The sequence below is a fragment of the Methylobacterium sp. 88A genome (assembly GCF_000376345.1).
Classification (GTDB): Bacteria; Pseudomonadota; Alphaproteobacteria; order Rhizobiales; family Beijerinckiaceae; genus Methylobacterium; species Methylobacterium bullatum.
This window is the reverse complement of record NZ_AQVT01000001.1, coordinates 2,356,518-2,414,188: the sequence shown is the minus strand read 5'-3', so window position 1 is coordinate 2,414,188 and position 57,671 is coordinate 2,356,518. Positions and strand designations below refer to the sequence as shown.

38 protein-coding genes, 1 tRNA gene and 4 pseudogenes (2 of these 43 cut by a window edge) are annotated in these 57,671 nt (G+C 62.8%); 23 read left to right on the top strand and 20 right to left on the bottom strand.

Annotation, left to right across the window (positions count from 1 at the left end):
- The 3 genes in view from A3OM_RS0111520 to A3OM_RS0111510 are tightly spaced (at most 13 nt apart) and all read left to right on the top strand, a layout consistent with a single transcriptional unit that may run on beyond the window.
- Positions 1-818, top strand: the 3' portion of a protein-coding gene (locus A3OM_RS0111520; protein WP_245257785.1) for a DUF559 domain-containing protein. Its footprint begins 199 nt before the window's first position; 818 of the gene's 1,017 nt are visible here — the last part of the coding sequence; its start codon lies beyond the left edge, outside the window; it ends in the stop codon at positions 816-818.
- A 13-nt stretch (positions 819-831) separates the two neighbouring features.
- The gene (locus tag A3OM_RS0111515) at positions 832-1,548 is read left to right on the top strand and encodes a hypothetical protein (RefSeq protein WP_018043909.1); all 717 of its coding nucleotides are present in this window, start codon (positions 832-834) and stop codon (positions 1,546-1,548) included.
- On the top strand, positions 1,545-4,709 hold the full coding sequence (locus tag A3OM_RS0111510; protein ID WP_018043908.1) for an ATP-binding protein: 3,165 nt from the start codon (positions 1,545-1,547) through the stop codon (positions 4,707-4,709). The genes A3OM_RS0111515 and A3OM_RS0111510 overlap by 4 nt, the downstream gene beginning before the upstream one ends.
- 770 nt (positions 4,710-5,479) lie before the next feature.
- Here the strand turns inward: A3OM_RS0111510 and A3OM_RS24765 are convergent.
- The 3 genes from A3OM_RS24765 to A3OM_RS25235 form a co-directional block, all read right to left on the bottom strand.
- Complete coding sequence (locus A3OM_RS24765; RefSeq protein WP_018043907.1) at positions 5,480-5,947, bottom strand: DUF5681 domain-containing protein; 468 nt, start codon at positions 5,945-5,947, stop codon at positions 5,480-5,482.
- Positions 5,947-7,296 (bottom strand): DNA methyltransferase, encoded by a 1,350-nt coding sequence (locus A3OM_RS0111500; RefSeq protein ID WP_081612658.1) that lies wholly within the window; start codon positions 7,294-7,296, stop codon positions 5,947-5,949. Before A3OM_RS0111500 ends, A3OM_RS24765 begins: the two co-directional genes overlap by 1 nt.
- Before the next feature lie 470 nt (positions 7,297-7,766).
- Positions 7,767-14,591: a hypothetical protein gene (locus tag A3OM_RS25235; RefSeq protein ID WP_157196473.1), complete on the bottom strand. Its 6,825-nt coding sequence runs from the start codon at positions 14,589-14,591 to the stop codon at positions 7,767-7,769.
- Between the two features lie 545 nt (positions 14,592-15,136).
- Here A3OM_RS25235 and A3OM_RS25595 point away from each other — a divergent pair.
- Positions 15,137-15,807 (top strand): annotated as a pseudogene (locus tag A3OM_RS25595) (transposase); the annotation flags it as partial.
- Positions 15,808-15,997: 190 nt separating this feature from the next.
- Here A3OM_RS25595 and A3OM_RS25220 read toward each other — a convergent pair.
- Positions 15,998-16,665: pseudogene (locus tag A3OM_RS25220) on the bottom strand (IS3 family transposase); the annotation flags it as partial.
- A gap of 845 nt (positions 16,666-17,510) precedes the next feature.
- On the opposite strand from A3OM_RS25220, the gene A3OM_RS25845 reads away from it, so the two are divergent.
- From A3OM_RS25845 to A3OM_RS0111410, 8 genes and pseudogenes are all read left to right on the top strand, one after another.
- Positions 17,511-21,701, top strand: a complete 4,191-nt coding sequence (locus A3OM_RS25845; protein WP_157196472.1) for a calcium-binding protein — start codon at positions 17,511-17,513, stop codon at positions 21,699-21,701.
- A 162-nt stretch (positions 21,702-21,863) separates the two neighbouring features.
- Positions 21,864-22,883 (top strand): annotated as a pseudogene (locus A3OM_RS25210) (IS3 family transposase); the annotation flags it as partial.
- Between the two features lie 198 nt (positions 22,884-23,081).
- Positions 23,082-24,142 (top strand): IS630 family transposase gene (locus A3OM_RS25205; RefSeq protein WP_085984220.1). Its coding sequence is split into 2 segments (ribosomal slippage): positions 23,082-23,574 and positions 23,574-24,142, totalling 1,062 coding nucleotides; the frame shifts between segments, so codons are not numbered across the junction.
- A 363-nt stretch (positions 24,143-24,505) separates the two neighbouring features.
- Entirely contained in the window at positions 24,506-27,373 is a 2,868-nt protein-coding gene (locus A3OM_RS0111425; protein WP_026175950.1) for a calcium-binding protein, read from the top strand.
- 273 nt (positions 27,374-27,646) lie between these two features.
- Positions 27,647-30,487 carry an FG-GAP-like repeat-containing protein gene (locus A3OM_RS25200; RefSeq protein ID WP_198290820.1) on the top strand — a complete coding sequence of 947 codons (2,841 nt, stop codon included), beginning with the start codon at positions 27,647-27,649 and terminating at the stop codon, positions 30,485-30,487.
- A gap of 163 nt (positions 30,488-30,650) precedes the next feature.
- Positions 30,651-30,803: pseudogene (locus tag A3OM_RS25195) on the top strand (IS5/IS1182 family transposase); the annotation flags it as partial.
- 271 nt (positions 30,804-31,074) lie between these two features.
- A complete protein-coding gene (locus A3OM_RS0111415; RefSeq protein ID WP_018043890.1) occupies positions 31,075-32,403 on the top strand; it encodes an IS701 family transposase in 1,329 nt (442 codons plus the stop codon).
- 101 nt (positions 32,404-32,504) lie between these two features.
- Entirely contained in the window at positions 32,505-33,596 is a 1,092-nt protein-coding gene (locus A3OM_RS0111410) for an IS630 family transposase (RefSeq protein WP_026175949.1), read from the top strand.
- On the opposite strand, the gene A3OM_RS0111405 is transcribed toward A3OM_RS0111410, so the two are convergent.
- The 3 genes from A3OM_RS0111405 to A3OM_RS0111395 are packed head-to-tail and all read right to left on the bottom strand — an operon-like array spanning position 33,593 to position 36,003.
- Positions 33,593-34,426, bottom strand: coding sequence for a GIY-YIG nuclease family protein (locus A3OM_RS0111405; protein WP_018043888.1), 834 nt, complete (start codon positions 34,424-34,426; stop codon positions 33,593-33,595). The two genes, A3OM_RS0111410 and A3OM_RS0111405, sit on opposite strands and share 4 nt — an antisense overlap.
- Entirely contained in the window at positions 34,426-35,256 is an 831-nt protein-coding gene (locus A3OM_RS0111400) for a GIY-YIG nuclease family protein (protein WP_018043887.1), read from the bottom strand. Before A3OM_RS0111400 ends, A3OM_RS0111405 begins: the two co-directional genes overlap by 1 nt.
- Before the next feature lie 3 nt (positions 35,257-35,259).
- On the bottom strand, positions 35,260-36,003 hold the full coding sequence (locus A3OM_RS0111395; RefSeq protein ID WP_018043886.1) for a hypothetical protein: 744 nt from the start codon (positions 36,001-36,003) through the stop codon (positions 35,260-35,262).
- A 128-nt stretch (positions 36,004-36,131) separates the two neighbouring features.
- Here A3OM_RS0111395 and A3OM_RS0111390 point away from each other — a divergent pair, with 128 nt between their 5' ends.
- Genes A3OM_RS0111390 through A3OM_RS0111380 form a run of 3 tightly spaced genes read left to right on the top strand, consistent with a single transcriptional unit; the run spans position 36,132 to position 37,764 of the window.
- Positions 36,132-36,641, top strand: coding sequence for a DUF4365 domain-containing protein (locus A3OM_RS0111390; protein ID WP_018043885.1), 510 nt, complete (start codon positions 36,132-36,134; stop codon positions 36,639-36,641).
- On the top strand, positions 36,638-37,276 hold the full coding sequence (locus tag A3OM_RS0111385) for a hypothetical protein (RefSeq protein WP_018043884.1): 639 nt from the start codon (positions 36,638-36,640) through the stop codon (positions 37,274-37,276). The genes A3OM_RS0111390 and A3OM_RS0111385 overlap by 4 nt, the downstream gene beginning before the upstream one ends.
- A complete protein-coding gene (locus A3OM_RS0111380) occupies positions 37,273-37,764 on the top strand; it encodes a hypothetical protein (RefSeq protein ID WP_018043883.1) in 492 nt (163 codons plus the stop codon). The genes A3OM_RS0111385 and A3OM_RS0111380 overlap by 4 nt, the downstream gene beginning before the upstream one ends.
- 212 nt (positions 37,765-37,976) lie before the next feature.
- Here the strand turns inward: A3OM_RS0111380 and A3OM_RS0111375 are convergent, their stop codons facing one another.
- The 4 genes from A3OM_RS0111375 to A3OM_RS0111360 all read right to left on the bottom strand — a co-directional run bounded on the left by A3OM_RS0111375 (position 37,977) and on the right by A3OM_RS0111360 (position 41,161).
- A complete protein-coding gene (locus A3OM_RS0111375; protein ID WP_018043882.1) occupies positions 37,977-39,629 on the bottom strand; it encodes a recombinase family protein in 1,653 nt (550 codons plus the stop codon).
- Positions 39,629-40,177, bottom strand: coding sequence for a DUF2924 domain-containing protein (locus tag A3OM_RS23845; RefSeq protein WP_018043881.1), 549 nt, complete (start codon positions 40,175-40,177; stop codon positions 39,629-39,631). Before A3OM_RS23845 ends, A3OM_RS0111375 begins: the two co-directional genes overlap by 1 nt.
- On the bottom strand, positions 40,177-40,665 hold the full coding sequence (locus tag A3OM_RS0111365; protein ID WP_018043880.1) for a DUF3489 domain-containing protein: 489 nt from the start codon (positions 40,663-40,665) through the stop codon (positions 40,177-40,179). Before A3OM_RS0111365 ends, A3OM_RS23845 begins: the two co-directional genes overlap by 1 nt.
- 420 nt (positions 40,666-41,085) lie before the next feature.
- Positions 41,086-41,161: transfer RNA gene (locus tag A3OM_RS0111360), tRNA-Ile, on the bottom strand.
- Positions 41,162-41,479: 318 nt separating this feature from the next.
- Here A3OM_RS0111360 and A3OM_RS0111355 point away from each other — a divergent pair.
- The 6 genes from A3OM_RS0111355 (at position 41,480) to A3OM_RS0111330 (ending at position 44,226) form a co-directional block, all read left to right on the top strand.
- A complete protein-coding gene (locus tag A3OM_RS0111355; protein WP_018043879.1) occupies positions 41,480-41,896 on the top strand; it encodes a hypothetical protein in 417 nt (138 codons plus the stop codon).
- Complete coding sequence (locus tag A3OM_RS0111350; RefSeq protein WP_018043878.1) at positions 41,893-42,300, top strand: hypothetical protein; 408 nt, start codon at positions 41,893-41,895, stop codon at positions 42,298-42,300. Before A3OM_RS0111355 ends, A3OM_RS0111350 begins: the two co-directional genes overlap by 4 nt.
- Positions 42,301-42,434: 134 nt before the next feature.
- Positions 42,435-42,695 (top strand): hypothetical protein, encoded by a 261-nt coding sequence (locus tag A3OM_RS0111345; RefSeq protein ID WP_018043877.1) that lies wholly within the window; start codon positions 42,435-42,437, stop codon positions 42,693-42,695.
- An 84-nt stretch (positions 42,696-42,779) separates the two neighbouring features.
- Complete coding sequence (locus tag A3OM_RS0111340; RefSeq protein ID WP_018043876.1) at positions 42,780-43,253, top strand: DUF2934 domain-containing protein; 474 nt, start codon at positions 42,780-42,782, stop codon at positions 43,251-43,253.
- A gap of 296 nt (positions 43,254-43,549) precedes the next feature.
- A complete protein-coding gene (locus A3OM_RS0111335; RefSeq protein ID WP_018043875.1) occupies positions 43,550-43,858 on the top strand; it encodes a hypothetical protein in 309 nt (102 codons plus the stop codon).
- Between the two features lie 158 nt (positions 43,859-44,016).
- On the top strand, positions 44,017-44,226 hold the full coding sequence (locus tag A3OM_RS0111330; protein WP_051074402.1) for a hypothetical protein: 210 nt from the start codon (positions 44,017-44,019) through the stop codon (positions 44,224-44,226).
- Positions 44,227-44,315: 89 nt separating this feature from the next.
- On the opposite strand, the gene A3OM_RS0111325 is transcribed toward A3OM_RS0111330, so the two are convergent.
- The 4 genes from A3OM_RS0111325 to A3OM_RS0111310 all read right to left on the bottom strand — a co-directional run bounded on the left by A3OM_RS0111325 (position 44,316) and on the right by A3OM_RS0111310 (position 46,050).
- The gene (locus A3OM_RS0111325) at positions 44,316-44,501 is read right to left on the bottom strand and encodes a hypothetical protein (protein ID WP_244474456.1); all 186 of its coding nucleotides are present in this window, start codon (positions 44,499-44,501) and stop codon (positions 44,316-44,318) included.
- Between the two features lie 207 nt (positions 44,502-44,708).
- The gene (locus A3OM_RS0111320) at positions 44,709-45,017 is read right to left on the bottom strand and encodes a hypothetical protein (protein ID WP_018043872.1); all 309 of its coding nucleotides are present in this window, start codon (positions 45,015-45,017) and stop codon (positions 44,709-44,711) included.
- Between the two features lie 110 nt (positions 45,018-45,127).
- Positions 45,128-45,553 (bottom strand): hypothetical protein, encoded by a 426-nt coding sequence (locus tag A3OM_RS0111315; protein WP_043764325.1) that lies wholly within the window; start codon positions 45,551-45,553, stop codon positions 45,128-45,130.
- Positions 45,550-46,050 carry a peptide deformylase gene (locus A3OM_RS0111310; protein ID WP_026175944.1) on the bottom strand — a complete coding sequence of 167 codons (501 nt, stop codon included), beginning with the start codon at positions 46,048-46,050 and terminating at the stop codon, positions 45,550-45,552. Before A3OM_RS0111310 ends, A3OM_RS0111315 begins: the two co-directional genes overlap by 4 nt.
- Positions 46,051-46,204: 154 nt before the next feature.
- Between A3OM_RS0111310 and A3OM_RS0111305 the strand changes: the two genes are divergently transcribed.
- Complete coding sequence (locus A3OM_RS0111305) at positions 46,205-47,827, top strand: ABC-F family ATP-binding cassette domain-containing protein (protein WP_018043869.1); 1,623 nt, start codon at positions 46,205-46,207, stop codon at positions 47,825-47,827.
- 90 nt (positions 47,828-47,917) lie between these two features.
- On the top strand, positions 47,918-48,292 hold the full coding sequence (locus tag A3OM_RS0111300) for a hypothetical protein (protein WP_018043868.1): 375 nt from the start codon (positions 47,918-47,920) through the stop codon (positions 48,290-48,292).
- Positions 48,293-48,391: 99 nt separating this feature from the next.
- Here the strand turns inward: A3OM_RS0111300 and A3OM_RS0111295 are convergent, their stop codons facing one another.
- The 5 genes from A3OM_RS0111295 to A3OM_RS0111275 all read right to left on the bottom strand — a co-directional run.
- A complete protein-coding gene (locus tag A3OM_RS0111295) occupies positions 48,392-50,068 on the bottom strand; it encodes a methyl-accepting chemotaxis protein (protein ID WP_026175943.1) in 1,677 nt (558 codons plus the stop codon).
- 384 nt (positions 50,069-50,452) lie between these two features.
- Complete coding sequence (locus A3OM_RS0111290) at positions 50,453-51,460, bottom strand: inorganic phosphate transporter (RefSeq protein WP_018043866.1); 1,008 nt, start codon at positions 51,458-51,460, stop codon at positions 50,453-50,455.
- Between the two features lie 5 nt (positions 51,461-51,465).
- Positions 51,466-52,122, bottom strand: a complete 657-nt coding sequence (locus A3OM_RS0111285) for a DUF47 domain-containing protein (RefSeq protein ID WP_018043865.1) — start codon at positions 52,120-52,122, stop codon at positions 51,466-51,468.
- 146 nt (positions 52,123-52,268) lie between these two features.
- Positions 52,269-56,561 (bottom strand): translocation/assembly module TamB domain-containing protein, encoded by a 4,293-nt coding sequence (locus A3OM_RS0111280; protein WP_018043864.1) that lies wholly within the window; start codon positions 56,559-56,561, stop codon positions 52,269-52,271.
- 179 nt (positions 56,562-56,740) lie between these two features.
- A protein-coding gene (locus A3OM_RS0111275; RefSeq protein WP_051074401.1) for an autotransporter assembly complex family protein crosses the window boundary here: on the bottom strand, positions 56,741-57,671 show its final stretch. It continues 989 nt past the right edge of the window; the window shows 931 of its 1,920 coding nt (coding positions 990-1,920); its start codon lies off the right edge, out of view; it ends in the stop codon at positions 56,741-56,743.

Here is a 57,671-nt window from a genome sequence, read left to right as displayed (position 1 = left end):
CCGGTGCGGCGGTCCTCGACCGCCTCCTCGACGATCTCGCCGATCTCGCGCTCAGCCGCTGGCCGCATTGGCATGGGGTGGATGACGGCGGCCTCGCGGACACGGATCACTCTTTCGATCCGATCGTATCCGGTCCCTGGCTCAGGGCAGCACGGCGGCGAGCCGGCGCCGGCCACCCACCCCGGTTCCGCGAAGCCGCGCGGGAACTCCAGTTCGTTCAGCTGCTGCACGCGATCGACCCGTCCGGCGTCGTCCTGATCGGCGAGATCAATCCCGCATCGCCGGCCCGCGCCGCGCCGGTGATCGAGGCCCTGGAATGGTGCATGGGCCATGGTGCGGCCATCGTCATGGCGCTGCCGGCGTGGCCGCCCGATTCCACCCCCTACGATCGCATCCTCTACGGCGCCTGCGAGATCGTGCGCGAGCGTCCTCCGGTCGCCGAGCGCTTCCTCCCGCCGCGTTCGAAGGCCCATCCCGCCAGCGCGATCGAGCAGCGGGTGGAGACGGCCCTGCAGCAGGACGCCGAACTGCGCGGTCTGTTCTGCTGCAACGAACCCGTGCCCGTCGGCGGCTGGGGGCAGCCGCCGCGGGTCGACCTGCTCTGCCGCGCGCACCGCATCGTGGTGGAACTCGACGGACCCGAGCACCGCAGCGCTGCGAGATACGCCGACGACCGCCACCGGGACTATACCCTGCTGACGGCGGGCTACCTCGTGCTGCGGATCACCAACGAGCAGGTCGAGGCCGATCTTCGACGGGCCATCGAGAAGATCCGCTCCGTCGTCCGGCTCCGCAGCCTACCGATAGACGCGACATGAGGGGTTCGATCCGATGAGCCAGACGCCGACGCCGACGCCGAAGCAGGCGCTGATCCTTTGGTGCCTGCTGGGCAAGCACGGCAGTGCCCTGCAGAGTGAGGTCGTGCCCAAGGTCGACGCCGCCGATCGCAGGGCATTGGTCTCCGGGCGGTACCTCTCCGAGGAGAAGCAGGGTCGCTCCATCCGGCTGACCGTCACGGACGGGGGCTGGAACTGGGCAGGCCAGCACCTGCGCGACCCGCTCCCTGCGAATTTCCGCGTCCTGCAGGACTGGCTGGAGCGGATCGACCGGCATCTCGCCACGACCGGCGAGACGCTGGCCGGCCTCATCGGCACGCCGGCGACGCCCGGGCCACGTCCTGCCGAGTCCCCCTCTGCCGAGTCCCTCCCTGCAAAGCCCACACGCAGCCGCACCGCAAAGGCGGCACCACCGGGTTCGGCAAAGCCAAGGAAGCTCACGAAGAAGCAGGTGCGCGCCCGCATCGAGGCCGCCTATCTCGCGCTCACGGAGGGGCAGAAGGCACAGGCCGTGCGCCTCAGCGCGCTGCGCGCGCATCTGAGCGAACTCGACCGCGCCACCGTCGATGCCGGGCTCGCGGCCATCCTGGCCGGTGATCCGACGGCGCGGCTGAGCCAGCTCAGCGATCCGAAGTCGCTCTCCGCCGATGAGCGCGAAGCGGCGTTCAGCCCGGCGGGCGAACCGTTCCACTTCATCTGGATCCAGTCATGAGCGACGCCCTCGACGCCCTGCGCCGGGTCGATTTCGATTGGGTGCGCACCCTCGACAGCGTGTGGCTCGACGTGGAGCCGACCGGCGGCCCGAACGATGCGCTCCCGCCCGGGATCATCGCGGATCTGCACAGGGAGGCGCCCGGTCCTGCCTCCCGCGCGATGGGGCGCGTGCTCATCGGCCCGTCGGGCGTCGGCAAGACGCATCTCGTCGGGCAACTCAGACGGGAGGCCTGGCGCTCGGGCAGCTGGTTCGTGATGCTCGACGTCCTCGGCCTGTCGGAGTTCTGGCGCAGCGCCGCGCTGAGCTTCCTCACCGCCATGCTGCATCAGATGCCGGACGGCCGGCGCCAATCCGACGCCGTGCTGGCCGGGGTGGCGCGCCAGTTCAAGGTCGAAAGGCATGTGGAGGAGGCATTCAACACCCCCGACGTCGACACGCGCAAGATCGTCGTCCTCCTCGTCAAGGCGTTGATGAGCGTCGACATGGGGAGCGCGCTCAAGCACCAGGACGTGTTCCGCGCCCTGTGTCTGCTGCGCTCGAACGATTTCGGCGCCGTGGGCCTCGCCCATGCATGGCTGCAGGGCTACGACGCCGACCCGGTCGCCCGCGCCGAACTCGGGTTTCTCCGCCCGCCGCCCACGCCGAAGGAACTCGTCGAGGGCATGTCGTGGATCATGAGCCTGAGCGGTCCGATCCTGGTCGCCGTCGACCAGATCGACGGTGTGATCGACGCCGGCCATTTCGTCGGACAGGACGAGTTCGAGGGCCGGCAGGGGCTGGCGGAGGTGCTCGCCTCCGGCCTGCTCGAACTCCACGATGTCCGTCACCGCGGCATGACGGTCATCACCTGCCTCCAGAACTCCTGGGAGCGGCTGGAGGAGCGGGCCCTGACGCCGCTGCTGCAACGATACGGGACGCCCGTCCTGCTGCAGGGCATGAACGACCGGGCCGCAGCGGCGGCGTTGATCCGCGCCCGGCTTGCCCCGGCCTACGCGGAGGCTGGCTTCGAGCCCCCTTACCCGACCTGGCCGTACAGCGACGCCGCGATCGCAGACGCGGCCCGCTCCGGCATGATGCCGCGCACGCTCCTGATGCGCTGCGACGCCTTCCGGCGCGATTGCCTCGCGCAAGGGGCCGTCACCGTGTGTGACAACCTCGTCCAGGCCCCTGACGGGCATACGCGTGACGCGACCGCCGACGCCGTGTTCGACCTCGACCGGGCCAAGCGCAACGCCGACATCGCCGGTTTGCTCGACGAGGAGGCGGCCCTCGGGGAGATCCTGCGCACGGCCTTCGACCTCTACGCGCTCGAAGACGATCCGGACGATGCGCTCGACGTGGCGAGCAAGGGCGAACCCGACCAGAAGATCCCGCCTCTGCACGGCCGGCTGATCCTGATCGACCGAGACCGGAACGACCACGAACGGCATGTGTGCTACCGTGCCTTGCTACAGCCGAACGCCATCGCCTTCCAGGCGCGCCTGCGTGCCGCGCTGACCGCCTCCGGCATCTCGGCACGCATGCCCGACCGAAGCCTGGTGATCGTGCGCCGTGCCCCGGTGCCCGGCGGCGCCAAGACGAAGCAGTTGTTCGACGCCTTCCTCGCGGCAAAGGGCGTGCTGATCGACCCGGTGGAAGACGACCTGCGCACCTTCGTCGCGTTGCGCGACCTGCACGCGAGCTCCGCCGAGGAGGGGCGGCAGGACCGGTTCGAGGCTTGGCTGCGGGCGCACAGGTTCGTGCGCGCCACCGCCTTCTTTCGCCAGGCCGGCCTGGCGGAGTCGGGAGGAGCCGACATCCCCGTCCTCGCGGACGGGACGGACTCCACCGGGACCGTCGACACGACTGCGACTTCCGTGGTGCGGATGCCGAGGGAGAACCCGGACGCGGCAAAGCCGCCGACGGCCCCTTCCAAGCCCGCTCCGACCGTATTGCCCGACGCCATCCCGGTCGGTCATCGCCTCACGCCGGACGCGCCGACGGTGACGCTTCCGCTGCGGCTCCTGCCGCGGCACACGTCCATCATCGCCGGCTCCGGCTCGGGCAAGACGGTGTTGTTGCGCCGGCTGGTCGAGGAGGCGGCGCTCGCCGGCATCCCCGCCATCGTGGTCGATCCGAACAACGACCTGTCGCGGCTCGGCGATTCCTGGCCCGAGCGGCCGACGGCCTTCACCCCGGAGGACGCCGACAAGGCCGCCCGCTACGCCGAGCGCGTCGAGGTGGTGGTCTGGACGCCCGGGGTCTCCGCCGGCAATCCGCTGTTTCTGTCCGTCCTGCCGGACTTCTCGGGACTCGGCGAGGACGCTGACGAGCGGGGACAAGCCGTCGAGATGGCGGGCGAGACCGTGGGGCCCCTCGCCGGTGCGAGGAAGACGATCCAGCGCGGCGTGCTGGCCGACGCGTTGCGCCTCTTCGCCGAGCGTGGCGGCGGCGGCCTCGCGGACTTCACCGCCTTGCTCGCCGACCTGCCGGACGGCGTGAGCGAGATCGGCGGCGCGACCAGGATCGCCGCCGGGATGGCCGACGAGTTGCACGCGGCCGTGGCCACGAACCCGCTCCTGAAAGCCAGGGGCAGCGTGCTCGACCCGCAGGTCCTGTTCTTCGGCTCCGACCCGGCGCGCACCCGCATCTCGGTGATCAACCTCGCCGGTCTCGCCTCGGAGGCGGCGCGGGAGGACTTCGTAAATCGCCTGCAGATGACGTTGTTCGGCTGGATCAAGACGCATCCGAGCCCGCGCGGCATGCTCTACGTCGTGGACGAGGCGCAGACCTTCCTGCCGTCGCAAAGAGCCTGTCCGAGTCTCGGCAGCGGCATCAAGCTCGTGGCGCAAGGACGCAAGTACGGGCTGGGCATGGTCGTTGCGACCCAGGTGCCCAAGGGCCTGCACAACCAAATCGTCTCGAACTGCACGACGCAGTTCTTCGGCCGCCAGAGCGCACCCGCGACCATCGCCGCAGCCCAGGAGATCATGGCGGCGAGCGGCGGCGCGGCCAGCGACATCGGCAAACTCGGCGCGGGCGAATTCTACTTCGCCACCGAGGGATCGGGGAAGCCGGCAAAGCTGCGCACACCATTGTGCCTGAGCCACCATCCGGCCAACCCGCCGACCCCCGATCAGGTCGTGACGATAGCCAGGCGATCGATCGCCTTCGCATGATCCCGCGGCTGCCATGCGCCGGCCGGGCATGGAAGCGGGGGCACGGTGCCACTCGCATGGTGCGCCTCGGGCGCGTCAGAATTTTGAGAAGGCCGATCGGCTGGGAGCCATCGTCCTTTTGCGGAAGCTGGGCAGGTTTGCACAGTTCGGCGAACAGTGCCTTCGCGCCTCCGGTGTTCAGCCCGGCAGGAGGGCCAATCAGCCGCTCGTGCATGTCGGCTGCAGCCTCGAGCAGCGCATGGAGCCTCACGTCGATCATGAGGATGGGCACTGCCATGGTCGGGCAGCGGGTCTGCTGCCGCCGGCGCAATCCCGCGGTTCCCGAGGGAATTGTCAGGAGGTCAAAAGTGCACCGCCTCGGAGAAGCGTCCCCAACGGCAACCGTTCGCTAAATCCTTGAGACTGCGCACGTCTCCCGCAACACGCGAATTTCCGTCGTTCGCGGGGAGCGAGTGGTGGGGCACGCATCCGGCCAAAACCGGTCTCTGCTGTCATTTCCCTGCTAACAGGGAAAACAACAGGGAAAACGGAGCGGTGCAGCTCTAGGGCTCGGTTTTTGGTCGGCAATACTGCAGCTGAAGCAATGCCTTAGGGGGCAATTCCCTGTGCGGCGGAACAGGGAATTGGTCTCAGCCGAACAGGGAGGCGTTTGGTCGAAACAGGCAAGCCGATCGGTGTGAGCAGGGATCGTCTCGGCTCAAATGCAAAAAGGCCGGAAAGCCGTTAGGCTCTCCGGCTGAATATGGTTTTGAGGGATTGGGGGAGGGGGCTCAGGTCCCCACCGGCTCCAAGGCGACGTCGCTTGGGCTGACGAACCGAACCTCGATGCTGGGCGGATACTTTGGTTGATCGTCCAGGACGTCCAACCATTCCTCGTGGGACATGCCATCGGGCTCTGTCTTCGGCGCCAAGGCCTTGATGTTATCGAAGAGGAGTTTGGCGGCTTTCATATCGCCCTGCATGGCCTTCCGGGTGAGCTGCTGGGCGAGTGCCTCGATCTGGGTTGTCCGGATCGTGCGGCCATCCTTGGTGATAGTGATCGGCTCACGCGCGGCCTGGGTGAGCGCGTCCAGAAGATCGCGTCGGCCGAGCGGTGCTGAGTGCCCCCGGGGCCGCCCGCGGGGATTGCCGGACTGGCCCTTCCGGAAGCGATGGTCGGCCGGCGGCTTGCCGTATCCGACCTCGTACGCGGTGGGCCGCTTTGGTTTGATCGTCGTGGTGTTAGCAGCGTCAGCCATCACGCAGCCTCCTCGAGCATGGCAGGGGCCGTACGGGCCGATCGGACCTCGTCCCAGGTTTCATCCGTACCGTCGAGAATGGCGTCACGGCCTGTGAACGCCTGCCAGCGCCGAACAGCGACATCGACATAGACCGGGTCGAGTTCGAGCACCCGCGCCTCACGCCCGGTCTTCTCCGCAGCCAGCAGGGTCGTACCGCTGCCCGAGAACGGATCGAGGACGATCGCACCGCGGCGCGTCACATCCTTGATCGCATCGAGGACCAGGGCCACCGGCTTGACGGTGGGATGCAGCGCCAGATCTCCTGCTCCCTTGAAGGTGTTGACCCCGGAATAGGTCCACACGTTCGAACGGTTGCGCCCGTGCCGGCCGAGCTCGACGTTGTTGGTGTGGCCCGCCGTGCCAACTTTGTAGAGCGCGATCAACTCGTGCTGCGAGCGGTAGAGCGAACCCTGCCCCGGATTGGTCTTGCTCCACACGATCAGGTTCTTCTGCTCGCCGAATAGAGGGCGGGTGGCGGCATGCAGCTCCGGCAGGTGACGCCAATCCATGCAGACGTAGTGCAGGGCGCCATTACGCGAGACCGAGACGGCATTGCCGAGGCTCTCGGTCAGGAAGGCGGTGAAGGCCTCCTCCGTCATCTCGCCCGAGCCCATGACGAACTCACGGTGCTGGACCCGGCCACGGCCCATGACGTGGCCGTTGACGGGTACGTTGTAGGGCGGATCGGTGAAGACCATGTCGGCCTTACGTCCGCCCATCAGACGCTCGACGTCATCGCTACTGCACGCACTGCCGCATAGGATCCGGTGCGGACCAAGCTGCCAGAGGTCACCGAGCTGCGAGACCGGTGCTTCCGGCTCATACTGCTCGTCCTCGCGCGAGGCAAGGCGCTCCTCTTCGAGATCCCCCGTCAGCAGATCGAGTTCGGCGATCTCGAAACCGGTGATCGACAGATCCAGGCCGATCTCAGGCAGGTGGATGGCGAGTTCACCGAGCTCGAGGGCGAGGGTTGCCCGATCCCAACCGGCGAGAGTCGCGATCTTGTTGTCGGCAATCGCATAGGCGCGCTTCTGCGTGTCGCTCAGGTGATCGAGCCGGACGGTCGGGACCGTGGACAGGCCGAGCTGTTTTGCCGCCATCAAGCGTCCGTGCCCGGCGAGCACGAGGCCAGTCTCGTCGACGACGAGCGGCACGGTGAATCCGAATGCCCTGATGCTGTCGGCGACCTTGGCTATCTGCTTCTTGGAATGAGTGCGGGCGTTGCGCGGATTGGCCCTAAGGGCAGCCGGAGCCTGGTCGAGGATGGTCAACCCAGCCGTGGGGAAGGCAGGCGTTTTTGTCGTCATGGTGGGGATGTCCTTCGAAAGCGCGCACGACGACGGGCCCGCGTGCCGGAGGGCAGCAGGGTTAAGGTCGACGCGGGAGGGGGCGGAGAGGAGGGCCGCTCGGGCCTAGAGACAGAAACGCCCCGGGACGGGTGCCGCGGGGCGAGGGGACGTGCAATCGTGCAGCGGCCTATTCAGGCGCGCCGTTCGGGAAGGATCACGATTGCGGGTGGGTCCAGGCCGGTCCGCCGCGGACACAGGAACTAGGAATTAGCGAAATTGCGCAGTTTACCCGTCGGGTGTCAAGACGGCATCGCATAATGCCTCTCCGCAGCGATCGCGCGGCTGGACTAACTTTCGTGAAATGCTACGTCTACGAGCCAGTTCCCATGGTGGTGACCGGTATTATATGCAGGTCACCACCATGCCCTCCCGAGAAGCGATTGACGGGACACAATAGCTCTTAAGCTCGCTGTCATATTCACCAAAATTTAGAATATTTCAAAATCTAAATTATTTACTCCAGTCATATTCCCCAAGCTAGCGAACTTTACAGCTGAATAGTTGGATCCCGAACCGTCCTTGTCGTAAAATAGCCCCCCCACCGACGAGTCGTAAATAATGCGATCATTGGCATCAATTGGACTCGAGCCCATCAGCTTGAACGCCGAAGCCGCTAGGAATTGTTCACCTCCGACATTAACGACAGCTAACGCCTCAAAGATACTATGATCCAGCTTAAGCTTGTCATAAGAACCATCGAAATCAGTGATTTTTGCCAAATTTTTTGATTGGTTCATTTCAACATCAAAGACAAACGTATCGTTCCCCGCCCCCCCGGTCAGGACATCAATTCCGCCGCGGCCATTGATGATGTTGTCCGCTGAATTTCCCGAAATCAGATTGTTTAAACCGTTGCCTGAGGCATCAATATTGACAGCGCCAGCAAGCGATAGATTTTCAACAAAATCAGCAAGCACAACTGAGACAGAACTTTGGATTAGATCCACCCCTTCACCACTAACTTCTACTGCGCGATCGGCAGCACTGTCGAATATGTACGTGTCGTTACCTCCTCGACCGATTAGATTATCGCCCCCCTCGTAGCCATCAAGTCGATTACCACCGTTGTCGCCCCAAAGCTGGTCAGCGAACTTGCTACCTGTCAGATTTTCTAAGTTAATTAATACATCACCGGCGGCATCTTGATCGACAGAGCTCGCACTAGACGCAAGCATATCTACGACTACCCCATGATCCGAAGATTGGTAGTTAGCCGTATCGACCCCCTCGCCACCATCTAATTCATCTGAACCTTGCCCACCAACAATAACGTCATCGCCCGAGCCGCCGCGGATGATATCATTCCCGTCGCCGCCAAATATGGTGTCAGAACCACCTTTACCTTCTAATGTATCAGCCAAACGTGTCCCGACGAGAAAGTTTTCATGATCGTCGGCCGATACGTGCACTCCAAATCCCTCAATACCCGTGCCAGATATCGTGTTAATAAGGCCATTGCCTCCGTTAATTACAACGGGACCTCCATTAACTTCGACATGGGGAGTACCATCCACCAACGAAACATAGACGTCAGTGCTTGGCGCTCCACTCAACTCTAGGATGCCGTTTACTGCACGAGCAGAAATATCGGCTGGTCCTGGAGCAGCAACGGCTTTATCGGCAAATTTAAGCGTTTGTACGTTTGTAAGCAAATCAAATCCGTCAACACTAATATCCCTCGCATCCTCGATGCTAACCACTCCATTTCGATTGATTATAATATAATCTGCGTAGTTACCCGAGAACGCCGCGGTATTGTTGCCACTACCTCCGTCGATAACATCATCCCCGCCGCCGCCAACAAGAAGGTCGTCGCCACCAAGGCCATAGATCCAGTCCACCAAACCCGAACCATAGATCGCATTTACTGCTTCATTGCCGAACACTTTGAGCTCACTAGCAACTAAATTTCGAGCATCGATGCTGTTAAGACTATTTAAGCTTGCAGGAAAGGTAATCGGAAATCCAGATTGGGTTATGGATAGCAGATTAGAACCGTTCTTCAATTTGACCGTAATGTCGCTTTCAGTGGCTCCAATCAGACTTAATACCCCCTCTAATTCCGCAACTTGAATTGCAGCACCAGAAGGCACCTTGATAGTACCATTTGCGAACGTCAAATATTCAATACCCGAAAGGGTATCCGTTCCGTCGGCCGCAGATTCTCTAATATCCTTAACGATAATTCTCGAGCCATCATTGGTGATCTGGTAATTTACAAATTCACCGCCATACACCGCTGTGTCGTTCCCCCCACCACCTTCGAGTATATCATTCCCACTGCCGCCAATTATTATATCATCACCACCATGACTCTGGATTAAATCATCGTCTTGTGAGCCGCGAATATTATTTGCCAGATTATTGCCCTTTAAATTTACTCCGGCATCTATTCGTGACGCGTCGATATCTTTGATAGAAAGCATTTCACCGCCGACGGCTATGCGCGCACCATCGACAAATACCGTGGGTGCATAATTAACAGGATCATTAGACAGCGTCACCGAGAGTGTCGAACCGCCTGCACTACCATTAATCGTAAGCTTCCCCGCTGCGCCATCTGCGCGTATTGTACTAAAAGTCTTAAGATTGATCATTTTGTCTGAAAATACGATCTGCGATATATTATAAATCTCATCAATTCCTTCGCCAAATTTACTACGAAGATCAGCTATCAAAATTCTCTCGTCGGACATGGAAATAGCATAGTCGGTGCTCTTGCCGAGATAAACCGCCGTGTCTACTCCAGTACCACCGTCCAGGATATCGTTGCCAATTCCACCATAAAGACGGTCGTTTCCGGCTCCACCGTTGAGGTCGTCGTTACCTAGTGAACCAAACAGCCGATCATTACCTAGGCCGCCAGTTAGCTCGTCGTTTCCTAGGCCACCAAAAAGATCACTGTCATCGTCGGGCCCGACGAGGTTGCGCGCCGCCGTGCTCGTACTGAACACCGCCTGCTTGTCGGTGAACAGAGACTGCTTCATCGCATCGAGGCTGTAGCTCGCATAGTTGCCGTTGTAGTTGACCCGAAGGTAAGTGTAGTTGAAGCCTGCGTCCAGCAGCTTCAGGGTCGCCAGGTCGGCGATGCCCAGCGCCGAGACGTCGAGGCGGTCCTCCGCTTTGAAGTCGCTCAGGCTGACGCTGACGCTATCGCGCTGAGACACCGGGCTGGCCAGGACGAACACGTCCGAGCCCGTGCCGCCGGTGGCTCTGTCACCCTCGGCACCGATCAGCAGCGTATCCGCTCCCGCGCCGCCGTTCAGCGTATCGTAGCCTGCACCGCCATCGAGCCGGTCGTCTCCGTCCTCGCCGTTGAGCGTGTCGACGTCCAGACCGCCAAGAAGCGTATCGTTGCCCGCCCCGCCATACAGTGTGTCGTTGCTTGCGCCACCATCCAGTCGATCGTTGCCCTCTAAACCTTGCAGCACATCTTGGCCATCAAGCCCGAAAAGCACATCAGATGCTGCATTACCACCGATTATGTTGTTAGACCCGTTACCAATGCCCTCGAACGAATCTGCACCAGCATAGGACAGATTTTCGACGTTCAATCCAATAGTATATTTTCTTAGGGTTGTGCTGACAGTGTCCGTCCCCGACGCAGAAGCCTCTATAATTTCCACCAATTCGTGATCGACAACATATGTATCGTTTCCGTCAGACCCTATAAGCTGATCCCGACCGTCGCGTCCGCCCGAAAGCGTATCGTCAAAGGCCGAACCTTGTATAGTATTGCTCAGGACATTACCTGTTCCAATGAAACTTCCATTACCCAAGTAAGAAAGATTTTCAATGGAGTTATCGGATAATGTAAATTCATTTAGATGCGTCTTAATATTATCGATCCCTTCCCCGTCAATCTCTTCGATAGCAACACCTAGATATTCTACTATATACGTGTCATCGCCGCCTCTCCCTCTTAAAATGTCGATCCCTCCATTGCCGCCGTCTAACGTGTCAGATCCTTTACCTCCAACAATGAGGTTGTCGCCAGCATTGCCATCTCCATTAAAATCTCCAATGCCAGTAAAATAAAGTGCTTCTACATTTTCAGCGAGACTAAATCTTAGAAGGCCCGTTTTGACAGTATCGTACCCCTCACCTGCTGACTCAATAATTTCATCAAGGCCGTCACCAACTTCGATGAGATAAGTATCGTCTCCGGCCCCTCCAAGAAGACGATCGTTCCCCTCTCCACCAATTAGCAAATCCCTGCCACCTAAACCAAACAGGTCATCCCCACCTTCAGCACCACGGATTTCATTATTTGATTTGCTGCCAATAAGTGTATCTATTTTCGCCGAACCAATTAGATTTTGAATATTTTTTATAATGTCGCCTTCGGCGTCCCCACCAACATTTTGCTGATTGTCTAAATTGACGCTTACGCCTCGCTCCGAACCACTATAAGAAACGGTGTTAATATTTGAGTTTCCATCGATGATGTCGGCTCCCGACCCACCCTCGATAATGTCATTACCTGCACCGCCGTTGAGTCTGTCAAAACCGTCACCGCCAAAAATAATATCATCACCTCCGGCGCCAGAGATAACATCCGAACGCGCCGTCCCCGTAAATTGATTCTGCTTGTCGTCGCCAGTAAGAAATATACCAACATTTACTACATTCTCTGCATTAACGTTCGATATTGGCCCAAAGGAAGCCTCAATAGCGACGTCCCTACCATCCGCCTTTGCAACAAGACCTGCGTAACTCAGCGTTACTTCAAGATTTTTTTCGGCACCGCCTGTAAAAAACAAGCTTTTTTCAGTATTAATTACTTGTATTTTGCTGAATAGCGTTGGTGATTCGATTGTTTTATCTAAAAAAACCAAACTTTCCACATTGCTTAGCTTGTCGACACCATCAAAATTCAGATTTCTTTTATCTTTTACGACAACAAAATTGCCGGCAGTCGAAATGACATAATTGCTGCTGTCGGCGTAATATCTTACAACATCAATGCCTTGTCCACCGTCAATCATGTCGTTGCCGACACCTCCCGATATTTCATCATCTCCAGCGCCAGCAAAAATCTTGTCATTTCCACCGCCTCCTTGAACTATATCGTTTCCTTGGCCACCTAGAATATTGTCATCACCCAATCCGCCGTACAGGAAATCGCTCCCATATCCGCCATCGAGCTGATCGGCACCGCTGGAGCCAAACAGCCGATCGGACCCAAGGCCGCCGGCAAGCGTGTCGTTGCCGAGCCCACCAATCAGATCGTCGGCATTCGCTGTACCGGTCAGGGACCGCGCCGCCGTGCTCGTATTGAACACCGCCTGCTTGTCGGTGAACTGAGACAGCTTGATCGCATCGAGGCTGTAGCTCGCATAGTTGCCGTTGTAGTAGGTAACCAGGTAGGTATAGCTGAAGCCTGCGTCCAGCAGCTTCAGGGTCGCCAGGTCGGCGATGCCCAGCGCCGAGACGTCGAGGCGGTCCTCGGCTTTGAAGTCGCTCAGGCTGACGCTGACGCTATCGCGCTGAGACACCGGGCTGGCCAGGACGAACACGTCCGAGCCCGTGCCGCCGGTGGCTCTGTCGCCCTCGGCACCGATCAGTAGCGTATCCGCTCCCGCGCCGCCGTTCAGCGTATCGTAGCCTGCACCGCCATCGAGCCGGTCGTCTCCGTCCTCGCCGTTGAGCGTGTCGACGTCCAGACCGCCCAGAAGCGTGTCGTTACCCGCCCCGCCATACAGAGTGTCTCGCCCACCCCCGCCATCGAGCGCATCAGCACCCTCATCGCCCATTAAATCGTCGTTGTTATCTCCGCCAGAAAGAGTATCAGCTCCATCTCCGCCGACTAATGTATCATCGCCCAATGATCCAATTAATTTATCATTGCCAATTCCACCTGTTAGTATATTATCAAGACCATTACCAGTTATTATGTCATTTCCGCCCAAACCCTCCAATACCACTTGATGAGTCGTCAGTCGGAATCGATCACCCATCTCGGTTCCGATGTAAAAATTCTCATAGCTTATAGTATATGTTTTTCCAGTGGTGCTTACCGTATAGTTATGGGTTTCAGAGAACAAAGGTATTTCTGCCCCGCCGCCTATTGGCGTCGTCCCCTGATAAATCGGCCCCAGGGAAAGATCCACGGTCGGCCTGCCTATAGGACCAAGATCTGCATAAGCATAAGCCGAAGCCTGCCCAATTAGAAGCTCAGCCTCGCTGCTTAGCAACAGACTTGTTTCGTTTGTTAGATTGCCTTTTATATTATATGTAGCAGATACAGTGAATTTTCCCTCGCCTTGAGGAGTATCAAACTCAAATTTATCTCCAAGAACGCCGTCAATGTGCTGGCCAAAACTCGATGTCATGCTAACTTCGACCGAGGTCGGCTCGAAACGAAACTCCTGCTGCAACGAGACATGCCCAACCAGGTTAGCAGCAAGTGTAGTATAATCATAACCGAACCCTACAAGTCCAAGATCGACGTCTTTATGACCCTGAAATACTTGTGGCGGAACTCCTACCAACCCAAGCAAGGCGCCTACTACATTGAAGCTAGCCGAAACAAACGGGTCGGTTCGCCCCGACACAACAAGCGCCCCAAACGCACTTCCGTCATTTACGATGTGTCGCGTGCTGAGATCTAAAGGATCTGGAAGACCAACGGTAATACTACCATAATCATAGTCAAATCTTTTTGGCTCATAATCCTCGCCTTGAATATCAATAATATTGTATAATTCTTCAAAATCTACAAGAACAGTATCGAATGAACCGCTAACGCTTGCATTTATACCCCCCCCGCCAAAAAAGTCTGAACTAATATGGCCTTCTGCAGAAACAGACCCATAGAGACGCGCATACAACTCAGCGCCTAAATTCAGATTAATTCCAGAGTTTTCAAGATCAATGCCCGTTGACGACAAGCTGGAGCGACCCTGCTGCCAATATGAGGTATCGATATATGAACTTGCGTTTATCGTATCAGCAGAGCTCGAAACCCTTTCTCTTAGATCGATACCGTAATTTATTTGGATATCGCCCGCCATTAGATCCAGTTCGCCCACCAAACCAAATCCAGCAGTATAATCGAGACCTATATTAGCACTCAGGGAGGCACCGCCTTCAGCTAATGGGCTTAGGTCGAATCCACCGTCAATGCTAAATCCAGCAGAATTACTACCTGAAGATCTATAATACCAGTCGTCCGAAAAATCGTAGTGCAGATTGCCGGGATAATCCGGCCCCCACATACCAACACCACGGTTACCGGAAATAATGGTCATATTAATAGCCTCGCAATAACCTGCTCGTCCGAAATTATTCTCGACAAATCAACTAAGCTTGCCAAACCCTACACTGCTACGGAAAAGGCAAATTTAGTCTCGATCTGAACGCAAAAATCGGCCAAAAAGCAACCTTGTGATGATCATCGTTTCCTCGATACACATCATGAGCCACACTAGAATTCAATGAACCTTTTGGCTACCGTTCGGAAAGGCGGCAACTGTTGCGAAATTTTCATGTTGCTGAATTGCAACGGAGCGCATCTTATTTTCGTTCATTTCATGATAGGTCCTATTGACGAATTGACTTCTTGAATGACCTCATTGCCGACCCCGATTCGAAGTTGGATGTTTGACCCCGGGGTTTGATAGTGCACTCTTCACAGTGAAACAGAGGGACGCGCTATGGACCAGGTTCTTCACGGCGGCGTCACAGCGACGGAGACGATCGTCGAGCGATCCAGTATTGACCCTGACCCAGCAAAGTGGTCCGCGCTGAGCGCAAGTTTTTCGGGCATCCTGAACCCTTAAGGAGGGTGGATGCCATGCCTCGCAAACGCTTCACGAACGAACAGATCGCCTTTGCCCTGCGGCAGGCGGAGAATGGTGCGACGGTGGACGAGGTCTGCCGGAAGATGGGTGTATCCGAGCCAACGTTTTACCGTTGGAAGAAGCAGTTCGTCGGCATGGGCGTGCCTGAGATCCGGCGGTTGAAGCAGTTGGAGGACGAGAACGGCAAGCTCAAGCGGTTGGTCGCAGACCTGACGCTGGACCGCTCGATGCTGCAGGACGTGCTCAAGCGACCCGAAGGGCAGCGTCAGCAAAAGTGGTGAGGCCCGCCGTTCGCCGTGAGGTCGCCGGTCACCTGCAGGTGGCCTACGACATCAGCGAGCGTCGGGCCTGTCTGGCCACCGGCTTCGGCTGTTCGTCCCAGCGCTATACCAAGCGCTCTGATCCGCAGGTCGCGCTGCGGATGCGACTGAAGGAGCTGGCTGCCGCACGGGTCCGCTACGGCTACCGGCGGCTTCACATCCTATTGCGACGGGAGGGCTGGAAGGTGAACCACAAACGCACTTACCGGATCTACCGCGACGAGGGACTGTCGATCCGGTCCAAGCTGCCCAAGCGCAAGCGGGCCTGGCGATATCGCCAAGGGCGACCAGCGATTGGTGGGCCCAACGAGGTCTGGGCGATGGACTTCGTATCCGACCGCATTGTGGATCGGCGTCGAACGATGACCCTGGGCGAAACAGGACGTAATCCCTTATGTAAGATAGGAAATCTGCATCGAAGATGGGGTCACGATCGGTACCGATTGTGACCCCATCTTCGGCGAATATTACGCTACAATGATAAAGACTTAGCGCGAGATGATAGAGGGTTCATCAATGGACGCTTTTTCACATGCGGTGCTCAACGAAGTCGTAGGACCAGACATGGTCGGGACGCTCCGGCCGTAAGCGAAGGCAGGAGCCGTCGTTAAGCCAAAGGCGTGCCCGTTTCGGCTGGCGAGCGGGAACCTTGAGCCCTTCGAGCCGCCAGATGTGTTCAACGCGCTTTACGTTCACCGTCCAGCCGTCGCGCCGGAGCAGGGCCGTGATCCGGCGATAGCCGTAGCGCCCGTACTGCAGAGCCAAAGCGACGATGGCGGACATCAGAGCGGCCTCGTCCTCGATCACTACGGCGGATTTGCGCTGGGTCGAACGATGCTGACCCAGGACACGGCAAGCGAAGCGTTCGGACACGCCATGCTCGGCAACGACGTAGTCGACACAAGCCCGGCGGCGAGCCGGGCTCAGAAGTTTCCCGCAGCCGCCTCCTTCAGGATGAGCTTCTCCAATGTCAGGTCAGAGATAGCCCGGCGAAGGCGCTGATTCTCGGTCTCCAGGGACTTCAGCCGCTTTACCTGATCGCCCTTCAGGCCACCGTACTCGGACCGCCAGCGGTAATACGTAACCTCGGTTACCTCGATGGACCGGATTGCTTCGGCAACCTTGCGACCTTGCGAGACCAGAACATCCACTTGACGCAGCTTAGCAACAATCTCTTCAGCCGTATGCTTCTTCCGTCCCATGATGACATCCTGCACATGGCTCAAAGCCATATGTAGAACGGCCCTGCGGACAAGAGCGCTCAGCAACAGATCCCCCACCGAGAACGGTGCAGTCATATGTCCGGCCTTTGGGCGCGGTCAGAGACCGCTGGCCTCGATGGAGTCCGCGAGGTGAGTGGCAGATCATACCTGCGCGCTCGAAGGCGCATCGGCTTTGGAGGCCTGTCTCACTTCGAGGGGACGTGCAATCGCGCAGCGGGCTGTTCAGACGCGCTGTTCGGAAAAGGATCACGACTGCGGGTGGGTCCAAGCCGGTCCGCTGAGCACACGAAATTATGATTTAGCGAAAATGCACGTTTGACCCGTCGGGTGTGCAAGACGGTTTCGCATGGGCATCTCAAGCGGTGATCGCGGCATGGAATCCGCGCTTGTTTAGGGATCGCATTGCCGGAAAATCTTGCGCTGGCTTAAGATCAGCGTGATGGGCCAGCGACATAAATAAGCACAATATTTTTATCTAACTAGACATCGCTTAAATAGCGTATCCTGTCGGCGAAATTTGCGATGAAGTTTTTATCAAATCATCATATTTAGTTTTTATCTTTTTACTGTAAATATTATTAAGTATAAACAAAATAAAAAAATGAATTTTTTAATAGTATAGCTATGCCCCTAGATTATAAACTGCTATATCACTAAATGAAATTTAAGGAAAGTCGGTATCAAAAATAGGGGCCAAAATTGTGTGTTTTTATACATTGAAAGGCTGAAAAATAAACCGTATAGAGCTTTTAGGATTCAGTGTTTAGGCTGTATGCTGTGTGTACGCTTGTGCACATAACATACAAAATGAAGTATCTCGAATTATGCTGCATGGTCAAGAGCGTCAATTTCAGGTCAAAGCTGACGACGATACGCTGACTGGCACGGAAGGCGATGACACGCTGAATGGTTTAGGCGGGGACGATGTGCTGTCTGGCTGGGATGGCGATGACTTTCTTGACGGAGGCTCGGGCAACGACTTTCTCGATGGTGGTAACGGTAACGACACACTTCGTGGTGGCGACGACAATGACCACTTAGTGGGCGGGCTTGGTTTTGATGTCATTGAAGGTGGAGCAGGAAACGACAGCATCGAGGAAAACTCGTTGTTTGACCTTGTCGATGCAGGGGGGCGTATCGATGGAGGAGCCGGCGATGACTCGATCCTCGTTTCCGGGACAACCAGTGCATTGGCTGTCAACGGCGGCGAAGGGTTTGATACCCTAACAGTAAATTTTAATACGGCTATAGCGAGCGCTCATGGGTTCATGGATTTATCTAAAATTCAGAATGTAGAGACAATCAAATACAACTACTCATCTATCAATTTTAGCATAAGTGATTTTAATATTTCCTCAGGCAATACGCTTGCTATCGCGCCTGGCACGATATCTTACTATTCATCGGGTGCAACGATCGACGGCAGTCAAGTGACGGCTGGTTCGCTGCACATTTCGACCTTGAAAGAAGAATTCTATGGCTCGGGCTCAGTAGACAATATTATTGGAGGGGCCGGCGATGATCTAATCGAAACTTTTGTTGGCGATGATTTCATTAAAGGTGGCGCCGGCGACGACGTCATTGACGCGGGAAGCGGCATCGATACAGCTGGGTTTTCAGGAAACTATGCTGATTATACTATAACAGAAGACAACATTCATGGCGTTCTCGTTGTAACCGACAATCATGGCGCTGACGGAACTGACACTCTCAAAAGCGTTAACAAACTACAATTCGCCGACCGAACCATCTCCGTCGTTATTCCAGGTATTACCCTCATTGGTACAAATAGTGCAGATACGCTGACTGGCACGGAAGGCGATGACACGCTGAATGGTTTAGGCGGGGACGATGTGCTGTCTGGCTTGGATGGCGATGACTTTCTTGACGGAGGCTCGGGCAACGACTTTCTCGATGGTGGCAACGGTAACGACACACTTCGTGGTGGCGACGACAATGACCACTTAGTGGGCGGGCTTGGTTTTGATGTCATTGAAGGTGGAGCAGGAAACGACAGCATCGAGGAAAACTCGTTGTTTGACCTTGTCGATGCAGGGGGGCGTATCGATGGAGGAGCCGGCGATGACTCGATCCTCGTTTCCGGGACAACCAGTGCATTGGCTGTCAACGGCGGCGAAGGGTTTGATACCCTAACAGTAAATTTTAATACGGCTATAGCGAGCGCTCATGGGTTCATGGATTTATCTAAAATTCAGAATGTAGAGACAATCAAATACAACTACTCATCTATCAATTTTAGCATAAGTGATTTTAATATTTCCTCAGGCAATACGCTTGCTATCGCGCCTGGCACGATATCTTACTATTCATCGGGTGCAACGATCGACGGCAGTCAAGTGACGGCTGGTTCGCTGCACATTTCGACCTTGAAAGAAGAATTCTATGGCTCGGGCTCAGTAGACAATATTATTGGAGGGGCCGGCGATGATCTAATCGAAACTTTTGTTGGCGATGATTTCATTAAAGGTGGCGCCGGCGACGACGTCATTGACGCGGGAAGCGGCATCGATACAGCTGGGTTTTCAGGAAACTATGCTGATTATACTATAACAGAAGACAACATTCATGGCGTTCTCGTTGTAACCGACAATCATGGCGCTGACGGAACTGACACTCTCAAAAGCGTTAACAAACTACAATTCGCCGACCGAACCATCTCCGTCGTTATTCCAGGTATTACCCTCATCGGCACCGACACCGGCGATTCCCTCAGCGGCAGCGAAGGCAACGACACTCTGGATGGCGGCGGCGGCGACGACGTGCTGATGGGCCTTGATGCCGCCGACACGCTTGACGGCGGCGAGGGCAGCGACAATCTGATCGGAGGGGCCGGCAACGATACGCTCGACGGCGGCATCGGCAACGACACGCTGGTTGCCGGCGCCGGCAACGACATGGTCGATGCGGGCGACGGCAATGATCTCATTGTCGGCAACGGCGACGATGCAGGCAATGACACCTATTCCGGTGGCATCGGCGTTGATACCGTCGCGTATTCCGGTGCCGTGACAGGCATCACGGTCAACCTCACTACCGGAACGGCGGCGGGCAATGAGATAGGCCGGGACACGCTCGATCAGGTCGAGAACGTCATCGGCGGTGGCGGCAACGACATTATCACCGGGAGCGGCGGCGACAACATTCTCGAAGGGGGCACGGGCGCGGATCGCTTGGTGGGCGGTGCCGGCATCGACACCGCGAGCTACGAACACGCGAGCGTGAAGGTCTCGGCCAACCTGACCGATGCGGGTCTGAACACCGGGCAGGCAGCAGGCGACACCTACAGCGGCATCGAGGGGCTCGAAGGCTCGAACTACGACGACGCGCTCACCGGCAACGCCGGCGCGAACGTTCTGGCCGGCGGCGCGGGTAACGACAGCTTGGACGGCGGCGTAGGCGCCGACTTGATGGAAGGAGATGCCGGCAACGACACCTACATTGTTGACAATACCGGCGACCATATCGCCGAGACCATCGGTGCCGGCACCGATGTCGTGAAGGCCAACGTCAGCTACGTGCTCACTACTGGACAATCCGTGGAGACGCTGTCGACCACGAGCGATGCCGGCACGGGTTCCATTAATCTGACCGGCAACGACCTCAACAACACCGTGCGCGGCAACGATGGCACGAACGTGCTCAACGGCGGCGGCGGTAGGGATCGTCTGGTCGGCGGCTTGGGCAACGACACCTACGTCACCGACGGCGCCGACACGATCACCGAAGGTACCGATGCCGGCACCGACCTCGTGAAGAGTTCGGTCACGCTCACGCTCGGCACGAACCTAGAAAACCTCACGCTGACCGGCACGGTTGCCGTCAATGGCACCGGCAACAGTGCCGCAAACACGCTGAGGGGCAACGGCGCCGCCAACATCCTCAACGGCGGCACCGGCGCCGACACGCTGATCGGGGGCTTGGGCAATGACACCTACGTCACCGACGGCGGCGACGTGATCTCGGAGACGTCGGCCACCGGCGGTACCGACCTCGTGCAAAGCTCGGCGACACTCACGCTCGGCACTAACCTAGAAAACCTCACGCTGTCCGGCACGGGCGCGATCGGCGGCACCGGCAACACCCTGGCCAACACCATCACCGGAAACGGCGCCGCCAACGTGCTCAACGGCGGCACCGGCAGCGACACACTGATCGGCGGCTTGGGCAACGACACCTACGTCACCGACGGCGCCGACACGATCACCGAATTAGCCAGCGCTGGCACCGACCTCGTGCAAAGCTCCGCCACCCTGACGCTTGGAACTAACCTGGAGAACCTGACGCTCACCGGCACGGGCGCGATCGACGGCACCGGCAACACCCTGGCCAACACCATCATCGGAAACAGCGCCGCAAACACCTTGGATGGCGGAGACGGCAACGATACGCTGACCGGAGGCGCCGGCAGCGACACACTGATCGGAGGCTTGGGCAACGATATCTACGTCACGGACGGTCGCGACACCCTCAGCGAGACCTCGGCCAGCGGCGGCACTGACCTCGTGCAGAGCTCGGCCACATTGACGCTCGGCGCCAACTTGGAGAACCTCACGCTGACCGGCAGGGCCGCAACCAGCGGCACCGGCAACGAATTGGCCAACACGTTGGTCGGCAACGACGCCAACAACGTACTCACCGGTCTTGGCGGTCTGGACAAGCTCACGGGCGGTCTGGGCGCGGACACGTTCGTGTTCAAGGCGCTTACCGACAGCACGGTGGCCAGCACCGGCCGCGACATCGTCATGGACTTCAATCACACTCAGGGCGACCACATCGACCTGAGTGTGATTGACGCGAACACGGGTGTGACGGGGGACCAAGCCTTTAGCTTCATCGGCGAGGGCGCGTTCACCAAGCACGCGGGCGAGGTGCGCTTGGTGTTCTCGGGCACCAGCACGGTGGTGAGCGGCGACGTGGACGGAAACGGCACCGCCGACTTCTCCTTCGTCCTCCAAGGCAACGTCACAATCCAACAGAATGACTTTCTGTTGTGATTTAACTCGCAGATGGCCTGCCCCCTGAGAAGTGGCTCTTCGCCAAGTTTGGTGGATTAGGCTGCGAGGAGGAACCGTCGTCGTAGGAGGTCGAGATTGTGACCCTGACCCATCAAACTGGTCCGCGCTGAGCGCAAGTTTTTCGGGCATCCTGAAACCTGAAGGAGGGTGGGTGTGTCCGAGCCGACGTTCTACCGCTGGAAGAAGCAGTTCGTCGGCATGGGCGTGCCTGAGATCCGACGGCTCAAGCAGCTGGAGGACGAGAACAGCAAGCTCAAGCGGCTGGTCGCCGACCTGACGCTGGACTGCTCCATGCTGCAGGATGTGCTCAAGCGAAAGTGGCGAGGCCCGCAGCTCGCCGTGAGGTCGCTGGTCACCTGCAGGTGGCCTACGGGATCAGCGAGCGTCGGGCCTGTCTGGCTACCGGCTTCGGCCGTTCGTCCCAGCGCTACAGGAAGCGCTCAGATCCGCAGGTGGCGCTGCGGATGCGATTAAAGGAGTTGGCTGCCGCACGGGTGTGCTACGGCTACCGGCGGCTGCACATCCTGTTGCGACGGGAGGGCTGGGCCGTGAACCACAAGCGCACCTACCGGATCTACCGCGACGAGGGGCTGTCGATCCGGTCCAAGTTGCTCAAGCGCAAGAGGGCTTGGCGGTATCGCCAGGGGCGATCGGCGATCGGTGGGCCCAACGAGGTCTGGGCGATGGACTTCGTATCCGACCGCGTCTTCGACGGGCGTCCGTTCCGGATCTTGACCGTCGTCGATTGCCACACGCGAGAGGTGCTCTGACTGACGCCGAAGAGCCAACTTCCGCGCCTTCCAGGTGACCGAGGCGCTCGACGCCTTGGTCAGGCTGAGGGGGCGGCCCAAGAGCCTGCGGGTGGATAATGGACCGGAGTTCGCCGGTCGCATGCTTGACCAGTGGGCCTACCTGAACGGAGACGAGATCGACTTCTCTCGACCGGGCAAGCCGACCGACAACGCCTACATCGAGTCGTTCAACGGCCGTCTACGGGCGGAGTGCCTGAACGCCTCGTGGTTCCTGTCGCGGGCCGATGCCCGCGAGCGCATCGAGGAATGGAGGTGCCACTACAACGAAGATCGACCCCACACGGCCCTGGGCGGCTTGACGCCCCGAGCCTTCGCCAACCAAGCTGTCACAGCCCGAGAACTTGCATAGGCCGTGGACCACAAACGGGGTCAACTCCACCCGACGATGCACTAACTTCAAACCTGGGCCACCGAATGGGGGCAGGTCATACGCGCTCTAAGGTTCGCGCCCAAATTTTCTCTTATACCAATCGGCGATGAGGGGGACTCACGGGGTTTATTCGGCGGGGCCGTTGTGATTCGATAAGGCGGATCGGGAGGGTTCGTCATGTCGGCTTGCGTACCGTTGCGTAAGGACTTCAGCGCCGATGATTTGCGCCGGCTGGCTCGGAGGAGCCGGGATGCCGGTCAGAGCCGGCGGCTGTTGGCGCTGGCAACGATCTATGACGGCGCCAGCCGCATGGACGCGGCGCGGACCGGGGCCGTGAGCCTGCAGACGGTTCGGGATTGGGTGCTGGCGTTCAACGCCATTGGCCCGGCCGGGCTGGTCGACGGCAAGGCCCCCGGTCAAAGGCCGAAGCTGGATGCGGCCCAGCGACAGGCGCTGGCGCAGGTGATCGAGGAGGGGCCGGACCCAGGCCGGCACGGCGTGGTGCGTTGGCGGCTGAAGGATCTCGCCGCCTGGATCTACGCCAGCTTCGGTGTCAGCCTCGATGAGAGCACGGTGGGGCGCACGGTCAGGGCGCTCGGCTTTGCCAAGCTGTCGGTGCGCCCGCGCCATCACGAGCAGGATCCGGCCGCCTTGGCGGCCTTCAAAAAAGCCTGCCCGCTGCCGTGAACGCGATCCGCGCGGGTCTACCGCCTGGAACAGCCATCGAGCTGTGGTGGCAGGATGAGGCCCGGGTCCGCCAGAAGAACACCCTGCCGCGCCGATGGGCACGTCGTGGCAGCCGCCCGTCGGCCCCCAAGGATCAGCGCACGGCCTACGCTTACATCTTCGGGGCAATCTGCCCGGAGAAAGGCAAAGGCGCCGGCCTCGTCCTACCCCGCTGCGACAGTGAAGCGATGAGCCTGCATCTCGCCGAGATCAGCCAATGCGTCGATCTTGGCTCCCATGCCGTGCTGATCCTGGACGGCGCGGGCTGGCACAGCGCCCACGACGTCATCGTACCCCGCAACATCACCCTGCTGACGCTGCCGCCGTGCGCGCCCGAGCTCAACCCGGTTGAAAACGTCTGGCAGTTCCTGCGTGACAACTGGCTCGGTGACCGGATCTTCGGCTCCTACGACGACATCGTCGAGCGCTGCTGCGAGGCCTGGAACCGCCTCATCGAACAGCCCTGGAAGATCATGTCCCTCGGACTGCGCGAGTGGGCCTATCGGTTATGATCAATGCCGATTGGTATTATGCGTCCTGCGTAGTAGCTACTTATTGACGATACGAAAAGCCCTCAGTCCTTAGGAAAATAATTCTGACCAATAGAAAACTGATGACTTGCGCACGAGAATCTGTAAAACCAATTGCGATCATTGATTTGAGATTCGGATTATATTATGTCGGTGGGAATCACCTATAACAGCAATAAGACCCTAACGACCGGTTCAGATACATATTCTACCGGGTTTCATTATGCGTATAGCTCCAATGGAACGGCTTACTACGAGCTGATAACTTGGGTTGATGGCGCGGGTGGTGATGACACGTTAACTGCAATATCCCCAACTCATACTGTGGCTGGATCAACCGGCCTTATGTTTTACGGGACTTTCTATGCATACAGTGGGGGCTTTCTAATTGGCGGGGAAGGCAACGACACCCTGCGCGGTGGAAGCGGCAACGACCGTCTTGAAGACTACTCCGGTAACAACGTCCTGACGGGTGGTACCGGCGACGACCAGATGACCGCAGGCGATGGCGACGATACTCTCGATGGCGGAGACGGCAACGATTACATCCGCGCCGGAGGCGGGCTCAATATTATCCGAGCCGGCGCGGGCGACGATTCCGTCGGTAGTTCGTCATTCATATCAGCCGATGGCGGGGCCGGTACGGACACGCTGTACGTCAGCGGCGATCTCACTGGCTCGACCATTACGAGTTTTGAGAACTTTCTGACGGACACGGCTACACTCACAGTCGCGCAGCTCAATGCCTTCACGACTGTCGGGTTCGGCAACATCTTTGGAAACGTCATCACCCTAGGGACCGCCGGCACTGTTGGTGCAAACTTCCTATCGACCAGGAGCGGTGGCACAATCCAAGGATCGTCGGGATCGGATACGATTGATCTATCTACCAACACTGCCGGCTGGAACATCAAGGACGGCAACGGGACCAGCGCCGACACGCTAATCGGTGGATCGGGCGACGATTATCTGACCGGCTCTGAAGGCAACGACACCCTGCGCGGTGGAAGCGGCAACGACCGTCTTGAAGACTACTCCGGTAGCAACGTCCTGACGGGTGGTGCCGGCGACGACCAGATGACCGCAGGCGATGGCGACGATACTCTCGATGGCGGAGACGGCAACGACTCACTTTCGGGCTCCGGCGGCAACGACACCTATTACATCGACAGCCTGGGCGACCGGATCACTGAATATGCTGGTTCGGGGACTGACACGCTGTACACCAGCATCAGCTACGCGCTGGGCGGCCTCAGCATCGAGACCCTGCGGGCCAATGCAGGGACCGCTGGCCTCACGCTGACCGGCAACGAACTCGCCAACAAGATTTTCGGCGGCGCTGGCAAAGACGTCCTCGACGGTGGTGCCGGGATCGACACGCTATCTGGTGGGGCCGGCAACGACACCTACTACGTCGATGCGGCTAAGGATCAAGTCATCGAGGCCCCTGGCGGTGGTACCGACACGGTCTACGCCAGCGTGAGCTACGCGCTGCGGTCCGGCCAGGAGATTGAGACCTTGCGGGCCAACGCCGGATCGATAGGCCTGACGCTGACCGGCAATTACAGCGACAGCCAGATCGTTGGCGGGGCTGGTAATGACACGCTCATTGGCGGCGGCGGCAAAGATTCACTCACGGGCGGGACGGGTAATGACCGCCTATTCGACGACTTCGTCGATGCTTATTCGCCCGACAGCAGCAGCGATACGTTAAAGGGCGGTGACGGCGACGACGAGTTGCAGAGCCTGTGGGGCGCGGACGTCCTCGATGGCGGGGCCGGCAATGACACGGCCATCGTCTCTCGCCTCTCGGCAGAGGCCGACCTTACCTTTGTGATGAAGAGCGTCGGTAGCCGCACCACCCTGATCGGTGATGGAACCGCAATCCTCAACACCGAGAACATTGAGCTGTACGGCGGCAACGGCAACGACCGCTTCACCACGCTGGGCGGCAATGACATTCTCCTTGGTGCCGAAGGCAGCGATGTCCTGAACAGCGGCGCCGGCAACGACATCCTCCACGACAGCTATGCCGGAGGGTACAACCAGATCGACAGCGACCAGCTACTGGCTGGCGATGGCGACGACACGATCTACAGCCTTGGCGGCGCTGACATCATTGACGGCGGTGCGGGCCTGCTCGACTTTGCCCTCATCGACCGTAGCTATGCCACCGCCAACCTGACCTTCACCCTGAAGAGCACGACCGGCCGGACCACCCTCGTCGGCGACGGCACCGTTGTCAGCAACATCGAGTTCTTCGAGCTCGGCGGCGGCGATGGCAATGATCGCTTCACCACCGGTGCGGCGGCCGACAGCCTGTATGGCGGGGCCGGCAACGACGTCCTCAATGGCGGGGCTGGGGCCGACCGCCTCTTTGGCGGCCTGGGCAACGACACCTTCTTCGTCGATGCGGCATCGGACGTGGTCACGGAGGCTGCGGGCGAGGGCAGCGACACCCTTTATGCCAGCGTCAGCTATGCCCTGCGCTCCGGCCAGGAGATCGAGGTGCTGCGGGCCAATGCGGGCAGCACCGGCCTGACGCTGACCGGCAACGCGCTCGACAACAAGATCGTCGGGGGCGCCAGCAACGACACGCTCAACGGCAAGACGGGTATCGACACCCTGTTCGGCGGCCTGGGCAACGACACCTACTACGTCGATGCGGCCGGCGATCAGGTCACCGAGGCCGCGAGGGCCGGTACCGACACGGTGCTGGCCAGCGTCAGCTACACGCTGAAGGCCGGTCAGGAGATCGAGACCCTGAAGGCCAATGCGAGCGCCACCGGCCTGACGCTGACCGGCAACGAGGGCGCCAACGCGATCCTTGGCGGCAAAAGAGCCGACATCCTCGTCGGCGGCCTTGGCCGGGACGTCCTCACGGGCGGCACTGGGGCCGACACGTTCGTGTTCAAGACCGCGAGTGACAGCGCGACCGGGACCGCGACGCGGGATCAGATCACCGACTTCTTGGCCGGGACCGACCGCATCGATCTGTCGGCGATCCAGGCGGTAACGGGCGCGGCCTCCGATCAGGCGTTCAGCTACCTCGGCACCGCCGCCTTCACAAAGACGGCGGGCGATTTGCACACGGTCCAGTCCGGCGGCTCGACCATCATCGAAGGCGACGTCAACGGAGACGGCCGAGCCGACTTCCAGATCGCGCTCAAAAGCGTCGTAGATGCTCTGCAGGCAACGGACTTCGTGCTGTGATTGATTTGTTACCGGTTACGGACGTTTATCACTCCTGTCACCTGGGTCGTGGACCACAAGCGGGGTCAAATCCAATATGGCTTTAAGCCACGTCAAAGGAATAATCGCTTTTCAGGAGGAAGCTAAATGAGCAAGTTTTATTTTCGCTTATTGCCCACCATTGACTTGGTGCTTAATGTATGATTCGTGCAATTTATAAAATTGACATCGTGATTCTAAGCTTGGCGCCAATATCGTGCCATTGGTGATAATACGCTATATGCGAGGATGAAAATGTCCACTGGTCCATCCGTGAATCCGCTTACTAAGACTGATGAATATTTTTTTCCCTACCAAGCCGGATCGGTTGTGTCGGGAGATTTCGATGGGGACGGCGAGATCGATGCCATCCAAATCGGTTATTCAGACTCTGGTTCAGGCTTCGGTTATTTACAAGGCAACGGGGACGGAACTTTCAGTCAAGAAGGCCTTGGTGATCTTCGAGGCGATCCGCGCACCTTTTCGTTACCTGGGAGCGCCTTAGGTGGGGTTACGGCGGATTTCAACAAAGACGGCAAACTTGATCTGGCGGTCGCGTTTTCGTCGTTCAATTCTCCGCAGACCGAAAACAGCGGCGGTGTTGCTATTTTATTGGGGAATGGCAACGGAACATTCCAGGCGCCAACTCTGATCAATATCTCGGGCAGGGCTTTTGGGCTCGAGATTGCCGATTTGAACGGCGATGGTAATTTTGATCTGGGCGTTCAATGGAATACTAATAGCCAAAACAGTGGATTTCTAACGCTCATTGGGAATGGGAATGGTACTTTCGAAGCTCCGAACAAAAACCCCGGCGGGGGTGTTCAGCAAAATTATGGCGGCGATCAATTTTTTGCATTGAAAGATGTTACTAATGACGGCATTGTAGATCTAGTTAGTCAATATGCATTTTTTGGCAAAAACATATTTATTTATAAAGGCTTAGGGGATGGCACTTTTGCATACTCACAAGGATTTGTCGCAAAAGAAACGCTAGCAGGTCCGATTGATGTTGCCGACGTTAATGGCGATGGCCTGATGGACATTGCTGCTGGCACCCAGGGAGGCGCGGAAGTTTTTCTTGGGAAAAACGATGGCACTTTTAGTAGCCCGATCACCTCGTTCCAAGAAGCACTCCCAGGACGAGGCAAGACTTTCAACAACGTTGTTGCAAAAGATATAAACGGCGATGGTCGCGCCGACGTGATTGCCGCCGACATCTATGGAGGCAGTTATGTCGGCTTCAGCAAGGGCGACGGAACGTTCCAATTTGCCGTCCTGAACGAAAACGCAACCAATGGCGCTGGGTTTTTCACGGCGCTTTCAGTGGACGATTTTAATTCGGATCAACTCTTGGATGTTATCACCGCCCCTTATTCCGGTCCTTCATATGTTCACGTTCAGCAGCCACTACAGCCATCGACCTTAAGCATCGTAAGCAGCACTACGGTCGGCTCGGAAGGAAATTCAGGTTCCACCACCTTCACGTTCACCGTGACCCGGTCTGGCGACTCAAGCGGGGTTTCCAGCGCTGACTACACCGTTGGCCCAACGAGCACGGGCGCAAGCGCGTCAGCGAATGACTTCGTCGACGGCCAGTACGCCACTGGATTCGTTTCTTTTGCGGCCGGTGAGACGACAAAAATAATTACGGTTCTTGTCGCTGGCGATATCGACATCGAGTCGGATGAAGCCTTTTCCGTTGGGCTTGCGAACCCAATCGGCGCAACGCTGAATACCGATACTGCGTCGGCGACTATCGTCAACGATGATCGCGCGACATCTGGAGCGGATAATCTGATTGCTGGAGCAAACGGTCCATTCGACATCGATTTGATGGCAGGCGACGATCGCCTGACTATCACAGGCGGCAGTTACAGTGTCCTGGGCAATGACGGTGCCGACACGATTTCTGCTGCCGGTAGCCAGGACGCCGTCACGCTCTTCGGTGGCGCCGGCAACGACCGACTCAGCAGCGGCACCGGCAATGATACGCTCGATGGCGGCACCGGCGCCGACCGCCTCGTCGGCGGGCTTGGCGACGACACCTACGTCGTCGACAATGCTCGTGACCTTGTCACCGAGGCTGACGGGCAAGGTACCGACAGCATCTTCGCCTCGGTCTCCTACTCGCTGGCCGGGCGGTACGTCGAGAACCTGACGCTGACCGGCTCCGCCGTCATCAACGGGACCGGCAATTCGCTTGCCAATATCATCACCGGAAACGGCGCAGCCAACATCCTCGACGGCGGCCTTGGGGCCGACCGCCTCGTCGGTGGGCTTGGCGACGACACCTACGTCGTCGACAACGCTGGCGACCTTGTCACCGAGGCCAACGGACAAGGTACCGATAGCATCTTGGCCTCGGTCTCCTACGCGCTGGCCGGGCGTTACGTCGAGAACCTGACACTGACCGGCTCCGCCGTCATCAACGGGACCGGCAACTCACTCGCCAATACCGTCACCGGAAACGGCGCAGCCAACATCCTTGATGGCGGCACCGGCGCCGACAGGCTCCTTGGCGGGGCGGGCGACGACACCTATGTCGTCGACAACATTGGCGACCTCGTGGTCGAAGCAACGGGCCAGGGCACCGACCATGTCCGTTCCTCCGTCAGCTTCAGCTTGGCGGGACAGTACATCGAGAACCTTACGTTGAGCGGAACCGGCAGCATCAATGCTACTGGCAACTCGCTGGACAATACGCTCACCGGCAACAGTAGCGGGAATGTGCTGACAGGTGGCGCCGGACGGGATCAGATGACCGGCGCGGACGGAGCGGACACCTTTGCGTTCAAGGCGCTGTCCGATACCGGGGCGGGGATTGGCAACCGCGACTATATCCTGGACTTCAATCGGGCTCAGGCCGACAAGATCGACTTCTCTAGGATCGATGCGAATACGAGCCTGACAGGTAACCAAGCGTTCGACTACCTCGACGCTGGCGCCTTCACGGGACAGGCGGGCCAGTTGCACCGGGTGACCTCGAGTTCGAGCACTATCGTCGAGGGCGACGTAAACGGCGACAAGGTGGCCGACTTCCAGATCGTATTAAAGGGGGTCATCGCCCTTCAGGGAACAGATTTCGTTCTCTGACATGTCAATAAGCACTAAAGATTAACCCCGATAGCAATGCGTCGAAGGCCAGTATGTCGATAGGATAAGTAGTTAAGATGTGGTCACGATCGGCGCCGATCGTGACCACATTTAGAGCTGCTAACAGAACGGCACGATGGCAGTGGACGTGCCTTTGTATGGCATTGCCCGCGCTCTTCGTTCTGACGATCTCTGTTATGAGATCGCCCTGGTGCTGCCGCCTCCCCGGCCGCGTCCGAAGGGTGGACTACGACCCATCGAGAACCGGGCCGCCCTGACCGGCATCCTGCTCGTGCTGCGCTCCGGTTTACAGTGGATCGGCTTCGAAGCATGCCCCCGGCAAGATCGAAGCTAACTCATTCATATTTCTACAAAATCGACACACAGGTGGGGTCAGGATCGGCGCCGACGATGACCCCACCTCCAACCAAAATTCAGCATTAATTTTAACGTATTGAGCTGTGTTTTGGAGGGGGTGAATCTTCGATGCTTATTCACAATCAGTCCGCGTCACTGCACTAGCACTACCTGGGCACTTTGAGGGCGTCTGCTGCGTTGTCTCGCTTGGGATGGCTTGTGGGGCGGCGATGGATCGGGATCGCGTGGGGACGGACGAGCTCGACACCTGGCTGGCGCCGTTCCTGGCGGTGATGGGGCGCAAGACCCGGCGGACCTGGGCACCGCTCTATCTCCGGGGCCTGCTCGGTCCGGGGGATCGCAAGAGCCTTCAGCCGATGGCGGCACGGCTCGGGCTGTCGGGCCACGACCAGTTGCAGCACTTCATCGCCAGCCCGGCCTGGGACGATCGCCCGCTCTGGACGGAGCTGGCCCGCCAGGCGGATCGATTGGTCGGCGGACCCGATGCCTGCCTGGTGATCGACGACACGGCCCTGCCGAAGAAGGGCACGCGCTCGGTCGGGGTGGCGCGCCAGTACTGCGGTGCGCTGGGCAAGCAGGCCAACTGCCAGTCTCTGGTCTCCCTCACCCTGGCGCAGGGCGAGGTGCCCGTGCCGGTGGGCCTGCGCCTGTTCCTGCCCGAGGCGTGGACGCGCGATCCGCAGCGGTGCGGGCAGGCCGGCGTGCCCGAGCCCGCGACCGTGCCGCGGAGCAAGAGTGAGATCGCGCTCTGCGAACTCGATCGCCTGAGGGCGGAGGGGCTACGCTTCGGCACGGTGCTGGCGGATGCGGGCTACGGCGTCAGCGCCGCCTTCCGTCACGGCCTGGATGCGCGGGGCCTGCGCTGGGCCGTCGGCATCGTCAGGATCCAGAAGGTCTACGCGGCCGACGTGCAGCTCATGCCGCCGACCGGTCGCGCGCGCAAGCCCGCGCCGGACCGGGGGCCGCGGGACGCCGAGGCGGTGCTGGCCGATCTGACATGGCGGCGCGTGACGTGGCGCCAGGGCACGAAGGGCAAGCTCTCGGCCCGGTTCGCCGCCCTCCGGGTGCGGGTCGGCGACGGTCCGGTCTGGGGCAACAACCGGCACCTGCCGGGCGAAGAGGCCTGGCTCGTGGGCGAGTGGCGCTCCTCGGGCGAGCGCAAATACTACCTGTCCAACCTGCCGCCCGGCACGTCACGACGCGCGCTGGCCGGCACGATCAAGGCGCGCTGGGTCTGCGAGCAGGCTCACCAGCAGCTCAAGGAAGAACTCGGCCTGGATCACTTCGAGGGACGGTCCTGGACCGGGCTGCATCGCCACGCGCTGATGACGTGCATCGCCTGCGCTTACCTGCAGCACCTCCGCCTCGCCGAACATCATCGGACGGGGCGGGGAAAAAATGACGACCCGCCTGCCGAGCCCGCCGCCGTCGCCCAGCCTGCCCGCCGTGCGGCAGGCCATCCTCGGACGGCTGTTCGCCAAGCTGGTTCCGCCCGTCCTGTGCCCCCACTGCCGAAGGCGCTTCACGCTGCCCTCTGACCCCAAAATGCCCAGGTAGTGCTAGTGGTCTGAGTTAGAAGTTCGGTTTCAGATTGTGAGTTTGCACCTACGTGTGGGGGATGTCCGCACGGAGGTGACCGATGGCTCGTGGTCCAAAACCTGCTCCTCTCCATCTGACTGAGGACGAGCGCACGCGCCTGGCGGGGCTCGTCCGCCGTTGCAATGTCGGCCAAGCCTTGGCTCAGCGCGCGCGGATCGTGCTGGCCTGCGCTGAGCCGGGATCGACCAACAGTGGCGTTGCCCGTGATCTCGGCGTCAGCCGGATGAGCGTCACGACGTGGCGTGGCCGTTTCCTCGCCCATCGCCTCGACGGCCTCGTCGACCTGCCCCGCTCCGGTGCGCCACGTGCCGTCGCGGACACGGCCATCGAAGGGATGGTCACCCTCACGCTGGAGAGCCAGCCGGAGAACGCCACCCACTGGTCGACCCGCGCCATGGCCCGGCGGGTGGGCATGAGCCAGAGCATGGTCTCGCGGGTCTGGCGCGCCTTCGGGCTGCAGCCGCACAAGACCGACACCTTCAAGCTTTCGACCGATCCCGCCTTCGTCGACAAGGTCCGGGACGTGGTCGGCCTCTACATGGCTCCGCCGCATCGTGCCGTGGTGCTGTGCGTCGACGAGAAGCCGCAGATCCAAGCGCTGACGGGCACGGCCCCCGTGCTGCCGATGCGGCCCGGCCAGCCGGAGCGCCGGACTCACGATTATCGTCGCCAGGGTACGACCGACCTGTTCGCCGCCCTCGACATCCAGGCTGGGACGGTGATCGGCCGCTGTACACGCCGGCACCGTTCGGTCGAGTTCCGCACCTTCCTCGATCAGATCGAGGCGGCCGTACCAGATGACCTCGACGTACACCTCGTGCTTGACAACGCGGCCACCCACAAAACCAAGTTGATCCACGACTGGCTCGTGAAGCGTCCGCGCTGGCATCTTCACTTCACGCCGACATCCGCGTCGTGGCTCAATCTCGTCGAGGGCTGGTTTGCCCTGCTGACCCGTCGACGCCTGCAGCGCGGTGCCTTCCAACAGACCACCGATCTCGAAGATGCGATCCACGCCTACATCGCTCAGACCAACGCCGATCCGAAGCCCTTCGTCTGGACTAAACCCGCTGATGCGATCCTCGCAAGCGTCGGACGCTTCTGTCAGAGAACTTCTAACTCAGACCACTAGGAAGGCGCGCTCAGTCGGATCCGGTTCGGGTCGAGCACGCTGGCCAGCACGACGTCGCCAACCTTGTAGTGCTGCTGGAGCCACTCAGAGATCAGGCGATTCCGCCCGACCACGCGCACGGCTCCGTTCGCGTTGGCCTTTCGGTTAATGCTCGACGTCACCGGCTCGGTGCCGTCGTCGAATGAGATCTGAATGGGCTCGCCGTCCTCGCCCAGGTGCTGGCTAGCTTTGATGCCCGGATTGATGAGACCTTGGTGATAGTAGGCCTGTCCGAGCGTGATCTCGAAAGGGAAGGCAGCACCTGCGGCGGCCAGCTTCTGTGGTCGATCGATCTCGGCAGGCCCGACGTCCACTTCTTCTTCGGCCCTCTCCCGCTCGGCCTCCTCAGTGACGGGCTTGCCCTTGTCGCGCCCGTTCCATGGCGGATCGAACACCTTGATGAGCGAGTCCTCCAATCCGGCCGCGAGGTTGATGTTGTAGTCGCCATACCGCAGGTCGGGAATCGGTGTGAACACGAGGATGCGAACCTCGCCTCCCGCCGAGAGCACCTCTTTGATCTTGGCGTTGCAACGGAGGTTGGTGCGCTGGCCAGCGCCCGGGTTGCGGTACCCGGAGAAGCGCTTCCGGACGCTCTGAGTGGTCTTCCCGATGTACTGCACCGCGTCGCTCTGGACGAACGCGTAGAGCGCGTTCGAGGTGTCCACGAGAACGTCGTTCACGGTCACCTTCTTGCCGTCGAGTTTGAACGCGATGGTCTCCCCGGAGGGCAGCCAAGCCCCGACGTCGGCAAAACCAATCAGTATAAGGTTCTCTTTCGTCAGGCCGGGCATCAGTTCTTATTCAACCCCATCTCGCGGCTCTGCAGCTTCCGCTTCCACAGAGCCTCCATGTCGAGGACGTCCTGGGTAGTCGCGGCTGAACCGGCGACCTCCAGGATGGAGACTTGGTAGTCGCTGGGGTCCCGGCTCTTGAGCCCCTCGTTTCCGCCATGACCGTCCCGGTACGACATCCACCTGCCGTGGAAGCCATCGGCGCCCGTCGCGGAGCCGATGTACTGCTCCCGGGTCTTCGGACAGGTCAGCAGGTAGATCCCACGGGACGCGCCCAGCGTGGCCGCCCAGGTGGAGGGGAGCCCCTCGATCTGTAACAGCGAGGAGATGAACTTGGCGAACCCGGGGAACTCCGGTTCCCGGAAGGCCTGCCGGATTTCCAGGACCTCTTTGTCTTGGTTATCGGCGCGTTGAATCCACGCGCGGCCGCCTTTGCCCCATTCGATAATTAGGCGGCCGGCGAGATCGCTCAGCCTGGCGTCCAGCGTGAGCTCGTAGACGTCGGCCGCCCCGACCTCGTCGAATCCGACGGCGTGCGGCCACTGTCGCACCATTTCGTTCGTGCCGACGTACCGGCAGGCGTAGAAGCCGGCCAGCATAGTCTCGCCGGCGGGAGTGACGACGAAGCTCGCCCAGAAGGGCGCGGTCAGCTTCATTCGGTTCCCGATGCTCTGGCCGTCCTGATAGAACTCGAAGGCCGGCCGGTTGTCACGCCACAACTCGTACGGGGTGCGCCCCTTCAGGGAGTGGCTGTCCTGGTGTCGGAGGAGCCGGACCTCACGTGAAGCGATGCCAGCCTGGGCGAGGAGGGAGTTGAAGCGGAGGGGCACGGCTTAGAGCTCAATCTTCCAGTAGTCGAGCACTTCCTGGACCTCCGCCCGGGGGTAGTGCGGGCCGGCATGCGCAAGGTCGCCCTTGATTGCCGCCCGTCGCTTCCTGACTTGCTTCTTGATCTCGGGCGTCAGGTCGATGACACCCAGCGGCCTCTTCTGGCTAGGCTTGCGAGGCCAACTGTCCGGATAGTCGTCCCACGCTTCCCAGGCATCGAGAGCCTTCACCGTCTCGCCCAAGCTCTCATGGTCGCAGGTCCATTCGTAGAGGTTGCGGGAGCAGATCCGGAGCATGGCCTTGACCTCAGGCATCGTGTCTGTGAACGCCTTCAGGGGCGTCGGCAGCAGGACCATGTTGGCCACGCAAGAGAAGAACCGACGGTCCTTCACGACGTCGTTGCCCTTCTGAAACAGCGGGTCGTCCACTCCCCAGATGTGACAACACGACCAGTGCGGGCGGTCCTTCGTCCGGAGGCCAAGCGCCATCGTGAGCGCCTTGTTGGCTTTCAGGTTCCCCTCGGTCTTGTGGGCAGACTCGCCCGTCGCCCGCTTCGTGTTCATCTGCGGCTCGGACCACTTCCCCTTGTAGAAGTGGTGCCCCCGGCCGTGTTCCGGGTACCATGTCGGCAGCAGTCGGAAGGTCTCAGGCGCTACCCAGCGGGCGGTGCGCTCGATCAGGGTCGCGATGGCCTTCAGGTCGATCTCGGCCCGCAGCGCTTCCAAGCCGTCGGCAGCGACCTTCGGCAACCCATTCTCCCTCAAGTTCCCGCGGCGGGCGGCTTCCCGCGAAAGGATTCTCACATCTGAAAGCTACATGCTAGGCAAAGCAACCGTTAGATACAGTTCCTGAGGACCAGCGTGCCGGGGCATCCGCGTTGATCACCCGCGAGCACACTCAGGAATCACTGTCCCAGGCCTACGTGCACGCTCTCGCCGGCGTCGCCGGCCTCAATCTCGCGGTTCGCACCAACTACGACTATGGAATTGACGGTGCCTTTCACCCGGTCCGCATCGTGGGCGGGGCCAGGGTGCCGTCGGCGTTCCCGGTCGAGTACCAGATGAAAGCCACCACCGACTGGCGGCACTATGGCGAGTTCGTCGTCTACGACCTTGATGCCCGGGCGCATCGGTTCCTGACCAACCGGGAACCGCGACAGGCGATGGCCATCCTCATCCTGCTGTGCCTGCCGCCTGTCGAGGCGCACTGGCTGAACGGATGCGAGGAGCACCTCCGCCTTCGAAACTGCTGCTACTGGTTCCGTCCGGCTGGGCCGCCGACTATCAATGTCTCCTCCGTCCGCATCCGCATCCCGCGCGCCAACGTGCTGACGCCGGACGCGCTGAGGGGCATCATGGCTCTCGCTCGCGCCGAGGGCTCGCGATGACCGAGCCGGCCGATCCCATCGACGGTATCCCGCTTCACTCGCTGAAGCGGTATCTCGTGGCAACCGGCTGGCACCGTCGGGACCTGTCGAGCGGCAACGTCCTGTTCTCGATCGAGCCTGAGGGCGAAGAGGTCGAGATCCTGCTGCCCGAGACCTCGCAAGTCCGGGACCTGCGCGACATGCTGGAAGGGGCAGTCCTCACGTTGTCCGCCCTAGAGCGGCGAAACGTCGCGAATATCGTCGCCGCGGTTCGGGCGATCAGCTTCGACTTGGTGCGGTCGCGGCTCCCAGACACGGCCATTAGGCACGACACCATCCGGCTCGGGGCGGCGGAGGAATTCATCCGCCGCATGACTAAGATCCTGGCCGCCGCGGCGCACGGCGAGCTCCACGTCGGCCCTTACGCTCAGCGCCTGAGCAGTACGGCTACCACCTACGCCAACGAGTGCCGGTTCGGGCACACGTTCCGGGGCAGCTTCGGCTTCACCGTTGAGTCGCCGGTGGGACCGAACACATTGACGGTAGGCGAGATCTCGCCAGCCCCTCCGCTGGAGCGGCGCGCCATCCTGCGACTCGCGCGCGGACTGCGGATCGTCGAGAGCGCCATCAACCCGAGGACCCGTCCGAGATCGTGAAGGCCTACGACCACGGCTTGAACGCGAACGCGTGCGAGGACCTCGCGGCGATGGTCGAGACCCCGCAGGTCGGCGAGATCAAGTTCGACATCGCGTTCTCCCCCGAGTGGGGTGTGCCGGAGGACATCGGCGCTCGGCCGACGGCGACCATCGGCCAGGCTCGTGGCTTGGAGGTCATCCAGGAGGCGGCTAAGGGCTTGCGGGTGATCAACTACAAAAAGCAGCGAACCATCGTCGGGAAGGTGCGGACGCTGCACTCGATGGAGGACACCCCGGCCGAGTTGTTCTCGATCTCCGGCCTCCAGGACATCATGATCGAATGGGAGAGTGAGGAGTTCGGGAAGCGCCAGGTGCGCGTGTCCCTTGGACCAGAGGAGTACCTCCTCGCCATGGAGGCCCACAGAGCCGGGCGGTCCGTGTCAGTGTTTGGTGAGCTGGAGCGCCGGCCATGGCGCCTTGAGAACGCCCGCGACTTCAAGGTGGTCTAGGCGACCACGCGCAGCTTGGGTGGCCTGGACCCGGCGGGCGGCCTCGAGTCCCAGCGACATTTGCAGCCGCCGTGACCATCAAAGCCCGAAATGAGTCAACAGCGGGTGGTAGCCAGATTCGGTTGCGAAGGTCCGCTTCTGGCGCATTGCTGCCGTGAGCGTCCGCCTGCCAGTACGCAGTCGGCTGTCGATCACATGCAGTAAGCGCTCCTTCATGCTGCATTGCCGCCGCAAGCGTCAGAGCGTCCGCTCCATACCGTTGGCGCGTTCATGAGCGCGGAGATGCCGGACCCTTCCGGCAGCGTCCCTTCGATCGCGGCCTGGACGACGGACGGGGCGAGGAAGGCGAGGTTGAGGGTCATGCGCACCGAGCGCTCACTGCAGCCTTCCGCCAAGGCGATGGCATGGGTGTCCGCCACGCGGCCGGCGATAAGATCGTCGAGCCAGAAGCGCGCCTTGGCGATCCCGTCGACGAGGCGTGCCCGGGTCTCGGCCCGCATCGGTCGCGGCGGTGCTGCCCCCTCATCAGCTGCAGATCGGATGACCTCGCGCCGACGACGGCTCGGCCGGACGGACCAGGGCACACGAAGGGGAGCAGGTTCAATGGCTCCTGCTTCGCCCACCCTATGGTCGTGCTCTGCCCCGTCCAGCGTGACAAAGCTGATCGCAAGGTAGCTCGGATGAATGACAATGCGGCTGACGTGATCGCTCAGTTGCATCTCGTCGGACAGAGAGGCTAGATCAGGGGAGGGCATCTGAAGCGCTTCCCGCACCACCTGTTCGATCTCGGGTGCCGACACCCGCGGGACCGACCCGGCATCGCAGCGCTGTCCCGTCTCGAGCGCGCGTGAGACGTAGTAGCGATAGTGGAGAGCGCCCTTCCTGGCCGAGCTCGGTGTCATCCGGTTGCCGCGGTCGTCGTAGAGCAGCCCCGTCAGCCAAGAGCCGGTGTTGCCCCGGACGGAACCTTGCGCCTGCGCCTTCTCGCTCAGCGCCGCCTGGACCGCATCGAACAGCTCGCGTGGGACGATGCCCTCGTGCTCTCCGGGATAGTGCCGGTCCTTGTGGATCACCTCGCCGATATAGACCCGGTTGCGCAGAAGATAGGCCAGCGGTCCCTTGGTGAAGGCAATGCCGCCGCGGATCGTGCCGTCTCGGCGGGGGGATCGTTTGGTCAGGATGCCCCGTCCCTGCAGATCAACCGCGAGCCCGTTCAAGCAGCCGAGCACGAGGTAGCGTTCGAAGATTGTCCTGACCTGAGCCGCCTCATCGGGGTAGGGGACCAGCTTTTTGTCGTGGACGCGGTAGCCCAGCGGCACGGGTCCGCCCATGCGCATGCCCTTGCGCTTCGAGGCCGCGATCTTGTCGCGGATGCGTTCGGCCGTGACCTCGCGCTCGAACTGAGCGAACGACAGCAGGACGTTGAGGGTCAGCCTGCCCATGCTGTTGGTGGTGTTGAAGGCCTGGGTCACCGAGACGAAGGAGACGCCGTGCGCGTCGAACAACTCGACGAGCTTGGCAAAGTCCGACAGGGCACGGGTGAGCCGATCGACCTTGTAGACTACCACCACATCGACGCGTCCCGCCTCGACCTCGGCGAGCAGCCGCTGCAGGGCCGGACGCTCGAGGCTGCCGCCTGACACGCCGCCATCGTCGTAGGCCTCGGGTAGCAGGCGCCAGCCCTCATGCGCCTGGCTCTTGATGTAGGCCTCGGCGGCCTCGCGCTGGTTGTCGAGGGAGTTGAAAGCCTGATCGAGCCCGTGCTCGGTGGATTTGCGGGTGTAGATCGCACAGCGCAGGATCTTGGGGGCGTGGGTCTTGGAAGGCAGGACTTTGGGATGCGGCAGCTTGGAGGGGGATGCCATCACGCCACCCCTCCCACGGCCACAACTATCGATGCCGCTTCGGCCCCGCTTGACGCTCCGGTGGGCACCTTGTCCCGCAGCCCGAAGAAGCGAGGTCCGTTCCAGCGGGTACCGGTGATCGCACGGGCCACCTCCGACAGGCTGGCATAGGTCGTCTCCTTCCAGGCAAAGCCGCCCGTCACCACGGTGACGATGTGGACCTCACCGCCGAACTCCCGCACCAGCAGCGTGCCGGGCCGAAGCCCCGGGCCCGGGATCGGTGGGACGATGGGAGGCGCCTTCGGCTTGGCGGCCCGCTCGGCGGCGGCACGCCGGCGCAGGCGTTCCTTCGCGATCCGATCGAGAAGTCGGGCACTGTCGCGATCGAGGTCGCCCAGCACCCTGGCCTGGATGCGATAGGCCAGAAGCCGCACCATCAGGGTGCGTGACAGATGCGGGGGCGGGGCCGTTCGCAGATGCTGGCGCCAGCGGATGCGCAGGTCGCCCAGATCGAGGGAGGCGAGCCCCTCGATCTCGCGCTTCAGCTCGGGGCTGATCACGGCGGCCATCACCGGGCCTCCGTCGTGGCATCGTCGGTCAGGCGGTAGACAGTCCGACCCTCCGCATCGCATCCCTTCGTGAGGATCATCCCTCGCTTGCGCAGGCCGGTCAGGGCGGCGCGCGTCGAATGGGCGAGCCAGCCGGTGGCAGCCATCAGGTCGGCGACCGTGGCGCCGTCGTCACGCCGCAGCATCGCGATGATTAGCGCCTGCTTCGTCCCGGTTCGCGGCTTTGTCCCGGCGCTGTCCGGTCCGGCGTCGAGGCCGATGCTTTCCCGACCAGCGGTCGTGAGACGCAGCCCGATCGGACCACGCTGGTCTTGATGCCAGTGTAGTTCGTCCTCGGTGACGACGACCTCGACCGCCAGCTTGGTCTTGCGGAGGTTGGCGAACAGCGCCTTGGCGGCTCTGGTGTTCAGCCCTGCGGGACGGGTGATCAGCTGGTCGTGTGACTTGGCGGCTGCTTTCAGCAGCGCGTGGTGGATCTCGTCGATCATGAAGGTGGGCCTTGCGATGGTTGGGCAGCGGGTCTGCTGCCACCAGCGCAACCCCGCGGATCGCGAGGGATCGGCAGGGGGATCGAGGGCGCACCGCGTCGGAGGCCTTGCGAACACCGACAGTTCCGCTCCGTTCGCAGCGCAAGTCCAGTCCGAAGTGACGGGGATCGCTCACACACCAGTGCACGGCTGCCAGCGAACCGAGGCTCCGTCGGCACGCGAACCAGTCTCCAGCACGACGAGCCGAAATGGTGCGGAAGCTGCACCGGCGGCAGGCGAGAAACTGGCCAAAATTGCCCGGAATTAGGTCCGCAGCACCACCCCGGAGGAGGGCCTGCCAAACGCCAGCTTTTCGTTAAGTCCTTGAGACTGCGCATGTCTCCCGCGAAACGCGAATTGCCGTGGTTCGCGGGGAGTGAGTGGTGGGCCCGGCAGGACTCGAACCTGCAACCAGACCGTTATGAGCGGTCGGCTCTAACCATTGAGCTACAGGCCCTGCCCCTCTTCCCGTAGAAGGAAAGAGGGGCCTTCGTCCAGCGGCTGCGCGTTCGAACCTTACGCATTGTCGCCGATTTCCCCGATCCGGTCTTGTGCAGGCGAGGCGTCCGGAACCCGTTCCGGGCCGCCCGGCGTAGGACGGGCAAGACGCTCCCCCTCGCAAGACGCTCCCACTCGATGAAGAGGCACAGCGGTGCCGGGTCAGACCGGGGGAGCCCAAAGGGCAAGGTCGTCTTCGCGTTAAGCTCATGTTAACCCTGTGCCGACGATCGTTCCGGCGTTGGACAAGGGGTCTGTCGACCCGATTGAGGAGCCGATGGGCCGCACGATCCTCGCTTGCCGGCTCGCCGCATCCTCTTTCGCCTGGGCTCTTGCGGGATCGCCGGTTCTGGCCCAGGAACCGCTCCTGCTGAGAATCAGGCCTCCGGACGCCGCTCCGGCCGAGATCGGCGCGGGCGGCGGAATGCCGTCGGCGGAGGAGGTGGCACGGGCCCGGGCCGCGCGCGAAGCGGTGTGGGAACGGGCGGATCGCCGCGCCCGCATCGCGATCGCCTCCGTCTGCAGCGGCTGTCTGCAGCCGGAGCGTCCGGCGGCGCGGCTCACTTCTCAACCGCGCCCGGAGGATGCCATCGTCCGGGCGCAGACGACACCGCCCGAGCCGCCCGCCGCCGGCGACACGGCCCCGGCCGATATCCTCGCCCAGAGCTCAACCAGCCAGACAGGTATTCCATGACCCAGTCGCACCCCACCAGCGGCGCCGAGCCGGATCCGGCCTGCCCGGTCTCCCTCGATCTCCTCGGGGCGGTCTATCGCGCCGAGCCCGAGGACCTGCCCGAGATCCTCGCCGAGATCCCTCCCACCACCCGCGCCAAGCTCGCGGTCTACCTCTACGGCAAGAGCCACATGCATCAGCTCGGCCTCTCGGTGGCCCGTGCCTGCGAGCGGGACGATCTCGTCCGGGTCGCCGGCGAGATCGGCTCGGTGGTCCACGGCCAGGCGCAGATGAAATCCGCGCGGCCCGCCGCCCCGAATCCCGCCGCCCCCCCGCCGCCGCGCAAGATCAGCCTCGGCGGCGGTTCGGCCCCGAAGAAGATCAGCCTCGGCGGATCGTCGGCGAAGTCGCGCTCCTTCGACTGAGCGCCCGCGACCGAGCGCCCGTTCGCGAGATCGTGAGGCGGCAGCGGCCTTTCGTCCGAGGTCGCCCTTACCGCGAGGACGGGCCGCGTGGCATAAGCGCGGCCGGTGCGCCCGGCGGCGCAGGAAGGACTGACATGTTCGGTGCGTGGTGGAAGCTCGGCATGGATGCGACCCTGCTCGCGATGGAATCGCAGCAGGTGATCGGCCTGCGCCTCGCCAAGCTGTCCCTCGGCGGACCGGCCGCGCAGATCGAGGCGCAACGCATGGTGAGCGAGAAGATCATGGCAGCCGGCGAAGCGGCCTTGCTCATGGCGACCGGAGGCTCGACCCAGAGCATGGTCACCGGATACCGCCGGAAGGTCCGCGCCAATGCGAGGCGGCTCTCGCAGGACTGACACGGCCTCGTTGCGGCGCAGCATTAACCGGAGATTAACCAACCTCCGCTTCCATCGGGGCGACCACCCACGAGGAGAGCGCGGATGATCCCTTTCGAACAGCAGGTGCGCGAGCGCGCCTATTCCATCTGGGAAGGCGAGGGCCGGGTGTTCGGCCGCGCCGATGAGCATTGGCTGATGGCCGAGGCCGAGCTACGTGCGGTGAGCCTCGCCGCACCGGTCTACGTTCGGCCCGTGACCGCCGATCTCAGCCTGGCACCGAGCCCGGCCAAGACCCTGAAGCCCCGCGCCTCGCGCAGTGCAGGCACCGCCGCCAAGGCCGTTGCCGAGAAGGCCGTGGCCCAGCCGTCCGAGACCGCACCGCGCCGGACCAGGACGGCCAGCGCCAAATCCGCATCGGCCAAGCCTGCCTCCGCGAAGCCTGCCTCCACCAAGGTGCCTGCCGCTTCCAAGACGACCAAGGCAGCGTCGAGCACCACCACGGCCGCCAAGCCGATCAGCAGGGTCGCCAAGCCGCGCGCTGCCGCCCCGATGGAATCCGCCGCGACCGTCCACTGACGCCGGGCGGCACCGTTCAAGCCCGTCGCCCCTCGCAGGGCGTCGGGCTTCTTGTTGCGCCACGGGGTTTCAGGCATCGCGGCCGAACCGGTCCCCGAGAGCACCCGCCATCGAGGGCGCCAGGCGAGGCGGTGGTGGCGATCATGACCGATCACCTGGAGCGCGCAATCCGGGCCGGGGAGATGCCGAGAGGGGAGGGAGAGGCGGCCCGAGGGGAACGGCGCGACAACCTTTGCCGTTATACGGTCATCGCATCGACGCGAGCCGATTCCCGGCCCACCCTTTCGAGGCCCGCCATGAAGACCGCCCTCTCCGCCTTGTTCGCCGTGTCGATGATGGCCGCGCCCCTGGTCGGCGCCTCCTCGGCTGCCGAGGCTGGGGCAGGCCCCTATCGGGAGCGGCCGGTGGTGCGGGAGGTCGATTCCACCGGCGGCATCGGCGTGGGCGGTCGCGCGCCCTGGAACCAGGCCTGGGAATACGATTCGGGCAGCGACAACGACCGCCGGCCGGAACTTCCCTATTACCAGCAGGGGCGCGGGCAGCAGACCGGTGGGCCGGCGCGCAACCTGCTCCCCGATGACGGGCTCCATATCGTCCCACGCTGAGGGTCGTGGCTGGTACCGCTCTGCAAGCCACACATGACACAAATGCGTCAGAACCGGTCGTCGGCTATGAATAGTCGACGAAAGGGACTGGCGGAGGCGGACGTCTTCGCGTAGCCAACCGCCCGGGGAAAATGGCCCCGAGCGACGGAACGCAGACCATGGCGCAGCAGGCCCAGTCGAGCTTCGATTCTCAGCGTCCTTACGAGCGGATGGCGCTCCAGGACCAGGTCGAGGCCGCAGTCGAGGACGGCACGACCCCGATCAGCCGGCTGCTCCGGCTGATGTTCGCGGTGGATGCGGACGCCACGGCCAACGAAAACCTGCGCCTGCGTCTGCGGGCACGCATCGGCGCTCCGCGCAGCGTCTGATCCCCAGCTCGGGGCCTCTCACAAACTCCCGCTCCGCCTTCATGGCCGGAGCGAGAACCGACCGTGATCGGTAGTTTCGTGAGGCACTTTTAGCGCCGCCGACGAGCGGTGCGGGGCTGCGAGCGCGCCATGCAGGCCGAGTAGATCTGACGGCCGATGGCGTAGAGCCCGATCCCACCCGGGTCGGGCGTGACGAACACCTTCGCGCGTGCCTCGTTGCGACAGGCGGCGTCCTGAGGGCTCTTGATCGGAGCCTCGGCATGGGTCGGGGACACGATTCCCAATAATCCCACAGCGGCGATTCCGACGATCCAGCCTCGCCGGCGCGCCACCGCATTCCTACCGCACGATCCGGCCGTTCCGCCCATCATTTCCGCCCCCCGTCGTTACGGCCAAGTTAGGGCGGATCGGCGGAAAGCGCATCGGTATTATCCACCGAAGATCCGGTTTCGGCAGGAATCGACTTCGGCAGGAATCGACGCCTACGGCATGATCCAGAAGCAGGAGGCCTCCCCGGTCACCGCGAGGCATTCGAACGGGGCTCCGCCGATCATGGCGCGGTGCTCGGGAGCGCCGACGCGATCACGGGCGATTCGGCGGCATCCGGGATGACCGGAGAGATCGGCCGATGCCGCGGCAGGATCGGATGGCGTCCGTCCCATCAGGACACGCAGTTGAACCAACGTATCGCAGGCGACGACGTCGCGCGGCGAGGCATCGCCGGCCGAGGCCGCCTTCGACGCAGCGATGACGAGCAGGATGACGAATCCCCAGCGCTTCTGCGGCATCATGGCGTGACCTCCTCCGGCGTTGCTTTCGCGACGGGAATATAGGGCGCCCGGGGCATCGGCGTCCGCGACCGATGAGCCGTCCGCCACCTGTGGCAATTCAGGATCGGCCGTCAGCGCTTGGCTTTGGCGGGAGGCGCCTTCTTGGCCGCGCGCGCGGGATCGACCGGTACGACCGTTCCCGCGATGGTCCAGGAACAGATGCTGGTCCCGGTGACGCCGACGCAATCGTACTCGTTGCCGTTGAGTGCCGCGTGGTCGGTGATGGCATTCACCGTATCGCGGCCGAGGAGGTTGCAGCTCAGGTGATCGGCCTTGGGATCGGCCAGGGTCGCCGCCGCGATCTTCGCGTCGCCCCCCGATTGCCGCAGGAGCAGACGCAGGTTGGCGAGCGACGGACAGCCGATCGCGGGCGCCGAGGCCGATGCGGAAACCGGGGGGGCGGGGGGCTTGGCCGGCTGCGCTTCGGCGCACGGGCATCCTGCCGCGACGGCGAGGATCACGGCTGCCGGCAGGTGGCGACGATACCCGCTTCTCATGCCGCCCGCTTCGCTTTGGCATAGCGCTTCACGGCCCGCTCCCGCCGAAGCCGCGACAGGCGCTCGATCCAGAAGATGCCGTCGAGCTGGTCGATCTCGTGCTGGAGGCAGGCCGCCTCGAACCCCTCCGCCTCGATCTCGTGCCCGGTCCCGTCGAGGTCGTCGTAGCGCAGCCGCACCGTCACCGCCCGCTCCACGACGTCCGTGACGCCGGGCATGGAGACGCTGCCCTCGGTCTGGGGACCGGTCTCGTCCGACGCGAAGGTGATCTGCGGATTGACGTAGATCGAAGCCGGCGTGCCCGGCTCCAGGCGCAGGACCACCACCCGGGCGAGCCAGCCCACATGCGGCCCGGCGAGACCGATGGCGGAGACGCGGGAGAGGGCCTCCACCAGCTCCGCAGCATCCCGCCGCAGGGCGTCGTCGAACACGGTGACCGGCTCGGCGGCCAAGCGCAGCCTTGGATCGGGATAGAGAATCAGCGACTGGACCGGCACGGGGCAGGGCACCTCACGGAATGGGCTGGGGCGTGGATACGCGATCGACCGGGCGGTGTCCAAACGCGACGCATGGTGGCGGGAGCGCCCGCCTTCCGCTTCCGCGCTCCATGCCGTAAGGCCGCGGGACACATCTCAGGACACCGATGCGCGCATGATCCGCCTCGAGAAAATCGGCAAGCAGAACGGACGGCAGATCGTCTTCATCGAGGCGTCGGCCGCGCTCCAGAAGGGCGAGAAGGTCGGCCTCGTGGGGCCGAACGGCGCCGGCAAGACCACCCTGTTCCGGATGATCACCGGCGAGGAGGAGCCCGACGAGGGCCAGGTCGCCACCGACCGGGGCATCACCATCGGCTATTTCAGCCAGGATGTCGGCGAGATGGCCGGCTGCTCCGTCGTCTCCGCCGTGATGGACGGGGCCGGCCCGGTGAGCGTGGTCGCCACAGAACTGAAGCAGATCGAGGCCGGCCTCGCCGATCCGGACCGGATGGACGAGATGGATGCCCTCGTCGAGCGCTACGGCGAGGTCCAGGCCCGGTTCGAGGAGCTCGACGGCTACGCCCTCGAGGGCCGGGCCTACGAGGTTCTGGCGGGCCTGAGCTTTTCCCAGGAGATGATGGACGGCGACGTCGGCAAGCTCTCGGGCGGCTGGAAGATGCGTGTGGCTTTGGCCCGCATCCTCCTGATGAACCCGGACGTGATGCTCCTCGACGAGCCCTCCAACCATCTCGACCTGGAAAGCCTGATCTGGCTGGAAGCCTTCCTCAAGAACTACGAGGGCGCCCTGCTGATGACCTCGCACGACCGCGAGTTCATGAACCGCATCGTCTCCAAGGTCATCGAGATCGACGGCGGCACCCTCACCACCTATTCGGGGGATTACGTCTTCTACGAGCAGCAGCGGGCGCTCAACGAGACGCACCAGCAGGCGCAGTTCGAGCGCCAGCAGGCGATGCTCGCCAAAGAGATCAAGTTCATCGAGCGGTTCAAGGCGCGGGCCTCCCACGCCGCGCAGGTACAGAGCCGGGTGAAGAAGCTCGACAAGATCGAGCGGGTGGAGCCTCCCAAGCGCCGGCAATCGGTGGCGTTCGAGTTCCAGCCGGCGCCGCGCTCCGGCGACGACGTCGTCATCATCAAGAACGTGCACAAGCGCTACGGCAGCCGCACCATCTACGAGGGGCTAGACTTCTCCATCCGTCGCCGGGAGCGCTGGTGCGTGATGGGCATCAACGGCGCCGGCAAGTCGACCCTGCTCAAGCTCGTGACCGGCTCGACCCCGCCCGACGACGGCAGCATCGCGGTGGGGGGAAGCGTCAAGCTCGGCTACTTCGCCCAGCACGCCATGGACCTCCTCGACGGCGAGCTCACCGTATTCCAGGACCTGGAGCGCTCGTTCCCGCAGGCGGGGCAGGGGAGCTTGCGGGCGCTGGCCGGCTGCTTCGGCTTCTCGGGCGACGACGTGGAGAAACGCTGCCGCGTGCTCTCGGGCGGCGAGAAGGCCCGGCTGGTCATGGCCAAGATGCTGTTCGACCCACCGAACTTCCTCGTCCTCGACGAGCCGACCAACCACCTCGACATGGGCACCAAGGAGATGCTCATCACCGCGCTCGCGAACTACGAGGGCACGATGCTGTTCGTGAGCCACGACCGGCACTTCCTCGCCGCCCTGTCGAACCGCGTCCTCGAACTCACCGCCGACGGCATCCATCAATATGGCGGCGGGTACACCGAATACGTCGCGCGCACCGGCCAGGAGGCACCGGGGCTGAGGAGCTGAGCGGCTGATTTCCCCCTCTCCCCGCGGGCGGGGCGAGGGGATGCACGGCAATGAAAGCGCCTCGAACCCGATCACCCCAGGAGACCGACCATGGATGCCAAGCTTGCCGACATCGTCAGGGCGGCGGCCACGCAGGCCCGGCGCAAGGCCCGCGCCTTCGACGCATCGTCGTCGAAGGACGCACTGCCCTGGGCGGTGGTCGAGGCCTTCGATGCCGACGTACGCGGACATGTGGAACGCGACCGCCGCATCGAGGAGGAGCGTGACCGGGTCCTCATCGCCGCGGTCAATCTCGCCGAGACGCCGCCCGAGGACGGCGACGAGACGGTCGGGGCCGCGCGGGATGCCCTCATCGATGCGATCGACTACCTCGAACAGGCCGTCCTGCGCTTCGGAAGCGTCAACCGCCAGGGAGCCCGCCTCGGCTACGGCGAGACGGGACAGAGGGTGAGCGACGGACGGTAAGGGTTTCGTCCTCCGGGGGTGAACCCGGACCCTCGACATGAGAACGGGCCGGGCTCCCGCGAGCCCGACCCGTTTGCAGGTCCGCGCGGTGGAGTCGGGTCAGGCGGCCCGCACCGTGGCGAGGAAGCGGTGCACTTCTCCGGTGAGATGTTCGGATTGCTGGGACAGTTCGCCAGCGGCGCCGAGCACCTGGCTCGCGGCGGCTCCGGTCTCTTCGGCAGCACTGGCCACGCCGGCGATATTGCTCGTCACCTCGTTGGTACCGGCCGAGGCCTGCGAGACGTTGCGCACGATCTCCTGCGTCGCCGCGCTCTGCTGCTCGACCGCCGCCGCGATGGCAGTGGCTACGGCATTGATGTCCCGGATTCGCATCGTGATCGAACCGATGGCCGAGACCGCCTGGCCGGTGGCGCCCTGGATGTGGCCGATCTGCTGGGAGATCTCCTCTGTGGCGCGAGCCGTCTGGTTGGCCAGTTCCTTCACCTCGGCGGCGACCACCGCAAAACCCCGGCCCGCTTCGCCCGCGCGTGCGGCCTCGATGGTGGCGTTGAGGGCGAGCAGGTTGGTCTGGCTGGCGATGGTCGAGATCAGGCTCACCACATCCCCGATCCGGCTCACGGCACCGCTGAGTTCCTGCACCAGGCCGGCCGTGGTGTCGGCCTCCGTGACGGCGGATTGCGCGAGAGTGGCGGAGCTCGAAACCTGTCGGCCGATCTCCTGCACGGACGTGCCGAGTTCCTCGGCGGCGGCAGCGACGGTGTTCACGTTGACGGCGGCTTCCTCGGCGGCGGCGGCCACGGTGGTGGATTGCGACGCGGTCTGCGTCGCCGTCACCGTCATGGCCTGCGCCGTGGCCTGAAGCTCGGTGGCCGAGGAGGAAACCATGCCGATGATGCCGCCGACGGCCGTCTCGAAATCCTCGGCCATCTTGCGCGTGCCCGCCCGGCGCTGCTCCTCGGCGGAAGCCCGAGCGAGGACCGTGTCCTCTTCGAGCTGACGCGTGCGGATCAGGTTGGTCCGGAACACTTCCACCGCCTGGGCCATCTCGCCGATTTCGTCGCGGCGGCCCATGGACGGCACGGCGGTCGTCTCGTCACCGCCGGCGATGTGACGCATGGCCTGGGTCATGCGCTCGATCGGGCGGGCCACGCCGAGGAACGAGAAGATCATGGCGGAGACCGCCATCACGATGCAGACTGTGAGCATGATGGTCGAGATCCGGATCGCTTCGGCCTGCTGGCTGCGCGCCGCCTCTCCGGCGGCATTGGCGGCCGCCACATTGATCTCCACCAGACGGGTGGCCGCGTCGGCGACCGCCCGATAATTCGCGTGGTTGCCTTCGCGGAAGAAGCTCAGCGCCTGCTCCCTGTCGGTCTCGCGCATGGAGCGGAGCTTTCCCCAATCGGCCTTGAGAATCTCCATCTTGGCGATGAGGTCGTCGTAGGCCGCCTTCTCATCCGCTCCGGTGATCAGGGGCTTGTAGTCTTCGACGGACTTATTGCGCTCCAGCATCATCTCGTTCGCAAGCTTGAGATCGGCCTGCTCGATGGTGCTGTTGGGAGCGGTCAGGTAGCGCAGCTGGGACGTACGGACCCGGAGCACCAGACGATTGATCTTGTCGGCCTGTGTCACCGACGGCACGGCATTGTCGACCAGCACGTCGATCTTGGTGCCGATGTCCTGAAGCTTGTATAGAGCCACCAAGCCCTGCGCGGCCGAAATCGAAACGACGATGCTGAATAGACCTATCAGTACGGCCTTGACCGACAAACGCATGACTTATACCCCCCCAACGATACGATGATAACAACCTGATAGAGGATCTTGCTTAATATTCCATAACTACTTGTATGCAATATAATTCATCTTAAAGTGATTTATATTAATCTTGACTAAACGATTGATTATTCAAACTTATTTAAATAAACTTTCGATCTCTCCGCCATTACTTAATAATGACAAATCATAGACTAACACGCTCACCTCACGAAAACGTTACCGCGAAACCTCTCTCAGTATTCACGAGCATCACAACTTGCTGCCAATAACGGCACAGCAACGGCACGGTGAGGCGTGCCTGATCTCCCACTGACCAAGAGCATAAGGGTCTCGCGCGGAGGTTTGCGGCGTCATGGTTCCAGGCGAGCCAAGCAAGACCGCTCAGCCGAGCCAGCCCGTCAGGACGTAGCAGCATGCGGCGATGAGCGCGGCGGCGGGCAGGGTCAGGACCCAGGCGACGACGATGTTCCCGGCAATACCCCAACGCACCGCCGAGGTCCGGCGGGCCGCGCCGACGCCGACGATGGCGCCGGTAATGGTATGGGTGGTCGAGACCGGGACACCGAGCCATGTCGCCAGGAACAGGGTAATGGCGCCACCCGTCTCGGCGCAGAAGCCCTGCATCGGGTTCAGCCGGGTGATCTTCGAGCCCATCGTGTGGACGATGCGCCAACCGCCGAAGAGGGTCCCGAGCGCCATGGCCGATTGGCAGGCCAGGACCACCCAGAGCGGAATGTGGAAGCTGCTCCCCAGATGCCCCTGCGAGTAGAGCAGCACCGCGATGATCCCCATGGTCTTCTGGGCGTCGTTGCCGCCATGGCCGAGGGAATAGAGCGAGGCCGAGACGAATTGCAGGAGGCGGAAGCTCCGGTCGACCCCGAACGGCGTGGCGCGCCGGCAGGTCCAGGACACGATCAGCACGAGGAGGAGAGCGAGCAGGAATCCGATGAGCGGCGAGAGCACGATGGCCGCGATCGTCTTCGACAGGCCGGACCAGACCACGACGTCGAACCCCGCCTTGGTGATGCCCGCCCCGACGAGGCCACCGACCAGGGCGTGCGAAGAACTCGACGGGATGCCGAGCACCCAGGTGGCGATGTTCCAGGCGATGGCGCCGACCAGCGCGCTCAGGATGACGCGCGGATCGATGATCCCGGCATCGACGATCCCGGTCCCCAGGGTCTGCGCCACGTGAAGGCCGAAGAACAGAAACGCGATGAAGTTGAAGAACGCCGCCCAGAGCACCGCGTATTGCGGGCGCAGCACCCGGGTCGAGACGATGGTGGCGATGGAATTGGCCGCGTCGTGCAAGCCGTTGAGGAAGTCGAAGAAGAGGGCGACGGCGATGAGGCCGGCCAGCGCCGGCAGCGCGAGGGAGGCGGCGTCCATGCCCGTCACACGTTCTCGATCACGATGCCACTGATCTCGTTCGCGACGTCCTCGAACCGGTCGACCACATCCTCCAGATGCCCGTAGATCTCGGCGCCGATGATGTAGGCCATGGTGTCGCCGTCGCCGCCATCCTTGCGATGGGCCCGGTAGAGGGCCTTGAGGCCGCGCTCCTGCAACTCGTCCGACCGCCCCTCGACGCGAGTAATCCGCTCGGTGAGAGAGTTGATCCGCGCCGCATGGGTGCCGACCGCGTTGAGAAGGGGGATCGTCTCGGCCGTGAGCCGCGCCGCCTCGATCACGGTGTCGCCCATCTCGCGCATGAGAGGCTCGAAGGAGCGGATCTCGTAGAGGGCGATGGTCTTCACGGTCTTGTTCATCTGGTCGATGGCATCGTCCATCGATTGGATCAGGTCCTTGATGTCGCCGCGGTCGAACGGGGTTATGAAGCTGCGCCGGACCGCGAGCAGGACCTCCGCGGTGATCGCGTCGGCCTCATGCTCGCGGTCGACAATCACTTGGCAGTAGCCGGGCACGCCGTCGCCGCCCTTCAGGACGCCCTGGAGCGCCTCCGCACCCGCGACGAGGGTCTGGGAATGGCGCTCGAACAGGTCGAAGAAGCGATCCTCCCGCGGCATCAAGGCCCGAAACCAGCCCATCATTCGGCGTGCCCCTTCCCGATGTGGCGGGCACTCTCCGTTCGGCGTCGCAGGCTATGTCAGCCGTCGTGCCACCGTGGCCGTGAGAGTCCTGCCGGTCGGTAACGTCTTCGAGGCCGCTCCGGTGCCGGTCATTCGCTCCGACCCCGTCAATATTCCCATTCGGCGCCCACCCCCACGGCGGTGCGGCCGTCGCTGCCGGCCTCGCCCTGGATCTTGATGCGGCGGGTCACGTCGTAATCTACCGTGGCGGCGGTATCCTGGGGCTTGGCGCCGGCCTTCACACCGACGCTGAGACGGTCGCTGAGGTAGCGCGAGGCCCCCAGCGCCGGGCCACCGCTGGCGCCGGTGGAGACGTCGAGGCTGTCGAGCCCGAGGCCCTTGCGGGCCTGTTCGAACACGTCGGGGCCGCCGGCACCGCCGGAGAGCTGCGACACCGCCTGGGCGAGCTGCAACGCCTGGAACGGCGACAGCCCCCCGGCCGCCTTCTTGAACAGCAGCCGCGACAGCACCTCGTCCTGCGGCAGGGACGGGTCGGAGGTGAGGACGAAGTCGGGCTGGTTGGCCGGGCCGGTCACGGCGACGCGGGCGGTGACCTCGGCGGCCTTGGTCTCGGCCTGGAAGTCGAGATCGGGGATCGCGAGTTCGCCGTTGAAGGCGAGGCGGCCGCGGGTGAAGTCGAGGCGCTGGCCGATGATGCTGAGACGGCCGCGGCGCATGGCGAAATCCCCCACCGCCACCGGGTCACGAGAGGTGCCGGTGAGGCGCAGGTCGCCGCCGAGTTCCGCGTCGATGCCGCGCCCGCGCACGAAGATGCGGTTCGGCGCATGGACGGCCACGTCCAGCGTCGCGTCGAAGGGTGGAGGCGCCTTCCTGCGCTTGCCCAGAGCCGCGACCTTCGCCTTGCGGTCGGCCTTCGCATCGACGCGCGCCCGCACGTCCGCGGGCGTATTGACCCGGCGCACGCCGGGCAGGGGCTGCACCGTGGCCGGCAGACGATCGGGGACGGTCACGTCGACGGAGACGAGGTCGACCCGCCCCGACACTTTCGGCGTCCGCGCCAGAGGACCGCTCAAGGCGAGGTTGAGACTCGCGGTGGCGGTGACGATGGGGCTGGAGACGAGCTCGGCCCGCTCGGCGGTGATCTTGAACGTGCCGGGGAACCCGCCATTCGGGTCCAGGGCCACGCGGCCGCTGGCCTGGAGGCCGCCGCCGTTCCGGGTCTGCGCGGTGAGGCGCTCCACCACGAGGGTATCGCCGCGCCCGGTGACGCGGCCCTCGATCTGCTTGAGGGCGATGCCCTGGAGCGGATCGGTGAAGCTGCCGCCGGAGAGGGTGGCGGCACCCTCGGCACGGGGCGCGTCGAGGGTGCCCGACACGCCCCCGTCGAGGGCGATCCGGCCGGCGACCCGCTGGCCGCCGACGCTGAGCAGGCTGTTGGCCATGGCCGCGTCGAAGGTGCCGCGCAGTTTCAGCGCGATGGGTCCGCCCGCCGAGACGGGCAGGAAGCCGGCAAGAGTCAGCTCGGCCCCGCGACCGGCCGAGACACGGCCCTCGATCCCGGCGCGGCCGTCGCTCAGGGTGCCGCTCGCCTTGGCGTCGATGGGCGGCAGGCCGGCCTTGCGCGTCTCCGGCGTCACGACCTTCGCCACCGACAGGGCATAGTGCCCCTCCGGCCGCGCACTGGTGCCGCGGATATCGGCGTCCCCGTCGAGGGTGCCGGTGAGGGCGAGGCTCGGCGAGGCGATACGGGCGAGCGCCAGGGGCAGCGCCCGGATGCCGAGCTTCAGGTCGAGATTCGATCCGGCCCTTCCGGCGAGGCTGACCCGACCGGTACCGGCTGCGATGACGAGGCCGTCGATGACGGCCGACCCCCGGTCGAGGGTGACGGTCGCCGGGCCGGCCAGTGCCAGACGATCCTTGCCGCGTGACGCGGAGAAGCGCGACAGCTCGATCCGCGTGGCCTCGGCCGGAACCAGCCGGGCGGCACCGTCGAGATCGAAGCCGCGCGCTTTGGCGGTGAGGGTGATGTCGCTGGCATTGGGCGACCCCACGGCCAGGAGGCGCACGGTGTCGATGGACTCGCCGGCGGCGATGACCCGGTCGGCATTGACACGCCCGTCCACGACGGGATGGGCGAGGAGATCGCGGCCGGTGAGATCGGCGTCGAGTTGCGCGAGGCCGATTTCGCCCGAACGCAGGGAGGCGCCCTTGGCCTTCACCGACGCGTCCTGGCGTCCCCCCTCGCGCGAGAGGGCGACGGTCGCGTCGAGGCTGCCGGCGAGCGGCGTGAGGGCGAGCGGCGACAGGTCGTCGAGATTGGCGGCCGAGAGCGTGACGCTGCCCTGAGTCAGGAGGGTCGCCGCATCGACGGCCGCCTTACCGGCGAGGGTGGCCGAGCCGAGATTCACAGCGAGCCGGTCGAGGGACCAATCCGCGCTCGTGCGGGCGAGATGCACGTCCCCGCGCAGGGTCTTGCCGCCAATCTCGCCGCCCAGCGCCAGAGTCCCGTCGAGCGCCCCGGTGAGGTCCTTGAGCGTCGCGGCCACGCGGAGGTCCCGGATCGGGCGGCCGAGTGCGCGTCCGTCGGCGGCGGTGAGGGTGGCGGTGAGGTCCGGCTTCTCCAGGGTTCCGGAGAGCCGCCCGTCGAGGAGGGCGCGGCCGGCAAGGCGCGGATCGATGGCCGAGAGGGTCTTCACGTCCACCAGGAGCTTGGCGTCGGCGAGGCGTGCCGTGGCCTTGCCCTCCAACCGGGCCACCATCTCGGCGCCGTCGAGCTTCACGCCATCGAAGCTGTACCCGTCGAAGACCTGAGATAGTCTGCCCGAGAAATGTGGCTCGCGGCCCAGGAGCCGGTCGAGGGCCGGCAGGCCGAGGACGAGTCCCTTTGTCGTCGCGTCTACATCGGCGGTCACTGCCTTGCGGGCGGGGTCCCCGCTCAAATTCGCCTTCACGGCGACGCTGCCGGCCAGGGTCCGGTCGGCGACATCGGAGAAGGCCGAGAGATCGGCGAGGCCCGCCTTCAGCGTGCCGGTGAGCGTGTTCTGGCCGACGCGGCCGGCATAGGAGAGCGTGGCTGTGGGCGCGTCGAGATCGAACGCTGCCACATCGACCACGCCGTCGGGCTGGAGGGTGCCCCGGAAGGTGAAGGCACCCCGCGATCCCACCGCCCGGCGCAGGGCCGGGTCGGCGAGCTTCAACCCCTCCACATTGGCATCCGCACGGAGCGCGAAGCGGGTGGCGCTGGGATCGCCGCCCGTGGGTTCCATGGCGAGGCTGGCGGCGATCCGCTCGAGGACGTTGCCGTCCGCGCGCAGGCCCGCCGCCTTGAGGTCGCCGTTCACCCGTGGCCGGGCGATAGGACCCTTCACGGTCCCGTCGAAGACGAGGGTGTCGAGCTCGGCATTGGCCGCCTTGGTGACGCTGCCATCGGTGGGGACGGCGCGGGCGGAGATCGTGAAATCGGCGACCCGCTCGGGCGTGAGGTTGCCCGAGGCATCGAGGCGGGCGGTGCGGGAGGCGAGGGCGAGGCGGTCGATGCCGAAGGCGCCGTTATCGGCAAAGCGCAGGGCTCCGTCGAGCTTGGTGGTGCCGGAGAAGATCGCCGCCGCCGGGCCGGGCAGGAGGCCCTCGATCCGCGAGGAGAGGTCGAGGGTGAGGGAGCGGTCGGCGCCGGCGCGGGCGATGCGGGCCGTGCCCTTGGCGCCGAGATCGGGGCCCGCGTCGAAATCCAGCCGAGCGTTCCAGGCATCGAGGGTGCCGCGTCCGTCGAGATCGAGGTTGATCGGCGGCTCGCCGGGGAGGTTGGCGAATTTGGAGAGGAGGCCACCGGCGGCCTCCACCAGGGTGGTCTTCACCTCGAGCTTCTCGCCCTTGGGCACGAAGAGCAGGCGGGCGACGAACTGCCCGGTGGCGTCGAGGCGGCGCACGGACAGGTCGAGGTCGAGCCCTTCGGACGGGGCGCCGAGCTTGGCCTTCCCCTCGGCGGACAGGCGCGCCGGCTGACCGGCGACGGTCTCGCCGAGGACGAGTTCGGCGAGCTTGAAGGCGGTGATCTCCACCTTCACGGGCAATTCGGGCAGCAGCGAGCCATCGGGTTCCGGCGTCGCCGAGACCGGGGCGGGGAGGGGACGGCGCAGCACTTCGAGGCGGCCGATCTCCAGGCTGTCCACCTGCAGGCGACCCGAGAGGAGGGCGAGGCGGCTCCAGACCAGGCGCGCCTTGTCGAGCTTCAGCCAAGCCCCGTTGCGATCGCTGATCACCACGTCGCGGATCGTGGCGTTGGAGGACAGCGCCCCGTCCACGGCACCGATGGATACCTGGGAGCCCGGCGTGGACAAAGCCTTCGACAGGAGCCCGCCGAGCACGGTCTTCTCGCCGTCGTCGGCACGGGTGTGGGTGGCGGGAACGGCGATGCAGACGGTCAGGCCGAAGACGGCCACGATGACGCGCGTTCTCCCTCCCCCCTTTGCGGGGGAGGGTGGCCCGCGAAGCGGGTCGGGAGAGGGGAGCGCCGCATTCGGAGAGGTCGTCCCCTCTCCCGCGTGCTCCGCAGGCACCCTCCCCCGCAGAGGGGGGAGGGTCGATGCGCACCGACCGGAAACCCGTCCGAAAAATTCCATCAGAACGACTGCCCCAGGCTGATGTACAGGGCCACGGGACGCTCGCGGTTCCCCTTGATGCGGTCGAGGGGGAACGCCACGTCGACGCGGATCGGGCCGATGCCGGTATAGTAGCGGAGGCCGAGGCCCGCCGCGTAGCGGATGCGCTCCTCGAAATCCGGCAGGCTGCCCTCGAAGGCGGTGCCGGCGTCGAAGAACGGCACGACCCCGATCGTGTCGGTGATCTTGACCCGCGCCTCCACCGACGCTTCGAGGAGGCTGCGCCCGCCCACCGGCAGGTTGAACGGCCCGCGCGGGCCCAGCGTCCGGTAGGGGAAGCCGCGCACCGAGCCGCCGCCGCCGGCGAAGAAGCGGATATTGGCCGGGATGTCCTCGAGGCTCGCGCCCGAGATCGAACCGAAGCCGATGCGGCCAGCGAGGATGTAGCGGGCCTCGTCGTCGATGGCGTAGTAGGTCGAGCCCTGCGCCTTGGCGACGAAGATCGACGGATCCGAGCCGAGGAACCCGGCATAGGGGGTCACCGAGGCGGTGGCCCGGAACCCCTGCGTCGGATCGAGCAGGTTGTCGGTGGAGTCGTAGGCCACCGACAGCGGTACGCCGACGAGGCGGTAATCGACCTTGCCGAGCGCGTCCTGCGAGCGACCGGCCTGACCGTCGATGCCGATCTGCGCGTAGAACGTGTCGGAGAACCGGTGCCGGATGCCGATCGTGCCGCCGGCCGCGTCCGAGACGTAGGATTGCTGGGCCTCGCGGCCCGCGAAGACATTGGCCACGAGATCGTTGCGCGTGCCCCACAGGGCCGGCTTGACGAAGGTCGCCGAGACCCGGCCGCCCAAGCCGTTCGAATCGATCCCGGCGGCCTTGCGCTGCGCAGCGTAGAGGTCGTTGCCGAGATAGTAGATGTCGGCGTCGAGCCGCAGGGTCTCGCCG

Coding starts and splice junctions, on each gene's coding strand:
- A3OM_RS0111515 (WP_018043909.1), top strand. CDS start 832: ATGAGCCAGACGCCGACGCCGACGCCGAAGCAGGCGCTGATCCTTTGG.
- A3OM_RS0111510 (WP_018043908.1), top strand. CDS start 1,545: ATGAGCGACGCCCTCGACGCCCTGCGCCGGGTCGATTTCGATTGGGTG.
- A3OM_RS24765 (WP_018043907.1), bottom strand. CDS start 5,947: ATGGCTGACGCTGCTAACACCACGACGATCAAACCAAAGCGGCCCACC.
- A3OM_RS0111500 (WP_081612658.1), bottom strand. CDS start 7,296: ATGACGACAAAAACGCCTGCCTTCCCCACGGCTGGGTTGACCATCCTC.
- A3OM_RS25235 (WP_157196473.1), bottom strand. CDS start 14,591: ATGACCATTATTTCCGGTAACCGTGGTGTTGGTATGTGGGGGCCGGAT.
- A3OM_RS25845 (WP_157196472.1), top strand. CDS start 17,511: ATGCTGCATGGTCAAGAGCGTCAATTTCAGGTCAAAGCTGACGACGAT.
- A3OM_RS0111425 (WP_026175950.1), top strand. CDS start 24,506: ATGTTTTACGGGACTTTCTATGCATACAGTGGGGGCTTTCTAATTGGC.
- A3OM_RS25200 (WP_198290820.1), top strand. CDS start 27,647: ATGTCCACTGGTCCATCCGTGAATCCGCTTACTAAGACTGATGAATAT.
- A3OM_RS0111415 (WP_018043890.1), top strand. CDS start 31,075: ATGGATCGGGATCGCGTGGGGACGGACGAGCTCGACACCTGGCTGGCG.
- A3OM_RS0111410 (WP_026175949.1), top strand. CDS start 32,505: ATGGCTCGTGGTCCAAAACCTGCTCCTCTCCATCTGACTGAGGACGAG.
- A3OM_RS0111405 (WP_018043888.1), bottom strand. CDS start 34,426: ATGCCCGGCCTGACGAAAGAGAACCTTATACTGATTGGTTTTGCCGAC.
- A3OM_RS0111385 (WP_018043884.1), top strand. CDS start 36,638: ATGACCGAGCCGGCCGATCCCATCGACGGTATCCCGCTTCACTCGCTG.
- A3OM_RS0111375 (WP_018043882.1), bottom strand. CDS start 39,629: ATGGCATCCCCCTCCAAGCTGCCGCATCCCAAAGTCCTGCCTTCCAAG.
- A3OM_RS23845 (WP_018043881.1), bottom strand. CDS start 40,177: ATGGCCGCCGTGATCAGCCCCGAGCTGAAGCGCGAGATCGAGGGGCTC.
- A3OM_RS0111365 (WP_018043880.1), bottom strand. CDS start 40,665: ATGATCGACGAGATCCACCACGCGCTGCTGAAAGCAGCCGCCAAGTCA.
- A3OM_RS0111355 (WP_018043879.1), top strand. CDS start 41,480: ATGGGCCGCACGATCCTCGCTTGCCGGCTCGCCGCATCCTCTTTCGCC.
- A3OM_RS0111350 (WP_018043878.1), top strand. CDS start 41,893: ATGACCCAGTCGCACCCCACCAGCGGCGCCGAGCCGGATCCGGCCTGC.
- A3OM_RS0111345 (WP_018043877.1), top strand. CDS start 42,435: ATGTTCGGTGCGTGGTGGAAGCTCGGCATGGATGCGACCCTGCTCGCG.
- A3OM_RS0111340 (WP_018043876.1), top strand. CDS start 42,780: ATGATCCCTTTCGAACAGCAGGTGCGCGAGCGCGCCTATTCCATCTGG.
- A3OM_RS0111335 (WP_018043875.1), top strand. CDS start 43,550: ATGAAGACCGCCCTCTCCGCCTTGTTCGCCGTGTCGATGATGGCCGCG.
- A3OM_RS0111330 (WP_051074402.1), top strand. CDS start 44,017: ATGGCGCAGCAGGCCCAGTCGAGCTTCGATTCTCAGCGTCCTTACGAG.
- A3OM_RS0111320 (WP_018043872.1), bottom strand. CDS start 45,017: ATGATGCCGCAGAAGCGCTGGGGATTCGTCATCCTGCTCGTCATCGCT.
- A3OM_RS0111315 (WP_043764325.1), bottom strand. CDS start 45,553: ATGAGAAGCGGGTATCGTCGCCACCTGCCGGCAGCCGTGATCCTCGCC.
- A3OM_RS0111305 (WP_018043869.1), top strand. CDS start 46,205: ATGATCCGCCTCGAGAAAATCGGCAAGCAGAACGGACGGCAGATCGTC.
- A3OM_RS0111300 (WP_018043868.1), top strand. CDS start 47,918: ATGGATGCCAAGCTTGCCGACATCGTCAGGGCGGCGGCCACGCAGGCC.
- A3OM_RS0111295 (WP_026175943.1), bottom strand. CDS start 50,068: ATGCGTTTGTCGGTCAAGGCCGTACTGATAGGTCTATTCAGCATCGTC.
- A3OM_RS0111290 (WP_018043866.1), bottom strand. CDS start 51,460: ATGGACGCCGCCTCCCTCGCGCTGCCGGCGCTGGCCGGCCTCATCGCC.
- A3OM_RS0111285 (WP_018043865.1), bottom strand. CDS start 52,122: ATGATGGGCTGGTTTCGGGCCTTGATGCCGCGGGAGGATCGCTTCTTC.